The organism is Pseudomonas sp. S44, assembly GCF_016624805.1.
GTDB lineage: Bacteria > Pseudomonadota > Gammaproteobacteria > Pseudomonadales > Pseudomonadaceae > Aquipseudomonas > Aquipseudomonas machongensis.
Genome location: NZ_JACVTY010000018.1, coordinates 1 through 57,274, shown reverse-complemented (window position 1 = coordinate 57,274; position 57,274 = coordinate 1). Strand labels below are relative to the sequence as shown.

General features: G+C 60.5%; 52 protein-coding genes (1 of these 52 cut by a window edge). 39 read left to right on the top strand and 13 right to left on the bottom strand.

The window, feature by feature from the left end; translation table 11 throughout:
* The 4 genes in view from fmt to IAE40_RS15110 are tightly spaced (at most 23 nt apart) and all read left to right on the top strand, a layout consistent with a single transcriptional unit that may run on beyond the window.
* Positions 1 to 684, top strand: partial view of a methionyl-tRNA formyltransferase gene (gene fmt / locus IAE40_RS15125; protein WP_200603468.1) — the 3' portion only. 249 nt of this gene lie to the left of the window's left edge; 684 of the gene's 933 nt are visible here — the last part of the coding sequence; the start codon falls outside the window, past its left edge; the stop codon is at positions 682 to 684.
* Entirely contained in the window at positions 681 to 1,991 is a 1,311-nt protein-coding gene (rsmB, locus tag IAE40_RS15120; protein ID WP_153774302.1) for a 16S rRNA (cytosine(967)-C(5))-methyltransferase RsmB, read from the top strand. Before fmt ends, rsmB begins: the two co-directional genes overlap by 4 nt.
* 23 nt (positions 1,992 to 2,014) lie before the next feature.
* Positions 2,015 to 3,388: a Trk system potassium transporter TrkA gene (trkA, locus tag IAE40_RS15115; RefSeq protein ID WP_054893034.1), complete on the top strand. Its 1,374-nt coding sequence runs from the start codon at positions 2,015 to 2,017 to the stop codon at positions 3,386 to 3,388.
* Between the two features lie 11 nt (positions 3,389 to 3,399).
* Complete coding sequence (locus IAE40_RS15110) at positions 3,400 to 3,708, top strand: tetratricopeptide repeat protein (protein ID WP_153774303.1); 309 nt, start codon at positions 3,400 to 3,402, stop codon at positions 3,706 to 3,708.
* A 177-nt stretch (positions 3,709 to 3,885) separates the two neighbouring features.
* Here the strand turns inward: IAE40_RS15110 and IAE40_RS15105 are convergent, their stop codons facing one another.
* Both IAE40_RS15105 and IAE40_RS15100 read right to left on the bottom strand, forming a co-directional pair.
* Positions 3,886 to 4,773 (bottom strand): lysophospholipid acyltransferase, encoded by an 888-nt coding sequence (locus IAE40_RS15105; RefSeq protein WP_054893032.1) that lies wholly within the window; start codon positions 4,771 to 4,773, stop codon positions 3,886 to 3,888.
* A gap of 41 nt (positions 4,774 to 4,814) precedes the next feature.
* Entirely contained in the window at positions 4,815 to 5,366 is a 552-nt protein-coding gene (locus IAE40_RS15100; protein ID WP_054893031.1) for a DNA-3-methyladenine glycosylase I, read from the bottom strand.
* An 84-nt stretch (positions 5,367 to 5,450) separates the two neighbouring features.
* On the opposite strand from IAE40_RS15100, the gene glyQ reads away from it, so the two are divergent.
* The 4 genes from glyQ (at position 5,451) to IAE40_RS15080 (ending at position 9,812) form a co-directional block, all read left to right on the top strand.
* Complete coding sequence (gene glyQ / locus IAE40_RS15095; RefSeq protein ID WP_025337182.1) at positions 5,451 to 6,398, top strand: glycine--tRNA ligase subunit alpha; 948 nt, start codon at positions 5,451 to 5,453, stop codon at positions 6,396 to 6,398.
* The gene (glyS, locus tag IAE40_RS15090; RefSeq protein WP_197891767.1) at positions 6,395 to 8,449 is read left to right on the top strand and encodes a glycine--tRNA ligase subunit beta; all 2,055 of its coding nucleotides are present in this window, start codon (positions 6,395 to 6,397) and stop codon (positions 8,447 to 8,449) included. The genes glyQ and glyS overlap by 4 nt, the downstream gene beginning before the upstream one ends.
* Before the next feature lie 3 nt (positions 8,450 to 8,452).
* The gene (gmhB, locus tag IAE40_RS15085; protein WP_153774305.1) at positions 8,453 to 8,980 is read left to right on the top strand and encodes a D-glycero-beta-D-manno-heptose 1,7-bisphosphate 7-phosphatase; all 528 of its coding nucleotides are present in this window, start codon (positions 8,453 to 8,455) and stop codon (positions 8,978 to 8,980) included.
* A 61-nt stretch (positions 8,981 to 9,041) separates the two neighbouring features.
* Positions 9,042 to 9,812: a lysophospholipid acyltransferase family protein gene (locus tag IAE40_RS15080; RefSeq protein WP_197891766.1), complete on the top strand. Its 771-nt coding sequence runs from the start codon at positions 9,042 to 9,044 to the stop codon at positions 9,810 to 9,812.
* Between the two features lie 203 nt (positions 9,813 to 10,015).
* Here IAE40_RS15080 and IAE40_RS15075 read toward each other — a convergent pair whose 3' ends face one another.
* Together IAE40_RS15075 and IAE40_RS15070 are read right to left on the bottom strand one after the other, a co-directional pair.
* On the bottom strand, positions 10,016 to 11,635 hold the full coding sequence (locus IAE40_RS15075) for an MFS transporter (RefSeq protein ID WP_063541928.1): 1,620 nt from the start codon (positions 11,633 to 11,635) through the stop codon (positions 10,016 to 10,018).
* 96 nt (positions 11,636 to 11,731) lie between these two features.
* Positions 11,732 to 13,381 carry a GMC family oxidoreductase gene (locus IAE40_RS15070; RefSeq protein ID WP_200603467.1) on the bottom strand — a complete coding sequence of 550 codons (1,650 nt, stop codon included), beginning with the start codon at positions 13,379 to 13,381 and terminating at the stop codon, positions 11,732 to 11,734.
* Between the two features lie 181 nt (positions 13,382 to 13,562).
* Here IAE40_RS15070 and IAE40_RS15065 point away from each other — a divergent pair, with 181 nt between their 5' ends.
* A complete protein-coding gene (locus IAE40_RS15065) occupies positions 13,563 to 14,450 on the top strand; it encodes a LysR family transcriptional regulator (protein ID WP_200603466.1) in 888 nt (295 codons plus the stop codon).
* Here IAE40_RS15065 and IAE40_RS15060 read toward each other — a convergent pair.
* Genes IAE40_RS15060 through IAE40_RS15050 form a run of 3 tightly spaced genes read right to left on the bottom strand, consistent with a single transcriptional unit; the run spans position 14,439 to position 17,457 of the window.
* On the bottom strand, positions 14,439 to 15,257 hold the full coding sequence (locus IAE40_RS15060) for a sulfite exporter TauE/SafE family protein (RefSeq protein ID WP_200603465.1): 819 nt from the start codon (positions 15,255 to 15,257) through the stop codon (positions 14,439 to 14,441). The genes IAE40_RS15065 and IAE40_RS15060 overlap by 12 nt on opposite strands.
* Positions 15,254 to 16,534 (bottom strand): NAD(P)/FAD-dependent oxidoreductase, encoded by a 1,281-nt coding sequence (locus IAE40_RS15055; protein WP_200603464.1) that lies wholly within the window; start codon positions 16,532 to 16,534, stop codon positions 15,254 to 15,256. The genes IAE40_RS15060 and IAE40_RS15055 overlap by 4 nt, the downstream gene beginning before the upstream one ends.
* Before the next feature lie 38 nt (positions 16,535 to 16,572).
* The gene (locus IAE40_RS15050; protein WP_200603463.1) at positions 16,573 to 17,457 is read right to left on the bottom strand and encodes an MBL fold metallo-hydrolase; all 885 of its coding nucleotides are present in this window, start codon (positions 17,455 to 17,457) and stop codon (positions 16,573 to 16,575) included.
* 226 nt (positions 17,458 to 17,683) lie between these two features.
* Between IAE40_RS15050 and IAE40_RS15045 the strand changes: the two genes are divergently transcribed.
* Positions 17,684 to 18,988: a sigma-54 interaction domain-containing protein gene (locus tag IAE40_RS15045; RefSeq protein WP_200603462.1), complete on the top strand. Its 1,305-nt coding sequence runs from the start codon at positions 17,684 to 17,686 to the stop codon at positions 18,986 to 18,988.
* Positions 18,989 to 19,092: 104 nt separating this feature from the next.
* Here IAE40_RS15045 and gyrB read toward each other — a convergent pair whose 3' ends face one another.
* The 4 genes from gyrB to dnaA are packed head-to-tail and all read right to left on the bottom strand — an operon-like array spanning position 19,093 to position 25,313.
* Complete coding sequence (gene gyrB, locus IAE40_RS15040) at positions 19,093 to 21,513, bottom strand: DNA topoisomerase (ATP-hydrolyzing) subunit B (protein ID WP_200603461.1); 2,421 nt, start codon at positions 21,511 to 21,513, stop codon at positions 19,093 to 19,095.
* 4 nt (positions 21,514 to 21,517) lie between these two features.
* Positions 21,518 to 22,621 carry a DNA replication/repair protein RecF gene (recF, locus tag IAE40_RS15035; protein ID WP_200603460.1) on the bottom strand — a complete coding sequence of 368 codons (1,104 nt, stop codon included), beginning with the start codon at positions 22,619 to 22,621 and terminating at the stop codon, positions 21,518 to 21,520.
* A gap of 15 nt (positions 22,622 to 22,636) precedes the next feature.
* Positions 22,637 to 23,740 (bottom strand): DNA polymerase III subunit beta, encoded by a 1,104-nt coding sequence (gene dnaN, locus IAE40_RS15030; RefSeq protein WP_200603459.1) that lies wholly within the window; start codon positions 23,738 to 23,740, stop codon positions 22,637 to 22,639.
* 40 nt (positions 23,741 to 23,780) lie between these two features.
* On the bottom strand, positions 23,781 to 25,313 hold the full coding sequence (dnaA, locus tag IAE40_RS15025; protein ID WP_054893017.1) for a chromosomal replication initiator protein DnaA: 1,533 nt from the start codon (positions 25,311 to 25,313) through the stop codon (positions 23,781 to 23,783).
* Between the two features lie 579 nt (positions 25,314 to 25,892).
* Here dnaA and rpmH point away from each other — a divergent pair.
* The 23 genes from rpmH (at position 25,893) to IAE40_RS14910 (ending at position 49,117) form a co-directional block, all read left to right on the top strand.
* Positions 25,893 to 26,027, top strand: coding sequence for a 50S ribosomal protein L34 (gene rpmH, locus IAE40_RS15020; protein WP_003253163.1), 135 nt, complete (start codon positions 25,893 to 25,895; stop codon positions 26,025 to 26,027).
* Positions 26,028 to 26,040: 13 nt separating this feature from the next.
* On the top strand, positions 26,041 to 26,445 hold the full coding sequence (gene rnpA / locus IAE40_RS15015) for a ribonuclease P protein component (RefSeq protein WP_082420920.1): 405 nt from the start codon (positions 26,041 to 26,043) through the stop codon (positions 26,443 to 26,445).
* Positions 26,438 to 26,683 carry a membrane protein insertion efficiency factor YidD gene (gene yidD / locus IAE40_RS15010; protein WP_011536514.1) on the top strand — a complete coding sequence of 82 codons (246 nt, stop codon included), beginning with the start codon at positions 26,438 to 26,440 and terminating at the stop codon, positions 26,681 to 26,683. Before rnpA ends, yidD begins: the two co-directional genes overlap by 8 nt.
* A gap of 2 nt (positions 26,684 to 26,685) precedes the next feature.
* Positions 26,686 to 28,398, top strand: coding sequence for a membrane protein insertase YidC (gene yidC, locus IAE40_RS15005; protein ID WP_125931090.1), 1,713 nt, complete (start codon positions 26,686 to 26,688; stop codon positions 28,396 to 28,398).
* Positions 28,399 to 28,484: 86 nt separating this feature from the next.
* The gene (gene mnmE, locus IAE40_RS15000) at positions 28,485 to 29,855 is read left to right on the top strand and encodes a tRNA uridine-5-carboxymethylaminomethyl(34) synthesis GTPase MnmE (protein WP_112899514.1); all 1,371 of its coding nucleotides are present in this window, start codon (positions 28,485 to 28,487) and stop codon (positions 29,853 to 29,855) included.
* Between the two features lie 514 nt (positions 29,856 to 30,369).
* A complete protein-coding gene (gene mnmG, locus IAE40_RS14995) occupies positions 30,370 to 32,262 on the top strand; it encodes a tRNA uridine-5-carboxymethylaminomethyl(34) synthesis enzyme MnmG (protein WP_065864648.1) in 1,893 nt (630 codons plus the stop codon).
* A complete protein-coding gene (rsmG, locus tag IAE40_RS14990; RefSeq protein ID WP_197891757.1) occupies positions 32,259 to 32,909 on the top strand; it encodes a 16S rRNA (guanine(527)-N(7))-methyltransferase RsmG in 651 nt (216 codons plus the stop codon). Before mnmG ends, rsmG begins: the two co-directional genes overlap by 4 nt.
* 18 nt (positions 32,910 to 32,927) lie before the next feature.
* Positions 32,928 to 33,719, top strand: coding sequence for a ParA family protein (locus IAE40_RS14985; protein WP_063541904.1), 792 nt, complete (start codon positions 32,928 to 32,930; stop codon positions 33,717 to 33,719).
* Between the two features lie 9 nt (positions 33,720 to 33,728).
* Positions 33,729 to 34,601, top strand: a complete 873-nt coding sequence (locus IAE40_RS14980; protein WP_054893011.1) for a ParB/RepB/Spo0J family partition protein — start codon at positions 33,729 to 33,731, stop codon at positions 34,599 to 34,601.
* 149 nt (positions 34,602 to 34,750) lie between these two features.
* The gene (locus tag IAE40_RS14975) at positions 34,751 to 35,158 is read left to right on the top strand and encodes a F0F1 ATP synthase subunit I (RefSeq protein ID WP_054893010.1); all 408 of its coding nucleotides are present in this window, start codon (positions 34,751 to 34,753) and stop codon (positions 35,156 to 35,158) included.
* A gap of 16 nt (positions 35,159 to 35,174) precedes the next feature.
* Positions 35,175 to 36,044 carry a F0F1 ATP synthase subunit A gene (gene atpB / locus IAE40_RS14970; RefSeq protein ID WP_054893009.1) on the top strand — a complete coding sequence of 290 codons (870 nt, stop codon included), beginning with the start codon at positions 35,175 to 35,177 and terminating at the stop codon, positions 36,042 to 36,044.
* A gap of 143 nt (positions 36,045 to 36,187) precedes the next feature.
* Positions 36,188 to 36,445: a F0F1 ATP synthase subunit C gene (gene atpE, locus IAE40_RS14965; RefSeq protein WP_003097235.1), complete on the top strand. Its 258-nt coding sequence runs from the start codon at positions 36,188 to 36,190 to the stop codon at positions 36,443 to 36,445.
* 57 nt (positions 36,446 to 36,502) lie between these two features.
* Positions 36,503 to 36,973 (top strand): F0F1 ATP synthase subunit B, encoded by a 471-nt coding sequence (locus tag IAE40_RS14960; RefSeq protein ID WP_054893008.1) that lies wholly within the window; start codon positions 36,503 to 36,505, stop codon positions 36,971 to 36,973.
* Between the two features lie 12 nt (positions 36,974 to 36,985).
* Positions 36,986 to 37,522, top strand: a complete 537-nt coding sequence (locus IAE40_RS14955; RefSeq protein WP_054893007.1) for a F0F1 ATP synthase subunit delta — start codon at positions 36,986 to 36,988, stop codon at positions 37,520 to 37,522.
* Between the two features lie 21 nt (positions 37,523 to 37,543).
* Entirely contained in the window at positions 37,544 to 39,088 is a 1,545-nt protein-coding gene (gene atpA, locus IAE40_RS14950; RefSeq protein ID WP_054893006.1) for a F0F1 ATP synthase subunit alpha, read from the top strand.
* A gap of 48 nt (positions 39,089 to 39,136) precedes the next feature.
* Positions 39,137 to 39,997, top strand: a complete 861-nt coding sequence (gene atpG, locus IAE40_RS14945; RefSeq protein WP_003253195.1) for a F0F1 ATP synthase subunit gamma — start codon at positions 39,137 to 39,139, stop codon at positions 39,995 to 39,997.
* Between the two features lie 27 nt (positions 39,998 to 40,024).
* Positions 40,025 to 41,401 carry a F0F1 ATP synthase subunit beta gene (atpD, locus tag IAE40_RS14940; protein WP_054893004.1) on the top strand — a complete coding sequence of 459 codons (1,377 nt, stop codon included), beginning with the start codon at positions 40,025 to 40,027 and terminating at the stop codon, positions 41,399 to 41,401.
* Between the two features lie 44 nt (positions 41,402 to 41,445).
* The gene (locus IAE40_RS14935) at positions 41,446 to 41,865 is read left to right on the top strand and encodes a F0F1 ATP synthase subunit epsilon (RefSeq protein ID WP_054893003.1); all 420 of its coding nucleotides are present in this window, start codon (positions 41,446 to 41,448) and stop codon (positions 41,863 to 41,865) included.
* Positions 41,866 to 41,986: 121 nt separating this feature from the next.
* Complete coding sequence (gene glmU / locus IAE40_RS14930) at positions 41,987 to 43,354, top strand: bifunctional UDP-N-acetylglucosamine diphosphorylase/glucosamine-1-phosphate N-acetyltransferase GlmU (protein WP_200603458.1); 1,368 nt, start codon at positions 41,987 to 41,989, stop codon at positions 43,352 to 43,354.
* Between the two features lie 180 nt (positions 43,355 to 43,534).
* Entirely contained in the window at positions 43,535 to 44,311 is a 777-nt protein-coding gene (locus tag IAE40_RS14925) for a DeoR/GlpR family DNA-binding transcription regulator (protein WP_063541896.1), read from the top strand.
* A 2-nt stretch (positions 44,312 to 44,313) separates the two neighbouring features.
* Complete coding sequence (glmS, locus tag IAE40_RS14920; RefSeq protein ID WP_153774317.1) at positions 44,314 to 46,149, top strand: glutamine--fructose-6-phosphate transaminase (isomerizing); 1,836 nt, start codon at positions 44,314 to 44,316, stop codon at positions 46,147 to 46,149.
* 444 nt (positions 46,150 to 46,593) lie between these two features.
* The gene (locus IAE40_RS25745) at positions 46,594 to 48,867 is read left to right on the top strand and encodes an S-type pyocin domain-containing protein (protein WP_234465157.1); all 2,274 of its coding nucleotides are present in this window, start codon (positions 46,594 to 46,596) and stop codon (positions 48,865 to 48,867) included.
* Between the two features lie 10 nt (positions 48,868 to 48,877).
* Complete coding sequence (locus IAE40_RS14910; protein ID WP_197891753.1) at positions 48,878 to 49,117, top strand: pyocin S6 family toxin immunity protein; 240 nt, start codon at positions 48,878 to 48,880, stop codon at positions 49,115 to 49,117.
* Positions 49,118 to 49,321: 204 nt separating this feature from the next.
* Here IAE40_RS14910 and IAE40_RS14905 read toward each other — a convergent pair whose 3' ends face one another.
* A complete protein-coding gene (locus tag IAE40_RS14905; protein ID WP_200603457.1) occupies positions 49,322 to 50,698 on the bottom strand; it encodes an amino acid permease in 1,377 nt (458 codons plus the stop codon).
* Here IAE40_RS14905 and IAE40_RS14900 point away from each other — a divergent pair.
* The 5 genes from IAE40_RS14900 to hcnC all read left to right on the top strand — a co-directional run bounded on the left by IAE40_RS14900 (position 50,697) and on the right by hcnC (position 54,216).
* A complete protein-coding gene (locus IAE40_RS14900) occupies positions 50,697 to 50,936 on the top strand; it encodes a hypothetical protein (RefSeq protein WP_153774322.1) in 240 nt (79 codons plus the stop codon). The two genes, IAE40_RS14905 and IAE40_RS14900, sit on opposite strands and share 2 nt — an antisense overlap.
* A 62-nt stretch (positions 50,937 to 50,998) precedes the next feature.
* Positions 50,999 to 51,166 (top strand): DUF417 family protein, encoded by a 168-nt coding sequence (locus tag IAE40_RS14895; protein ID WP_306109881.1) that lies wholly within the window; start codon positions 50,999 to 51,001, stop codon positions 51,164 to 51,166.
* 91 nt (positions 51,167 to 51,257) lie between these two features.
* Positions 51,258 to 51,572, top strand: coding sequence for a cyanide-forming glycine dehydrogenase subunit HcnA (hcnA, locus tag IAE40_RS14890; protein ID WP_153774323.1), 315 nt, complete (start codon positions 51,258 to 51,260; stop codon positions 51,570 to 51,572).
* Complete coding sequence (gene hcnB, locus IAE40_RS14885; protein ID WP_112899508.1) at positions 51,569 to 52,963, top strand: cyanide-forming glycine dehydrogenase subunit HcnB; 1,395 nt, start codon at positions 51,569 to 51,571, stop codon at positions 52,961 to 52,963. The genes hcnA and hcnB overlap by 4 nt, the downstream gene beginning before the upstream one ends.
* 2 nt (positions 52,964 to 52,965) lie before the next feature.
* Positions 52,966 to 54,216, top strand: coding sequence for a cyanide-forming glycine dehydrogenase subunit HcnC (hcnC, locus tag IAE40_RS14880; RefSeq protein WP_153774325.1), 1,251 nt, complete (start codon positions 52,966 to 52,968; stop codon positions 54,214 to 54,216).
* A gap of 203 nt (positions 54,217 to 54,419) precedes the next feature.
* On the opposite strand, the gene lpdA is transcribed toward hcnC, so the two are convergent.
* Positions 54,420 to 55,820, bottom strand: a complete 1,401-nt coding sequence (gene lpdA, locus IAE40_RS14875) for a dihydrolipoyl dehydrogenase (protein WP_054892994.1) — start codon at positions 55,818 to 55,820, stop codon at positions 54,420 to 54,422.
* Between the two features lie 206 nt (positions 55,821 to 56,026).
* Between lpdA and cfaB the strand changes: the two genes are divergently transcribed.
* Positions 56,027 to 57,211 (top strand): C17 cyclopropane fatty acid synthase CfaB, encoded by a 1,185-nt coding sequence (gene cfaB, locus IAE40_RS14870; RefSeq protein ID WP_153774326.1) that lies wholly within the window; start codon positions 56,027 to 56,029, stop codon positions 57,209 to 57,211.
* The last annotated feature ends 63 nt before the right edge of the window (positions 57,212 to 57,274 follow it).

Here is a 57,274-nt window from a genome sequence, read left to right as displayed (position 1 = left end):
GTGGTCGCCTACGGCCTGATCCTGCCGCAGGCGGTGCTGGATATCCCGCGCCTTGGCTGCATCAACAGCCACGCCTCGCTGCTGCCACGGTGGCGCGGTGCGGCGCCGATCCAGCGCGCCGTCGAGGCCGGTGATGCCGAGAGCGGCGTAACCGTGATGCGCATGGAAGCGGGCCTGGACACCGGCCCCATGCTGCTCAAGGTCACCACACCGATCAGCGCCGACGACACCGGCGGCAGCCTGCACGACCGCCTCGCCCAGCTAGGCCCTGGCGCTGTGGTGCAAGCCATCGCCGGCCTTGCCGACGGCAGCCTGCAGGGCCAGGTGCAGGACGACGCCCTGGCCACCTATGCACACAAGCTGAACAAGGATGAGGCGCGTCTGGACTGGAGCCGCCCGGCCGTGGAGCTGGAACGCCTGATCCGCGCCTTCAACCCCTGGCCGGTGTGCCACAGCACCCTCGACGGCGAAACCGTGAAGGTGCTGGGCGCGAACTTGTCCACAGGCAAAGGTGAGCCAGGCGAGATCCTCAGTGCCAGCAAGGACGGCCTGGTGGTCGCCTGCGCTGACGGCGCCCTGAGCCTGACCCGCCTGCAACTGCCCGGTGGCAAGGCCCTGGCCTTCAGCGACCTGTTCAACAGCCGCCGCGAGAAGTTCGCAAGCGGCAAGGTGCTCGGCCAATGAACCCACGCCTGGCCGCCGCCCGCGCCCTGGCCGCCGTGCTCAGCGGCAAGGCCTCGCTCAACAGCTCGCTGCCCGCGCAACTGGACAAGGTCGAGGAGCGCGACCGCGGCCTGACCCAGGACCTGGCCTTTGGCACCGCCCGCTGGCAGCCGCGCCTGGACTTGCTTGCCGCACAACTGCTGCAAAAGCCGTTCAAGGCCGCCGACGCCGATGTACAGGCGCTGCTGCTGGTCGGCCTGTACCAGCTGTTCTACACACGTATTCCGGCCCACGCCGCCATCGGCGAAACCGTCGGCTGCGCCGACAAGCTCAAGAAGCCCTGGGCCAAGGGCCTGCTCAACGCCGTGCTGCGCCGCGCCCAACGCGAGGGCGAGGAACTGCTCGCCGGCATGGAGCGCGACCCCGTGGTCCGCACCGCCCACCCGCGCTGGCTGCAGAAGTCGCTCAAGGCGTTCTGGCCGGAGCAATGGGAAGCCATCTGCGCCGCCAATAACGCCCACCCGCCGATGATCCTGCGGGTCAACCGCCGTCATCACAGCCGTGATGCGTATCTGGCGCTGCTGGCCGAGGCTGGCATCGGCGCCAGCGCCTGCCCGTTCAGCCGTGACGGCATCGTGCTGGCCGAGGCCTGCGACGTGCGCGGCCTGCCGGGCTTCGCCGACGGCTGGATCAGCGTGCAGGACGAAGCCGCACAACTGTCGGCCGACCTGCTGGAACTGGCCCCCGGCCAACGCGTGCTCGATGCCTGCTGCGCCCCTGGCGGCAAGACCTGCCACCTGCTCGAAGCCGAGCCGGGCCTGGCGCAGATGGTCGCCATCGACCTGGAGGCCAAGCGCCTGGCGCGGGTACGCGAGAACCTCGACCGGCTGAAGCTCGATGCCGAGCTGATCGCCTGTGATGCTCGCGATACCGCCAGTTGGTGGGACGGCAAGCCGTTCCAGCGCATCCTGCTCGACGCCCCATGCTCGGCGACCGGCGTGATCCGCCGCCACCCGGACATCAAGCTGACCCGTCAGGCCGAGGACATCCCGGCCCTGGCCGCACTGCAGGGTGGGCTGCTCGATGCGCTGTGGCCGACACTCGAAGTCGGCGGCATGCTGCTCTACGCCACCTGCTCGAGCCTGCCGACCGAGAACACCGAAGTGATCGACGCCTTCCTCGCCCGCACCCCCGGTGCCCGTGAGCTCGACCTGGCAACCGAGGCCGGTCTGCGCCAGCCCCACGGCCGCCAGCTACTGGCCCAGGAAGGCGGCCACGACGGCTTCTACTATGCCAAGCTGATCAAGATCGCCGCCTCGCGCGGATAAGAACGAAAGGTAGGGAGTAGCGGATGAAGATCATCATCCTCGGCGCAGGCCAGGTAGGCGGTACGCTGGCAGAACACCTGGCGAGCGAAGCCAACGACATCACGGTGGTCGACACCGATGGCGAGCGCTTGCGTGACCTGGGCGACCGCCTCGACATCCGCACCGTGCAGGGCCGCGCCTCGCTGCCCACGGTACTGCGCCAGGCCGGCGCCGATGACGCCGACATGCTGGTGGCGGTGACCAACAGCGACGAGACCAACATGGTCGCCTGCCAGGTGGCCTATTCGCTGTTCCACACCCCGACCAAGATCGCCCGGGTGCGCGAATCGTCCTACCTCAGCCGCGAGGAGCTGTTCGACAACGACCACATTCCGGTGGACGTGCTGATCAGCCCCGAGCAGGTGGTGACCAACTACATCAAGCGCCTGATCGAACACCCCGGCGCCCTGCAGGTGATCGACTTCGCCGAGGGCAAAGCCCAATTGGTGGCAGTCAAGGCCTACTACGGCGGCCCGCTGGTAGGTCAGCAACTGCGCCAGATCCGCGCGCACATGCCCAATGTCGATACCCGCGTGGCCGCGATCTTCCGCCGCGACCGGCCGATCAAGCCCCATGGCGACACGGTGATCGAGGCTGACGACGAAGTGTTCTTCATCGCCGCGAAGAAAGACATCCGTGCTGTGATGGGCGAGCTGCGGCGTATCGACGAGACCAACAAGCGGGTGGTCATCGCCGGCGGCGGGCAGATCGGCGAGCGCCTGGCCGAAGCCATCGAAAGCCGCTACCAGGTGAAGATCATCGAGATGAGCCCGGCACGCTGCCGGCATCTTTCGGATAACCTCGAAAGCACCGTGGTGCTGCAGGGCAGCGCATCGGACAAAGACCTGATGCTCGAAGAAAACATCGCCGAAGCCGATATCTTCCTGGCCCTGACCAACGACGACGAGGCCAACATCATGTCGTCGCTGCTGGCCAAGCGCCTGGGTGCACGCAAGGTGATGACACTGATCAACAACCCGGCCTACGTCGACCTGGTGCAGGGCGGCGATATCGACATCGCCATCAGCCCGCAGTTGGCGACCATCGGCACGCTGCTGGCCCATGTACGCCGTGGCGATATCGTCAGCGTGCACTCGCTGCGGCGCGGTGCAGCGGAAGCCATCGAGGCAGTCGCCCATGGCGATTCGAAATCGAGCAAGGTGATCGGCAAGGCCATCGAAGACATCGCCTTGCCACCTGGCACCACCATCGGCGCGATCATACGCGACGAGGGGGTGCTGATCGCCCACGACGACACGGTGATCGAGGCGGGTGACCATGTGATCCTGTTCGTTGTGGATAAAAAGCACATTCGCGATGTGGAGAAGCTGTTCCACGTCGGCTTGAGTTTCTTCTAGGAGAAGAAGGCATGCGCGAATCGCTGGAAAAGATGCTGGCCAAGGGTGTGGATAACCCGCTGCTGAGGTTTGGCCTGGGCAAGGCCTGGCTGGATGAAGGCAAGGGCGCCGAAGCCGCGGTGCACCTGGCCAGTTGTGTGCAGCAGGATCCGAAATACTCGGCTGCGTGGAAGCTGCTGGGCAAGGCGTATCAGCTTGAAGGCGATATCGCTGCGGCGCGTAAGGCCTGGGAAGAGGGGATCGTCGCGGCGCAGACACATGGCGACAAGCAGGCCGAGAAAGAAATGACGGTGTTCCTGAAAAAGCTGAACAAAGCCTGACAGACGCCGCGGTCCTTGTAGGAGCGGCGGTTCGCCGCTGCGACTTGTCCCGCGATCGGGCGCGAAGCGGCCGCAACCTCGGCAACCGAGATTTTCCTGATAGATCTCGGCGTCTGGTTTTACGGCCGCTTCGCGCCCGATCGCGGGACAAGCCCGCTCCTACAGAGTGTGGATAACTCAGTACCAGCGCGGCTCGCCGGCCGGGCGCTTCTTGAAGCGCTTCATGCTCCACATGTACTGGCTCGGATACTCGCGCACATAGCGCTCGACCACACGGCTCATGGCCGCTGCAGCCACAGCCACATCCGCGCTGTACATCTCTTCGGGCGCCGCCTCAAGGAACACCTTGAAGCCGGAGCCATCCGGCAGACGCAGGGCATGCAGGAACACACCCACCGCCTTGCCGCCAGCGAGCATGTTGGGCACGAACTTGCTGGTCAGCGCCTGGGTGCCTAGGAAGGGCACGAACACTCCCGCCGACTCGGCCGGCTCAGGGTCGGCAGGAATGCCCACCTGCCCGCCGCGACGCACTTCCTTGATCACGCTGAGAATGCCTTCCTTGGTCGAAGGCGCCACGCGGTTGCCCATCTGCACGCGCTGCTCGCGCAGCAGGTCATCCACCGCCTTCAGCTTGGGCGGACGGTAGAAGATGATCGGCTTGCACTGGTTGCAATAGAAGTGGTTGAGCACCTCCCAGTTGCCCAGGTGGCTGGTGATGCCGACCACCCCTTTGCCAGTGGCCAGGGCTTGCTCGAGCACTTCCAGGCCGTGCACTTCCTTGACCAGCTCCAGCGACTGCTGAGGCGGGCGAATCCAGGCCCAGGCGCTTTCGACGAAAGACTTGCCGATATCCTTCAACGCACGCCCCACCAACTGCTCACGCTCGGCAGGGTTCATCTCGGGGAAGCACTTGGCGAGGTTGATCCGCACCACGTTGCGCGACCCGTTGGGGATTTTCCACATCAGCCAGCCGATACCGGCACCGACGCGCTGCACCGCGCCCCAGGGCAGTTTGGCGAACAGGCGCAGCACCCCGACCATCAGGGCGCCCTTGAACTTTTCCACAGGCCAATTCCTTATTTCTGCAAGGCGCGCATTGTAACGCCTCAGCGCACCAGCGCGGCGTAGCGATCGCAATCGGTGGTGTGGTCCATGACCATGCCGGTGGCCTGCATGAAGGCGTAGCAAATGGTCGGACCGACGAAGGTGAAGCCTTTTTTCTGCAGGGCCTTGCTCATCGCCTTGGCTTCGTCGGTGATCGCCGGGATATCGGCGCGCCCCTGGTAATGGTTGATCTTCGGCTCGCCGCCGACGAACGACCACAGCCACTCGCCGGGGTTTTCCAGCGCCAGCCAGGCGCGCGCGTTGCGGCGCACGGCATTGAGCTTGAGGCGGTTGCGGATGATGCCGGGATCGAGCATCAGCTCTTCTATGCGCTCGTCGCTCATCTCGGCCAGTTGCACCGGGTCGAAGCCTTGCAGCACCTGGCGATAGCGCTCGCGTTTCTTCAGCACGGTGATCCACGAAAGACCCGCCTGGAACCCTTCGAGCAAAAGCATCTCGAAGAGCAACGCCGGGTCGCGCTGCGGGGTTCCCCATTCCTGGTCATGGTAGGCCTGATACAAGGGATCGTCGGTACACCAAAAGCAGCGTGGCATAAGGCTCCAATTACGTAGAGGGCGAGGCGAATCGGGTTATACTCCCGCTCTTTACATCCGCATCCCCAGATACAGGTGAATTTCGTGAGCCAGCCTACGCCAGCCGTGCGTACCTTCCAAGACCTGATCCTCGCCCTGCAGAACTACTGGGCCGAGCAAGGTTGTGTGGTACTTCAGCCCTACGATATGGAAGTAGGCGCCGGCACTTTCCACACCGCCACCTTCCTGCGCGCCGTCGGCCCGGAGACCTGGAACGCTGCCTACGTGCAGCCTAGCCGTCGCCCTGCCGACGGACGGTATGGCGAAAACCCCAACCGCCTGCAGCACTACTATCAGTTCCAGGTGGTGCTCAAGCCGAACCCGGCCAACTTCCAGGAGCTGTACCTGGGTTCGCTGAAAGCCATCGGCCTGGACCCGCTGGTCCACGACATCCGCTTCGTCGAAGACAACTGGGAATCGCCGACCCTGGGTGCGTGGGGCCTGGGTTGGGAAATCTGGCTGAACGGGATGGAAGTGACCCAGTTCACCTACTTCCAGCAGGTTGGCGGTATCGAGTGCTACCCGGTCACCGGCGAGATCACCTATGGCCTGGAGCGTCTGGCCATGTATATCCAGGGTGTCGATTCGGTGTACGACCTGGTCTGGGCCGACGGCCCGTTCGGCAAGGTCACCTATGGCGATGTGTTCCACCAGAACGAAGTGGAGCAGTCGACCTACAACTTCGAGCACGCCAACGTCGAGAAACTGTTCGAGCTGTTCGACTTCTACGAAAGCGAAGCCAACCGCCTGATCAAGCTGGACCTGCCGCTGCCGACCTACGAAATGGTCCTGAAGGCTTCGCACACCTTCAACCTGCTCGACGCCCGCCGCGCCATCTCGGTGACCGAGCGCCAGCGCTACATCCTGCGCGTGCGCACCCTGGCCCGCGACGTGGCGCAAAGCTATCTGCAAGCCCGCGCACGCCTGGGCTTCCCGATGGCCACCCCCGAACTGCGTGATGAAGTACTGGCCAAGCTGGAGGCTGCACAATGAGTGCGCAAGATTTCCTGGTTGAACTGGGCACCGAAGAGCTGCCCCCCAAAGCCCTGGCCTCGCTGGGCGATGCATTCCTGGCCGGCATCGAGAAAGGCCTGCAGGCCGCTGGCCTGAACTACACCGGCAAGTCGGTCTATGCCGCACCGCGTCGCCTGGCCGTGCTGATCCGCCAACTGGACGTGCAGCAGCCTGATCGCAGCATCAACATCGACGGCCCGCCCCGCCAGGCCGCCTTCGACGCCGATGGCAACCCGACCCAGGCCGCACTGGGCTTCGCCAAGAAGTGTGGCGTGGAGCTGTCGGACATCGACCAGAGCGGCGCCAAGCTGCGTTTCTCCCAGCACATTCCGGGCAAGGCCACCGTCAGCCTGCTGCCAACCATCGTCGAAGACTCGCTCAACGACCTGCCGATCCCCAAGCGCATGCGCTGGGCCGCCAGCCGTGAAGAGTTCGTGCGCCCCACCCAGTGGCTGGTGATGCTGCTGGGCGACCAGGTGGTCGACTGCACCATCCTCTCGCAGAAGGCCGGCCGCGAATCGCGTGGACACCGCTTCCACCACCCGGAAAACGTGCTGATCACCACCCCGGCCAACTACGTCGAAGACCTGCGCAAGGCCCATGTACTGGCCGACTTCGCCGAGCGCCGCGAGCTGATCGCCAAGCGCACCGCAGAGCTGGCCCTGCAGCAGGAAGGCAGCGCCATCGTGCCGCCGGCGCTGCTGGATGAAGTGACCGCGCTGGTCGAATGGCCGGTGCCGCTGGTGTGCTCGTTCGAGGAGCGCTTCCTGGAAGTGCCACAGGAAGCCCTGATCACCACCATGCAGGACAACCAGAAGTACTTCTGCCTGCTCGACAGCGAAGGCAAGTTGCTGCCGCGCTTCATCACCGTGGCCAACGTCGAGAGCCGCGATCCGAAGCAGATCGTCGAGGGTAACGAGAAGGTCGTGCGTCCGCGCCTGACCGACGCCGAGTTCTTCTTCAAGCAAGACAAGAAGCAGCCTCTGGAAACCTTCAACGAACGCCTGAAGAACGTGGTGTTCCAGGCCCAGCTGGGTACGGTGTTCGACAAGGCCGAGCGTGTCTCCAGGCTGGCCGCCTACATTGCCCCGTTCATCGGCGGCAGTGCAGCCAACGCCGGCCGCGCCGGCCTGCTGTCCAAATGCGACCTGGCCACCGAAATGGTCGGCGAATTCCCTGAAATGCAGGGCATCGCTGGCTACTACTACGCCGTCAACGATGGCGAGCCACAAGACGTCGCCCTGGCACTGAACGAGCAGTACATGCCGCGCGGTGCTGGCGCTGAGTTGCCGGAAACCCTCACCGGCGCCGCCGTGGCCATCGCCGACAAGCTCGACACCCTGGTCGGCATCTTCGGCATCGGCATGCTGCCGACCGGCAGCAAGGACCCCTACGCACTGCGCCGCGCCGCCCTCGGCGTGCTGCGCATCCTGATCGAGAAGCAGCTGGACCTGGACCTGACCGCTGCGGTCGAGTTCGCGGTCAAGCAGTACGGCGCCAAGGTCAAGGCTGCAGGCCTGGCTGACCAGGTGCTGGAGTTCATCTTCGATCGCCTGCGTGCACGCTATGAAGACGAAGGCGTCGACGTGGCCACCTACCTGTCGGTACGTGCCCTGAAGCCGGCTTCGGCCCTGGACTTCGATCAGCGCGTGCAGGCCGTGCAGGCCTTCCGCAAGCTGCCGGAAGCCGAGGCCCTGGCGGCGGTGAACAAGCGTGTTTCGAACCTGCTGAGCAAGGCCGAAGGCGCCATCGCCGACCAGGTCGAGCCGAAGTACTTCGACAATGCCAACGAGTTCTCCCTGTACTCGGCGATCCAGCAGGCCGACCAGGCCGTGCAGCCAATGGCTGCCGCACGCCAGTACAGCGAATCGCTGGCACGCCTGGCAGCCCTGCGCGATCCGGTCGACGCTTTCTTCGAGGCAGTCATGGTGAACGCCGAAGACGCCAAGGTACGCGCCAACCGTTATGCCCTGCTCAGCCGCCTGCGCGGTCTGTTCCTGGGCGTGGCCGACATCTCGCTGCTGGGGTAAGCCTTGAAACTGCTGATTCTCGATCGAGACGGAGTGATCAATCACGACTCCGACGCCTACATCAAGTCGCTGGAAGAGTGGATCCCCATTCCCGGCTCGATCGAGGCCATTGCGCAGTTGAGCAAGGCGGGCTGGACGGTGGCCGTGGCCACCAACCAGTCCGGCATTGCCCGCGGCTACTACCCGCTGTCCACGCTCGAAGCCATGCACGCGCGTCTGCGCGATCTGGTCGCCGAGCAGGGTGGCGAGGTCGGGCATATCGTCTATTGCCCGCATGGGCCGGACGAAGGCTGCGAGTGCCGCAAGCCCAAGCCCGGCATGCTGCGGGCAATCGCCGAGTATTACCAAGTCGACCTGCGCGGTGTATGGTTCGTCGGCGACAGCACAGGTGACCTGGAGGCCGCCCTGGCCGTCGGAGCACAACCCGTGCTGGTGAAAACCGGCAAAGGGGAGAAGACCCTGAAAAAGGGCATCCCTGAAAACACCTTGATTTTCGACGATCTGGCAGCCATCGCCAGAGAACTTATTTAAAGAGTGCGCCTGTTCGGCGCACTTCCTCAGGCGGGCGCGCCCCGCAACGGTACATGCCACTATGTCGATCCTGCAGGCGATCAGAATCTTTCTTTTTTACCTGCTGTTGGGCACCAGTTCGCTGCTGTGGTGCTCACTGAGCTTCTTTGTCGCGCCTTTCCTGCCATTTCCCAAGCGCTACAAATTCATCAACGTGTACTGGTGCCGCTGCGCGGTGTTCCTGAGCCGCACCATCCTGGGCATCGACTACAAGATCACCGGTGCCGAGAACGTACCCAAAGAGCCCTGCGTGATCCTGTCCAACCACCAGAGCACCTGGGAGACTTTCTTCCTCTCGGCGTACTTCTCGCCACTGAGCCAGGTGCTCAAGCGTGAGCTGTTGTACGTGCCGTTCTTCGGCTGGGCAATGGCGATGCTTCGGCCGATTGCCATCGACCGCAACAACCCCAAGGAAGCCCTGCGCCACGTGGCGAGCAAGGGCGACGAATTGCTCAAGCAGGGCGTCTGGGTGCTGATTTTTCCCGAGGGTACCCGCGTGCCCTATGGTCAGGTCGGCAAGTTCTCCCGCGGCGGTACCGCCCTGGCGGTGAACGCCGGCCTGCCGGTGCTGCCGATCGCCCACAACGCTGGCAAGTTCTGGCCAAAGGCTGGCTGGGGCAAGCGTTCGGGCACCATTGAGGTGGTGATTGGCGAGGCAATGTATGCCAACGGCACCGGGCCACGTGCCATCGCCGAACTCAACGATCGCGCTCAGGCGTGGAACGAAGCGACGCAGCGGACCATGGGGTCGTTGCCACCATCAGAAGAAAACGTCACCGAGCCAATCGCCTGACGATCTGTGGATAACGTGTTAGCAATTTTTGGATTAATGCTTTCGGATCGTAGATAAGCTATTGAATTAGCTATTTATTTCTCTGTATGACGTTTTTTCGAAAATCGTGCATAAGTTTTTTCGAGGCATAAAAAAACCGGCTTTTACGCCGGTTTTTTCATGCCTGGGCAACGGAGGTGTCTGCGTCGCGGGTCAACCCGCTGCTACACCTTGTCGATGTCCACATCCTTGGTCTCTTTAAGGCAGAAGATCCCCACCACCAGGCTGATGCCGGTGATCAATACCGGGTACCACAGCCCATAGAAGATATCTCCGGTGTACACCACCAGCGCGAACGACACCGTCGGCAGGAAGCCACCGAACCAGCCGTTGCCGATGTGATAGGGCAGCGACATCGAGGTGTAGCGGATGCGTGTGGGGAACAGCTCGACCATTACCGCTGCCAGTGGTCCGTAGGTCATGGTCGCGATCAGGATCATCGCCACGATCAGCACCACCACCATCACCTGGTTCACATGGGCAGGGTCGGCCTTGGCTGGATAGCCCGCCTGCTCGATAGCCGTGCGCATCGCGACTTCATCGAAACCGTTGATGGTCTTGTCGCCAATGCTCACCGAAACATCGCTGCCCGTTGCGGCAACCGAGCTGTAGGGCAGGCCCTGCTTGACCAGGAACGTCTTGACCTTGTCGCAGGGGCTGTCGAAGCGTGCCTTGCCCACCGGGTCGAACTGGAAGGTGCAGCCTTGCGGGTCGGCACTGACCACGATCGGCGACTGCCGGCTGGCGGCGTCGATCTGCGGATTGGCATAGTGGCTGAGCGCCTTGAACATCGGGAAGTAGCACACGGTCGCCAGCAGCAGGCCGATCATCAGGATCGGCTTGCGTCCCACACGGTCCGACAGCCAACCAAAGAACACGAAGAACGGCGCACCGATCACCACGCTGATGATCAGCAGGGTATTGGCCTGGGCCGGGTCCATCTTGAGCATCTGGGTCATGAAGAACAGCACGTAGAACTGTGCGGTGTAGAAGGTCACGGCCTGGCCGGCGTTGATGCTGAACAGCGCGGTGAGCACCACCTTGAGGTTGGGCCAGGAGGTGAACGACTCGCGGATCGGCGACTTGCTGATCTTGCCCTGGGCCTTCATTTTCACGAAGGCTGGCGACTCGTGCATGCTCATGCGAATCCAGGTGGAGATACCCAGCAGCACGATCGACAGCAGGAACGGCAGGCGCCAGCCCCAGGTCTCGAACTGGTCGCCACTGATGTAACGGCTGCCCAGCACAACAATCAGTGACAGCAGCAAGCCGAGGGTGGCAGTGGACTGAATGAAGCCGGTGTGGAACCCGCGCTTGCCAGGCGGGGCATGCTCGGCCACGTAAGTGGCCGCACCGCCGTATTCGCCGCCCAGGGCCAGGCCTTGGAGCATGCGCAGGATCACCAGGATGATCGGTGCGGCGATGCCGATGCTGGCGTAGGTAGGCAACAGGCCGACCGCGAAGGTCGACAGGCCCATCAGCACGATGGTCACCAGGAAGGTGTACTTGCGCCCGATCATGTCGCCCAGGCGCCCGAATACCAAGGCACCGAAAGGCCGCACAAGGAAGCCTGCGGCAAAGGCCATCAAGGCAAAGATGAAAGCGGTGGTGTCGTTGACCCCGGCAAAGAACTGCTTGCTGATCACCGCCGCCAGCGCGCCATAGAGAAAGAAGTCATACCACTCGAACACCGTCCCGAGGGATGACGCGAAAATGATCTTGCGTTCCTCACGCCGGCTGCCGCTGGTGGCTGCCGCGCCCTGCTCTTGGATGTAATCCGACATCGTTGCTGTCCTCGGCCCGCAGGCCACAGTGATTATTTTTCTTGTTCCACTGTCGGCAGCCATCGACCGCAAGCTGCCGGTGTTGCACGCACCCGGTCAGGGCGTCGGTATCGCGCTGGTGTCGCTGAGGTTACTGTGGCTTGGGGCCCCCTTGAGAATCAGTTGTGCCGCCTTCTCGGCGATCATCAATGTGGGTGAACAGGTATTGCCGGAGACGATCTGCGGCATGATTGAGGCATCGGCGATGCGCAGGCCAGGTATGCCATGGACGCGCAGCTGGTTATCCACAACGTCCAGCGGCCCATTGCCCATGCGGCAGGTGCCGACCGGGTGGAAGATGGTGGTGCCGATCTTGCCGGCGGCCTCGTGCAGTTGTTGCTCGGTCTGCAACGAAGGGCCCGGCAGGTATTCCTTGGGATCGAACGCGGCCAGGGCAGGGGCCTGGACGATGCGCCGGGTGATACGAATCGCATCGGCGGCGACCTGCAGGTCCTGTGGGTCGCTGAGGTAGTTGGGGTCGATCAGCGGCGCTGCATTCATGTCTGCCGAGCGGATGTCGATACGCCCGCGGCTGGCTGGGCGCAGGTTGCACACCGAAGCCGTGAAGGCAGGGAAGCGGTGCAACGGCTCGCCGAAACGCTCGAGCGACAACGGCTGCACGTGATACTGCAGGTTGGCGGTGGCCTGCTCCGGGCTCGATCGCACGAATGCGCCCAACTGGCTCGGCGCCATGGCCAGCGGCCCGCTGCGGTCGTAGAGATAGCGCAGGCCCATGCCCAGCTTGCCCCACAGACTGTTGGCCATCTGGTTGAGCGTGCGGGTGTTCTGGATCTGGTAAATCAAGCGCAATTGCAGGTGGTCCTGCAAGTTTCCGCCCACGCCTGGCAATTCGTGACGCACCGTTATCCCCAGGTCTTCGAGCAGCTTGCGCGGGCCGATGCCCGAACGCTGCAGAATGCCAGGCGAACCGACGGCGCCTGCGCACAGGACAATCTCGCGCCGGGCACGAAACTCATGCCAGGCCCCTTGCCAGCGCGCCTTCACAGCAGTGGCGCGGGCGTTGTCGAGCACGACCTGGTCAACCTGAACATCGGTGAGCACAGTGAGGTTCGGGCGAGACTGGACGGGCCGCAAGAAAGCCTTCGAGGCATTCCAGCGCACACCACTGCGCTGGTTGACCTGAAAGTATCCACAGCCTTGGTTGTCGCCGGTATTGAAGTCACCGACCTTACCGATACCGCTCTGTTCGGCAGCATCGCGGAAGGCGTCGAGGATCGGCCAGCTGTAGCGCTGCTGCTCGACCCGCCATTCGCCGTCGGCTCCATGGCTCTCGCTGGCGCCAGCGAAGTGGCTTTCACTGGCCTTGAACAACGGCAGTACATCGTTCCAGCTCCAGCCGTCGTTGCCTTGCTCGGCCCAGCGGTCATAGTCCGCAGCCTGGCCACGCATGTAGATCATGCCGTTGATGGAGGAACAACCGCCCAGCACCTTCCCTCGCGGATAACCGAGGCTGCGACCGTCCAGCCCAGGCTGGGCTTCGGTCTTGAAGCACCAGTCGGTGCGGGGATTGCCGATGCAGTAGAGGTAACCGACGGGGACGTGAATCCAGGGGTAGTTGTCGCGCCCGCCTGCCTCGAGCAGCAGGACGCGGCAGGCAGGGTCTGCAGACAATCGATTGGCCAGCAGGCATCCGGCGGGACCGGCCCCTACGACCACGTAGTCGAAGACAGAATCGGCAGATGGCATGTGAAACCTCGCGCCTGATTATTATTCTTGTCCCTACCCATCTTATTGATTAATTTCGCGGTGGAAACACGAGATTTTGCGCAGCCGTTGTGCGTTTTTTCACAACGATAAGTCTTTATCCGCCGCCTGTGGGAACGGGCTTGCCCGCGAACAGGCCGCCAGAACAACCGAAAGGATCAGCATGTTCGACTGGAACGATCTGCGGTTTTTCCTCGAGTTGCAGCGCAGCGGCCGCCTGCTCACAGCGGCCAAGCGCCTCAATACCACCCACAGCACCGTTGCCCGCCATATCGAGAATATCGAGAAAAGCCTGGGCACCGCGCTGTTCGTCCAGCATGCCCAAGGGTACGAGCTCACACCCTCGGGCCAGGCACTGCTCAAGCATGCCGAGGCCATGGAAAACGTCGCCCTGCTGGCGCAGGAGGAAATCACCCAGGCCATCACGCCACTGGGCAAGATACGCCTGGGCGTTACCGAAGGCATCGGTATCATGTTCTTCACCCCGCGCCTGGGGGCCCTGTTCGAGCGCTATCCGGGGCTTGAAGTCGAACTGGTGGCGGTGCCGCGCTTCGTCAGCATTCTCAACCGCGAAGCCGAAATCAGCATTCACCTGGAACGCCCCAATGCCGACCTGCTGATCACCCGCAAGCTCACCGACTACCGCCTGGCCCTCTACGCCAGCCAGGACTATCTCGACCAGGCACCGCCGCTGCGCAACCGCGATGACCTGGCCCGGCACAATTGGATCGGTTACGTGGACGACCTGATCTTCAGCCAGGAACTGTTGTTCCTCAACAGCTTCTGCCGCGCGCCGAACGTGATATTCCGCAGCACCAGCGTGATCGCCCAGCAGCAGGCCGCGCGCGCCGGCCTGGGCATCGCCGTGTTGCCCAACTACATGGGTCGCCACGACCCAGGCCTGGTGCGCGTGCTGCCCAGCGAGACCATTCAGCGCAGCTACTGGATCTGCACACGTCGCGAGTTGCACAAGTCGGTACGCCTGCGGGTGGTCTGGGACTACCTGCTCAAGCTCTGTGCCGAACAGCAGCACGAGTTGCTAGCCGAGTAGCGCCTTGGCCGCCAGCGAGAGCGCGGCCCCGATCCCCACCACCACGAACAGTTGCTGCAGACGCGGCCCTGCCAGCTTGCCGGCCAGCGGGCGAGTTGCCAGCAACCCGAGCACCGCGCCGAAGGCGAACGGCGCACCAACCTGCCAGTGCATCACCCCGCCCAGGCTCGCACTCACCACACTGCCGGTGGACACCAACGCGATCACCGCCAGCGAAGTGGCAACGATGCTTTTCATGTCCAGGTTGGTATAGCGGTTCAAGGCCGGGATGATGACGAATCCGCCACCGACGCCCAGTAGGCCGGACAGCAGCCCGGACAACATGCCGGTGAACGCCAGGGCGCGGGCACAGGGGAGGGTCCAGCGCAGGCGCCCCTGCAAGGGGTTGAGCACGCAAGGCATGATCTGTCGCTCACCGCATGGCGATTCGCCGCGCAGCTCACGCGCCGCCTTGCGCCAGATGCGCAGGCAGGCATACACCAGCACGCAGGCGAAGATCAACGCCAGCGGTGTATTCGGTAAACGGTGCGCCAGCATCAGGCCGAAAGGCGCACAGACGATACCGATTGCCGCAATGAACAACGCTGCGCGATAACGCACTAGCCCTTGCCGCAGGCCCAACCCGGCGCCCACGGCAGCCGCCAGGCCGACCGCCAGCAAACCGATCGGCGCCGCCTCGACCATCGACAGCCCCAGGCCGAATACCAGAAGCGGCACCGCCAGGATCCCACCTCCAGCCCCGGTCAGCGCCAGCACCGCACCAATGATCGCGCCCAACCCGGCGCCGAGAAACTGATGCTCGATCACTTCGACGTCTCAGCGGCTAACGGCTGAGGCCGGGCCAACCATTCCCGGCCCTTGAGCATCGCCTGCCAGTAAAGCGGCGGCAGCACCCGTGCCTTGAGCAGCCAGGCCAACCGTGTAGGCTTGCGTCCATCGAGCAACCAACGTGGAAAACTCGGTGCCAGCTTGCCGCCATAGGTGAACTCGGCCAGCACGATCTTGCCGCGTTCCACGGTCAACGGGCAGGAGCCATAGCCGTCGTAGGCGACCGGTGTCGGCAAGCGCCCAAGCGCCACCAGCACATTATTGGCGACCACCGGTGCCTGCTTGCGTGCTGCCGCTGCGGTCTTGGCATTGCTGGTGTTGATCACGTCACCCAGGGCATGAACGTTGGCGAACTGGCGGTGACGCAAGCTGTGCGGATCGACATCCACCCATCCGGAAGCATCAGCCAATGGGCTTTGCCGGATGAAATCCGGAGCGACCTGAGGGGGCACCACGTGCAGCATGTCGAACGCTTCGGTACACGTTTCGCTGCCGCCGTCGGCGAGGGTTCGCACGAAGGTCGCCTGTTGATTCGGGCCATCGACCGCCACCAGGCGCTGGCCGTAGTTGAGGTCGACACCGTACTTGTCGATGTAGCTCATCAGTGCTGGCACGTAGTCGGCAACACCAAACAGCACAGCCCCGGCGTTGAAGAACGCGGGCTTGATGGCGCCCAGCCGGCCCGCGCGCAGCCAGTGATCACAGGACAGGTACAAGGCCTTCTGTGGGGCACCGGCACACTTGATCGGCATCGGCGGTTGGCTGAACAGCGCGCGGCCCTGCTTGAGCGTCTGCACCAGCTCCCAGGTGTAGGGGGCCAGGTCGTAGCGGTAGTTGGAGGTCACACCGTTGCGCCCGAGGGTCTCCTCCAGGCCGTCGATGGCCGCCCAGTCGAGTTTGAGGCCAGGGCAGACCACCAATTGTTCGTAACTGACGGCTCGCCCATCCTCCAGCATGACCGTTTGCGCCTGTGGATCGAAGCCCACCACGCGTGCCTTTATCCACTGCACACCCCGTGGCAGGGTTGCCGCCGTGGTTCGAGCGGTGGACGACGCAGCGAACACACCGGCCCCCACCATGGTCCAGCCAGGCTGGTAGTAATGAACCTCTGATGGATCGATCAGGACGATGTCCAGCGACGGATCGCGTTTGATCAGGCTCGACGCTGTTGCGATACCGGCGGCTCCGGCGCCCACGATCAACACCTTGTGGTGTTCGGTACCGGGCGCAACGGCAGGGGACAGCAAGGCAGACATGGTATTTCCTTTGAATATTGGTCAGAGAGCCGAATGGCTCAGAACAGGTTCAGCGGGATCTTCAGGTAGCGCACGCCGTTTTCTTCCGGCTCGGGCAACTGGCCGCTGCGCATGTTGACCTGCACCGACGGCAGGATCAGCACCGGCATGTCGAGGGTCTTGTCTCGGGCTTCGCGCATCTCGACAAAGCTGTCTTCACTGATGCCCTGGTGAATGTGGATGTTGCTGGCGCGCTGCTCGGCAACCGTGGTCACGTAACGCAGTTCGCGGCCACCGGGGAGGTAGTCATGGCACATGAACAAATGGGTCTGGTCAGGGAAGGCCAGCAAGCGACGGATCGAGCGATACAGTGTGCGGGCGCTGGCGCCGGGAAAATCGCAACGGGCAGTGCCGTAGTCAGGCATGAACAGCGTGTCGCCGACAAACACGGCAGTCTCGCCCGCATCCTCGATCATGTAGCTCATGCACGCGGGGGTGTGCCCGGGCGTGTGCAGGGCTCGGGCATGCAGGTTGCCGATGCGAAACCCTTCCTCATCCTCGAACAACACGTCGAACTGGCTACCGTCACGGGCAAAACCAGGCTCGGCGTTGAACAGCGAACCGAAGGTTTTCTGTACCTGGGTGATGTGGGCGCCAATGGCAATCTGGCCGCCCAGCCGTTGCTTGAGGTAGGCCGCTGCCGAAAGGTGGTCCGCATGCACGTGGGTTTCAAGAATCCACTGCACCTTGGCGCCCAACGCCTCGACCTGTGAGATCAACCTGTCGGCAGATGCGTGGCTGGTACGGCCTGACTTCGGATCGTAATCCAGCACGCTGTCGATCAATGCGCAGTGCCGTGTTTCACGGTCCATGAGCAGGTAGCTGATGGTCGAAGTCGCCGGGTCGAACAGGGCTTCCACATGAAGGTTGTTGCCAATGATCATCACAGTCTCCATAACGCTGCCGCAGCTTGAACAGAGGCATCGGCAGGAACATACGCTTTATCAAGATGCATGCCAGGCTATTTCTGGCGGATAAGTCCCGCATTTGCGGGCGTTGTACCAACACAATAGTTAAAGACTGCCAGGAAGATTGGCAGTCATCTGACAGCTGCTGGCAGTGATTGGCAGTCCTTGTTAACCTCGCCGGGTAGTTTTTGCCGGTGCCCCCATGTCCGAGCTTCCCGCTGCAAACCATCCTGCCATCCTCGCGCTGGTGTCCTACCTCGAACACGATGTGCTGCCCGCCATCGTGCTCGATACCGACTACAACATTCTTGCCGCCAACGCGGCGTATCGACGCCAGTTCGCCACACAGGATCGCGCCCCCCTGGGGGAGAAGTGCCACAGGGTTTCGCACCATTACGCCGTGCCCTGTGATCAGGCAGGGGAGCATTGTCCGCTGCGCAAGGCATGGGACAGCAAGGTTCCGGAGCGCGTGCTGCACATTCATCACACCCCGCGCGGACCGGAGCATGTGGACGTCGAACTGCGCCCGATCCTCGACGAGCAGGGCAGGGTGGTGGCATTCGTCGAACGGCTGACCAGCATCACCCTGGCCTCCGCACAACCTCAGCAGCAGGGGCTGGTCGGGCAGTCTCCGGCTTTCAAGTCAGCACTCGCCAGCCTTCGACGGGCCGCTCCGGCTCAAATTCCGGTGCTGCTCCAAGGTGAGTCAGGAACGGGCAAGGAGCTGTTCGCCCGCGCCCTGCACCTGGGTAGCCCACGCGCCAACGGCCCGCTGGTGGTCGTCGATTGCACCGGTCTCACCGAGTCGCTGTTCGAGAGTGAGCTGTTTGGTTACGAGAAAGGCGCGTTCACCGGCGCGACCCAACGCAAGGTCGGTCTGGCCGAGGCGGCGCATGGCGGCACCCTGTTCCTGGACGAGATCGGTGAAGTGCCGCTGGCGATGCAGGTCAAACTGCTGCGCTTGATCGAGACCGGTAGTTTTCGCCCGGTGGGCAGCCTGCGCACCGTACACTCGGATTTCCGCCTGGTGTCGGCGACACACAAGCCGCTCAAGGCAATGGTCGCGCAGGGCGCCTTCCGTGAAGACCTGTATTACCGCATCAGCGGATTTCCGATTCGTCTGCCGGCACTGCGTGAGCGAGTCGAAGACTTGCCGCTGCTGATTGAGAGTCTGTTGCAGCGCATCGCGGGCAACGGCGCACCTCGAATCAGCCATGACGCACTCGAGCGCCTCAACCTGCATCCGTTTCCTGGAAATATTCGTGAGCTGCGTAACATGCTGGAGCGGGCCTGGTTGTTCGCCGATGATGGTTTGATTCGCAGTGAGCATCTGCTCGAAGACACTGGGGCTGATTCACCGGCGAGACAGCAGTCACGCGAGTTGCACGAATTGAGGGCGCTGGCGCAAGCGCTGGACAGCTTCCAGGGGTCGCGACGCGAGCTGGCCAAACAGCTGGGGATGAGTGAACGCACCTTGTACCGAAGGCTCAAGGACCTTGAAGCCTGACGCCATTCGAACAGTGTTTCACGTGGAACATTTGTGTTTCTCGCCTCTGAAAAAGAAAAAGCCAAGGCGACAGGCCTTGGCTTTTTCGTAGCTGAAGCGCTTAATCAGAAGTCCAGATTGGACACCGACAACGCGTTGCTTTCGATGAAGTCACGACGAGGTTCCACCGCGTCACCCATCAAGGTGTTGAACAGCTGGTCGGCTGCGATCGCATCCTCGATGGTGACCTTGAGCATGCGGCGCACGGTCGGGTCCATGGTGGTTTCCCACAGCTGATCCGGGTTCATCTCACCCAGCCCTTTGTATCGCTGGATGGTGTGGCGCTTGGTGGTTTCGTTCATCAGCCAATCGAGGGCCTCTTTGAACTCGGTGACTGCCTTGCGACGCTCACCACGCTGAACATAGGCACCCTCGCCAAGCAAAGTCGCCAACTTGGCGCCCAGCACGACTACCGAATGATAGTCGTTGCTGCCGAAGAACTCGCGGTTGAAGGTCACGTAGCTGGCCAGACCGTGGGAGGTAACTTCGACTTCCGGCAGCCAGATGTTGCGTTCCTTGTCTTCGCGCAGGCTGGCCTGGTAGGTCAGACCGGACTTCTGGCTGTTGTTCAAGCGCTCCTGGAATTTGCCCAACCAGGCTTGCATGGTCGCGTGATCGGCCAACTGCGCCTGAGTGACTTCCGGCAGGTAGATGAAGTGCTCAGTCAGCTCTTCCGGGTACAGGCGCGACAGACGCTTGAGCGTCTTCATCACTCCGCGGAACTCGTTGACCAGTGACTCGAGTTGAACACCCGAAACGGCTGGCGCCGATTCGTCGAGGTGCAGGCTGGCATCTTCCAGGGCCGACTGGGTCATGTACTCTTCCATGGCCTCGTCGTCCTTGATGTACTGCTCCTGCTTACCCTTTTTCACCTTGTACAGGGGCGGCTGGGCAATGTAGATGTAACCGCGCTCGACCAGCTCCGGCAGCTGACGGAAGAAGAAGGTCAACAGCAGGGTACGGATGTGCGAACCGTCAACGTCAGCATCGGTCATGATGATGATGTTGTGATAGCGCAGCTTGTCGATGTTGTACTCTTCACGGCCGATGCCGCAGCCCAAGGCGGTAATCAGCGTGCCGACTTCCTGGGACGAGATCATCTTGTCGAAGCGGGCCTTCTCGACGTTGAGGATCTTGCCTTTCAACGGCAAGATTGCCTGGGTGCGGCGGTTACGACCTTGCTTGGCCGAACCACCTGCGGAGTCACCCTCCACCAGGTACAGTTCGGACAGGGCTGGGTCCTTTTCCTGGCAGTCGGCAAGCTTGCCCGGCAGACCAGCAATATCCAGCGCACCTTTGCGGCGGGTCATTTCCCGCGCCTTGCGCGCTGCTTCACGGGCACGCGCCGCATCGATCATCTTGCCAACGACCGCCTTGGCTTCGTTGGGGTTTTCCAACAGGAAGTCGGCGAAGTACTTGTTCATCTCCTGTTCCACGGCGGTCTTCACCTCCGAGGAAACCAGCTTGTCCTTGGTCTGCGAGCTGAACTTCGGATCCGGCACCTTCACCGAGATAATTGCGGTCAGGCCTTCACGGGCATCGTCACCTGTGGTCGCGACCTTGTTCTTCTTGGCCAGGCCTTCCTGCTCAATGTAGCTGTTCAGGCTGCGGGTCAGCGAGGAACGGAAGCCCACCAAGTGAGTACCGCCGTCGCGCTGCGGAATGTTGTTGGTGAAGCACAGCAGGTTTTCGTTGAAGCTGTCGTTCCATTGCAGGGCAACTTCGACACCCACGCCATCGTCACGTTGGACGTTGAAGTGGAAGACCTGGGAGTTCACCGGGGTCTTGTTGGTGTTCAGGTATTCAACGAAAGCGCGCAGGCCACCTTCGTATTTGAAGAACTCTTCCTTGCCGGAGCGCTCGTCCTTCAGCAGGATACCGACGCCCGAGTTGAGGAACGACAGCTCACGAATTCGCTTGGCCAGGATGTCCCAGCTGAAGTGAATATTCTTGAAGGTCTCCGCCGAAGGCTTGAAGTGGATGTGGGTACCGGTGGTTTCACTTTCGCCGACTACTGCCATCGGAGCTTGCGGCACACCGTGGACGTAGGTCTGTTCCCAGATCTTTCCACTACGGCGAACGGTCAGGACCAGCTTCTCGGAGAGGGCGTTCACCACCGAAACACCTACACCGTGCAGACCGCCGGAAACCTTGTAGGAGTTGTCATCGAACTTACCGCCGGCGTGCAGTACGGTCATGATGACCTCGGCGGCGGAAACGCCTTCCTCTTTATGCACGTCGACGGGAATGCCACGACCGTTGTCGCGAACACTGATGGATTCGTCCGGATGGATGATGACCGTAATGTCATCGCAATGACCGGCGAGCGCTTCGTCGATCGAGTTGTCGACCACTTCGAAGACCATGTGGTGCAGGCCGCTACCATCATCGGTGTCGCCAATGTACATGCCGGGACGCTTGCGCACGGCATCCAGCCCTTTCAGCACCTTGATGCTGGAGGAGTCGTACGTTTGATTTTCGCTCATGCCTTCACTCCCGATGGTCGTGGGTCTGGGTGATACGGCCTTGTTCCACGTGGAACAAAGCAACTGGCGTATCCGTCTGCCAGCCTTCCCTCAGTAATTCGTGATCTACACAGGTGATAAAAACCTGGCAGTGTAATTCTTCAAGCAAGCGACACAGCGCGCGGCGATGCTGATCGTCCAATTCGGACGGCAAGTCATCCACCAGATAAATACACTGACCGCGACGAGCCTGGCTGACGAGGTGCCCTTGGGCAATCCGCAGGGCACAAACGACCAGCTTTTGCTGACCACGAGACAGGATATCGGCCGCGTTATTGGCGCCCAATCTCAGGCGTAGGTCAGCACGCTGCGGACCGGCCTGGGTATGGCCCATCTGCTGATCGCGAAGGAGAGAGGTTGCGAGGACTTCACTGAGGTCCCGATCCTTGTCCCAGCCCCGATAGTAGCTAAGGGTCAATCCGTCCAGCTCGACCAGTTCGCTCAGGGTCCGCTCGAAGACAGGCTTCAAGGCCTTGATATAGTTGCGACGGTATTCATCTATTTCCGCGCTGGCGAGACACAGTTCCCGGTCCCAGGCGGCTTGCGAAGCAGCGTCAAGTGTACCATGTCGCAGCCATGAGTTCCGCTGCCGCAGGGCCTTCTGCAAGCGCTGCCAGGTCGCCATGAATCGAGGTTCCACGTGGAACACTCCCCAATCCAGGAACTGACGGCGCACCTTGGGAGCACCTTCGAGCAGGCGGAAGCTGTCCGGGTTGATCAACTGCAGCGGCAGCATTTCAGCCAGTTGTGCTGCACTGCGCGCATTCTGGCCGTCGATGCGAATGGTGAAGTCCCCTTGTCGCTCGCGCGAAACGCCAAGATTGCTCGTCGCACCATCGGTGATTTCAACCTGGCCGAACACAGTACAGGTCGGCTGTTCGTACTGGATGACAGGGTTCAATCGGGTACTACGAAATGAGCGAGCCAGCCCCAAAAGGTGCACGGCCTCGAGCACACTGGTCTTTCCGCTGCCATTGGCGCCGTAGAGGATGTTGATGCGAGGAGAGGGGGAGAGGGTCACCGGGTGCAGATTGCGCACCGCGGTGACCGAAAGACGTCGAAGGGACATTTGGCCTGCTACAGGTTACAGACGCATCGGCATGACAACGTAGGACGAGTCGTCATTACCGGCTTCCTGCAGCAGGGCGCTGCTGTTGGAGTCGGCGAGAATTAGACGAACCTGCTCAGTGGTCATGACTCCGAGGACGTCCAGCAGATAGCTGACGTTGAAGCCGATCTCCAACGAACCGCCTTCGTAGTCGACGCTGATCTCTTCTTCAGCCTCTTCCTGCTCGGGGTTGTTGGCCTGAATCTTCAGCTGGCCGGAGGCCAGTTGCAGGCGGATGCCGCGGTACTTCTCGTTGGACAGGATCGCAGTACGGCTGAAGGCTTCACGCAGCGCCTGGCGATCACCGATCACCAGCTTGTCACCACCCTTGGGCAGTACACGCTCGTAATCCGGGAACTTGCCGTCCACCAGTTTCGAGGTAAAGGTGAACTCACCGGTGGTCGCACGAATGTGGTGCTGGCCCAGGACAATACTGACCATGCCCTCAGGATCGGTCAGCAGACGCGCCAGCTCCAGAATACCTTTGCGCGGCACGATGACCTGGTGACGCTCGGCCTGGCCGATGGGTGCCTGCATGGCGCACAGTGCCAGACGGTGACCGTCAGTGGCGACAGCGCGCAGGGTGTCGGTGGAGACTTCCAGCAGCATGCCGTTGAGGTAGTAGCGAACGTCCTGCTGGGCCATGGCGAAGCTGGTGCGCTCGATCAGGCGACGCAGTTTGCTTTGCTCCAGGTTGCAGGTAAGCGAACCCGGGCCTTCTTCCACGGTGGGGAAGTCGTTGGCCGGCAGGGTCGACAGGGTGAAACGGCTGCGGCCAGCCTTGACCAGCAGCTTCTGCTCATCGACCTTGATGTCGATCAGCACATCGCTGGGCAAGCTCTTGCAGATGTCCATCAGCTTACGCGCCGGGACGGTGATCTCGCCGGGCTCAGCCGGCTCTTCCAGCTGCACGCGGCCAACCAGTTCGACTTCCAGGTCGGTACCGGTCAACGACAACTGCTGGCCTTGCACGACCAGCAGCACGTTGGACAGGACCGGCAAGGTCTGGCGGCGCTCGACGACGCCTGCGACCAGTTGCAGGGGTTTCAACAGGGCTTCGCGTTGAATGGTGAAATGCATGGTCTAGTCCCTTGCCTTCAAAGAGCTGCGCCGACACCCATCAGGTGGTCAGCGTGCGCAGCAGGTTCTTGTAGTCCTCGCGGATGTCCGCGTCGGATTCCTTCAATTCGTTGATCTTGCGGCATGCGTGCAGCACGGTGGTGTGATCCCGACCGCCGAACATGTCGCCAATCTCGGGCAGACTGTGGTTGGTCAGCTCCTTGGACAACGCCATGGCCACCTGCCGTGGGCGCGCGACAGAGCGCGAGCGGCGCTTGGACAACAGATCGGAGATCTTGATCTTGTAGTACTCGGCGACCGTGCGCTGGATGTTATCCACACTGACCAGCTTGTCTTGCAGTGCCAGCAGATCCTTGAGCGATTCGCGAATCAACTCGATGGTGATGTCTCGCCCCATGAAGTGCGAGTGAGCGATCACCCGCTTCAATGCGCCTTCCAGTTCGCGCACGTTGGAGCGGATGCGCTGGGCGATGAAGAACGCAGCATCGTGCGGCAGTTCGACCTTGGCCTGGTCGGCCTTCTTCATCAGGATCGCTACACGGGTTTCCAGTTCCGGTGGCTCGACAGCCACGGTCAGGCCCCAACCAAAGCGCGACTTCAGGCGCTCTTCCAGGCCTTCGATCTCTTTAGGGTAGCGGTCACTGGTGAGAATGACCTGCTGTCCACCCTCGAGCAGGGCATTGAAGGTGTGGAAGAACTCTTCCTGGGAACGCTCCTTGCGGGCGAAGAACTGGATATCGTCGATCAACAGCGCGTCCACCGAACGGTAGAAGCGCTTGAATTCGTTGATGGCGTTCAGCTGCAACGCCTTGACCATGTCGGCGACGAAACGCTCCGAGTGCAAGTAGACGACCTTGGCATTCGGGTTCTTCTTCAGCAGGTGGTTACCCACAGCATGCATCAAGTGCGTCTTACCCAAGCCCACGCCTCCATAAAGGAAGAGTGGGTTGTAGCCGTGCTTGGGGTTGTCGGCAACCTGCCAGGCCGCAGCGCGTGCCAGCTGGTTGGACTTACCCTCCACGAAGGTCTCGAAGGTGAAGGTTCGGTTCAGGTAGCTGGTGTGCTTGAGCGCCCCTTCGACCTGAACTGTCCGTTGCTCGGTGCGTGCGGTCGCCGCAGGCGCAGGCGTCGAATCGCCCATCCCGTCGAAACCATCCTGGGAGGCTGCAGATTCCTCCACCTCACTGACCAACGCAGGTTCGGGCGCCGTGACCGGTGCGCTGGCAACCGCCGGCGGCTGGACGGCCGGCTTGGCCTGGCTCTGGGCCAGCGATGCAGCAACCGCGGCACTGACCGGCGCGTTAGGTGCCGCCCGTGGTGCGGAGCTGCGGCGACTGCCTATTAATAAGGAGAGGGCAGGTGCAAGGCCGTTGCCTTGTTCACCCAGCAGTTCGAGCAGGCGGCCGAGGTACTTTTCATTGACCCAATCGAGAACGAAACGGTTAGGCGCATAGACGCGCAACTCGTCGCCTTCGGCTTCGACCTGTAGCGGACGGATCCAGGTGTTGAATTGCTGGGCAGGCAGTTCGTCGCGTAGAAGCTCCACGCACTGCTGCCAAAGTTCCACTGACACGGATATCCCCTGAGTTGAAAGCCGGATGAGGCAAAAACAAACCGCCATTGTACCGGGCGAGCATTCACTTATCCACATGTCGTGGTGTGTTGAGCTGTGCCAAATCAGTCATTTAGCGGCAAAAACGACCCTGCAAGTCGAAAATAAGCCCTGTGGATAACGGCACATGAGGCCTATGCACAACCCAGGGCTCAACCCTGTGGATAATTCATCTGTGGATAAACACCGCTTCCATCCACAGCTTTTCCGCGGTTCCGGCACAGCCAAAGCACCTGTTACCGACATACTTATGATTCTCTGTACAGTCGATAGCTTGTGGCCTGCAGAAGGTTATCCACAGATACTTATCCACTTAAGATCTATAAGTTCTTCAGAAAAGCTTTCTATATGTCTCTCTTTTTTTTCATGTTGAGCATCTGTTCGGTGTGAATCAACTGCTCTCTCGACCAGCCAGAAGGAAAGGCCGCCTACAAGGAATGCTGGTTGGAAATTGACCTATCGCCTTGCTTTCTCTAGAATCGCCGGTCTCTTAAAAAGGGGGCCATCCCGGCCCGTTGTCGACAACCCAGGTAACACGCCATGAAACGTACTTTCCAACCAAGCACCATCAAGCGCGCGCGCACCCACGGTTTCCGTGCCCGTATGGCCACCAAGAACGGCCGCGCTGTTCTGTCGCGTCGTCGTGCCAAAGGCCGTAAGCGTCTGGCAATTTGATTTTTCGGCACAGGTGGTGAGTCAGGACTTCAGTCGGGATAAGCGACTGCTTACACCCCGGCATTTCAAAGCAGTCTTCGACTCCCCAACCGGCAAGGTTCCAGGGAAAAGCCTGCTCATCCTTGCCCGCGAGAACGGCCTCGATCATCCACGCCTCGGCCTGGTGATCGGCAAGAAGAGCGTCAAGCTCGCCGTTCAACGCAACCGCCTCAAACGCCTGATGCGCGACTCTTTCCGTCTTAACCAGCAAAGTCTGGCTGGACTGGATATCGTGATCGTCGCGCGCAAGGGGTTGGGTGAGATAGAAAACCCAGAATTGCACCAACACTTTGGCAAACTCTGGAAGCGCCTGGCCCGCAGTAGGCCCTCTCCAGCGGTACTTGCCGATTCCGCACGGGTAGACAGTCACGATGCGTAAACTGGCCCTCGTTCCGATCCAGTTCTACCGTTACGCCATTAGTCCTCTGATGGCCAGTCACTGTCGTTTCTACCCCAGTTGCTCCTGTTACGCGTACGAAGCCATAGAAAACCATGGCCTCTTGCGTGGCGGGTGGCTTGCCGTTCGTCGCCTGGGTCGTTGTCATCCGTGGAATGATGGCGGTTTCGATCCCGTCCCGCCTGCTCCTTCCTCCCGAACTTCTTCGATAGCCGAGTAATCATGGATATTAAACGCACGATCCTGATCGTCGCCCTGGCAATCGTGTCCTACGTTCTGGTCCTCAAGTGGAACCAGGACTATGGTCAGGCAGCCTTGCCGACTCAGCACACGGCGGCCAACAACGCTGCACCGGCCCTGCCGGACACCGTTGCGGCCGGAAACACCGGCGCCAGCGACGACCTGCCGAGCGTCAACGCCCATGCAAGTTCTGCTGAAATTGCGCCAGTCGCAGTCAGCAAGGACCTGATCCGGGTAAAAACCGATGTCCTGGACCTGGCTATCGACCCGGTCGGCGGCGATATCGTCCAGCTGACCCTGCCCAAGTACCCACGTCGTCAGGATCATCCTGACATCGCTTTCCAACTTTTCGACAACGGCGGTGAGCGCCTGTACGTGGCCCAGAGCGGTCTGATCGGGACCAACGGTCCGGACGCCCATTCTACCGGTCGCCCGCTGTATGCCTCCGAGCAGAAGAGCTACCAGCTGGCAAACGGCCAGGACCAACTGGTGGTCGACCTCAAGTACAGCGACAACGGTGTCAACTACATCAAGCGCTTCAGCTTCAAGCGCGGTGAGTACGACCTGAACGTCAGCTACCTGATCGACAACCAGAGCGCCACGCCCTGGACCGGCAGCATGTTTGCCCAGCTCAAGCGCGATGCTAGTTCCGATCCTTCTTCGAGTACCGCTACCGGCACTGCGACTTACCTAGGCGCAGCCCTGTGGACAAGTTCGGAGCCGTACAAAAAGGTGTCGATGAAGGATATCGACAAGGCTAACGAAGCTGAGAAGACTGGCAAAAAAGCGTATCTGAATGAAAATGTGTCTGGCGGGTGGGTCGCCTGGCTGCAGCACTACTTCGTCACTGCGTGGATTCCGGCCAAGTCGGACAACAACGTGATGCGCACCTTCAAGGACAGCCAGGGCAACTACATCATCGGCTACACCGGCCCGGCGCTGAACGTGCCTGCCGGCGGCAAGGTCGAGACCAGCGCCATGTTGTATGCCGGTCCGAAGATCCAGTCCAAGCTCAAGGAATTGTCCCCAGGCCTGGAATTGACCGTCGACTACGGCTTCCTGTGGTTCATTGCCCAGCCGATCTTCTGGCTGCTGCAACATATCCACAGCCTGCTGGGCAACTGGGGCTGGTCGATCATCGTCCTGACCATGCTCATCAAGGGCCTGTTCTTCCCGCTGTCGGCTGCCAGCTACCGTTCGATGGCGCGCATGCGTGCCGTGGCGCCGAAACTGGCCCAGCTCAAGGAACGCTTCGGCGATGATCGCCAGAAGATGTCCCAGGCGATGATGGAGCTGTACAAGAAAGAGAAGATCAACCCGCTGGGTGGCTGCCTGCCGATCCTGGTGCAGATGCCAGTGTTCCTGGCCTTGTACTGGGTACTGCTGGAAAGCGTCGAGATGCGCCAGGCCCCTTGGATGCTGTGGATTACCGACCTGTCGATCAAGGATCCGTTCTTCATCCTGCCGATCATCATGGGCGCCACCATGTTCATCCAGCAGCGTCTGAACCCGACGCCACCGGATCCGATGCAGGCGAAGGTCATGAAAATGATGCCAATCATCTTCACCTTCTTCTTCCTGTGGTTCCCGGCTGGTCTGGTGCTGTACTGGGTTGTGAACAACTGCCTGTCGATCACTCAGCAGTGGTACATCACCCGTCGCATCGAAGCAGCAACCAAAAAAGCTGCTGCTTGACAGGCCGATCCATTAGCCTGTGAATAAAAACGCCCCCTCGTGGGGCGTTTTTGCTATCCGTCGTTTTGTCGTAGAGGCTTTCGAGCATGAATACCGTGCGTGAAACCATTGCCGCCATCGCCACCGCCCAGGGCCGTGGTGGCGTCGGTATCGTCCGTTTGTCCGGGCCATTGGCGAGCCAGGCCGGTCAGGCCATCACCGGCCGTACACTGACCCCGCGCCATGCCCACTACGGGCCCTTCCGCGGCGACGATGGCCTGGTCCTGGATGAAGGCATCGCGCTGTTCTTCCCTGGCCCCAACTCGTTCACCGGTGAAGACGTTCTGGAACTGCAGGGGCATGGAGGGCCGGTTGTGCTCGACATGCTGCTGCAGCGCTGTGTCGAATTGGGCTGCCGCCTTGCCCGTCCTGGCGAGTTCAGCGAGCGAGCGTTCCTCAACGACAAGCTCGACCTGGCCCAGGCTGAAGCGATCGCCGATCTGATCGAAGCCAGTTCCACCCAAGCCGCACGCAATGCCCTGCGTTCGCTGCAAGGTGCCTTCTCCAAGCGTGTCCATGCATTGACCGAGGCATTGATCGCACTGCGGATCTATGTCGAGGCGGCTATCGATTTTCCCGAAGAAGAAATCGACTTCCTGGCCGACGGTCACGTGCTGAAGATGCTTGAAGCAGTCAGGAGCGAGTTATCCACAGTGCAGCGCGAGGCTGGTCAAGGCGCGCTGCTGCGCGATGGCATGACCGTCGTGATCGCCGGCCGTCCGAATGCCGGCAAGTCCAGCCTGCTCAACCAGTTGGCTGGTCGCGAAGCGGCAATCGTCACAGACATCGCCGGCACCACCCGGGACATTCTGCGCGAACATATCCACATCGATGGCATGCCGCTGCACGTGGTGGATACCGCAGGACTGCGCGCTACCGACGATCACGTGGAAAAGATCGGTGTGGAGCGTGCTCTCAAGGCCATTGGCGAAGCTGACCGGGTGCTGCTGGTGGTGGATTCCACAGCGCCTGAGGCCAACGATCCGTTCGCACTGTGGCCCGAGTTCCTCGATCAACGGCCGGATCCGGCCAAGGTCACGCTGATTCGCAACAAGGCCGACCTAAGTGGCGAGCGTGCAGGCATCGAGCAGAGTGACGATGGCCACGTGACGATCACCCTCAGCGCAAAGGGCGATGCCACGGGGCTGGATCTGCTGCGTGACCACCTCAAAGCCTGCATGGGTTATGAACAGACTGCGGAAAGCAGCTTCAGCGCACGCAGGCGGCATCTGGATGCGCTGCGCCAGGCCAGTGCACACCTTGATCATGGTCATGCCCAACTGACACTCGCTGGCGCCGGTGAGTTGCTGGCAGAGGACCTGCGCCAGGCTCAGCAAGCCCTGGGAGAGATCACCGGTGCCTTCAGCTCGGATGACCTGCTCGGAAGGATCTTCTCGAGCTTCTGCATCGGTAAGTAACGCACAGCCCGGCAATACCAAGGCCGCTCCAGTGAGGAGCGGCTTTTTTTTGCCTGCCGGAAACCCGGAAGCGGGCTTCTCTTGATTCGATCACCCGCATGTAAATCTCATCCACAGGCTAAAACGATCATCAGGAGCCCTGTGGAAAACTGCCCTTCAGGTCCGTTGATAACCAGGCTTTTTTTCTGAGGACAAACCCACCTGTGGGTAACACGAACTTTAATCCACAGGTTAAACGCTGTTATCCAGAGCCCTCAGCCTACCTTCGACACAGGGTTATGATTCTCTACAGGCATCATGAATACTGGCCTCAAATCACTTATCCACATGTGGATAGCCGCCTAAGAATAAACATAAAAACAAAGCTTTTATAAATTTTTCTTTTTGATTTCTATTGCCGCCATTCATCCACAGATTGGTCAAAATTTGCTCAGACGGTTTCACTAGAGCGGGTGATGTCCCTATACTTGTCGGCTTACCTTCTCTATTCGCAAAAACAGGCACGAGGTGCGTGGTGGATTTCCCTTCCCGTTTTGAAGTGATCGTCATCGGCGGCGGCCATGCCGGTACCGAGGCTGCGCTTGCGTCCGCACGCATGGGTGTGAAAACCCTGCTGCTGACCCATAACGTGGAAACCCTCGGTCACATGAGTTGCAACCCGGCCATCGGTGGCATCGGCAAGAGCCACCTGGTCAAGGAAATCGATGCGCTCGGCGGCGCCATGGCGCTGGCTACCGACAAGAGCGGCATCCAGTTCCGCATCCTGAACAACCGCAAGGGGCCGGCGGTACGCGCCACCCGTGCACAGGCCGACCGCGCCATCTACAAGGCCGTAGTCCGCGAGATCCTGGAAAACCAGCCGAACCTTTGGATATTCCAGCAGTCCTGCGATGACCTGATCGTCGAGCAGGACCAGGTCAAGGGTGTGGTGACACAGATGGGTCTGCGCTTCTTCGCCGACTCTGTGGTGCTGACTACCGGCACCTTCCTCGGTGGACTTATCCACATCGGCCTGCAGAATTACTCCGGTGGCCGCGCGGGTGATCCTCCCGCCATTGCCCTGGCTCATCGTCTGCGGGAGCTGCCGCTGCGTGTTGGCCGTTTGAAAACCGGCACACCGCCGCGTATCGATGGCCGCTCGGTAGATTTTTCTGTGATGGGTGAACAGCCAGGCGATACCCCGATTCCGGTGATGTCGTTCATGGGCAATGCCCAGATGCATCCGCGGCAGGTCAGTTGCTGGATCACCCACACCAACGCCCGTACCCACGAGATCATCGCCTCGAACCTCGACCGTTCACCGATGTATTCCGGTGTGATCGAAGGCATCGGCCCGCGCTACTGCCCGTCGATCGAGGACAAGATCCATCGCTTCGCCGACAAGGAAAGCCATCAGGTATTCATCGAGCCGGAAGGCTTGAACACCCATGAGCTGTATCCCAACGGCATCTCGACCTCGCTGCCGTTCGATGTGCAACTGCAGATCGTTCGTTCGATCCGTGGCATGGAGAACGCGCACATCGTGCGTCCGGGTTATGCCATCGAGTACGACTACTTCGATCCGCGTGATCTCAAGTACAGCCTCGAGACCAAGGTCATCGGCGGCTTGTTCTTCGCAGGTCAGATCAACGGCACCACCGGCTACGAAGAAGCCGGCGCCCAGGGCTTGCTGGCCGGTACCAACGCCGCGCTGCGCGCGCAGGGTCGCGAAAGCTGGTGCCCACGCCGCGACGAGGCGTACATCGGCGTGCTGGTCGATGACCTGATTACCCTGGGTACCCAGGAGCCTTACCGCATGTTCACTTCGCGTGCCGAATACCGCCTTATCCTGCGCGAAGACAACGCCGACCTGCGTCTGACCGAGAAAGGCCGCGAACTGGGGTTGGTCGACGACGAGCGCTGGGCCGCCTTCACCGCCAAGCGCGAAGGTATCGAACGTGAAGAACAGCGCATGAAGAGCACCTGGATCCGCCCGGGTACTCCACAAGGCCAGGCCGTTGTGGATAAGTTCGGTACTCCGTTGGCCCACGAGTACAACCTGCTCAACTTGCTGGCGCGCCCCGAGATCGACTACGCCGGGCTGATCGAAGCCACAGGCGGCGATGTAATCGATCCACAGGTGGCCGAACAGGTCGAGATCAAGACCAAGTACGCTGGCTACATCGATCGCCAGCAGGACGAGATCGCCAGGCTGCGCGCCAGCGAAGACACTCGCCTGCCTGTGGATATCGACTACGCTGGCATTTCCGGGTTGTCCAAGGAAATCCAGAGCAAGCTTGGCCAGACCCGTCCGGAAACCCTCGGCCAGGCTTCGCGTATTCCCGGCGTTACCCCGGCGGCAATTTCCCTGTTGCTGATTCACCTGAAAAAACGCGGCGCTGGCCGCGAATTGGAGCAAAGCGCTTGAGTTCCTTGGTCACTCCGCAACATGCCGAAGAATTGTCCACAGGTGCGCGCCAGCTTGGAGTTGAGCTGAGTGCGCAGCAGCACCAACTGCTGCTGGGGTACCTGGCCCTGTTGATCAAATGGAACAAGGCCTACAACCTGACCGCAGTGCGCGATCCGGACGAGATGGTGTCGCGCCATCTGCTCGACAGCCTCAGCGTCATGCCGTTTATCCACAATGACACCCAGCGCTGGCTGGATGTCGGCAGCGGCGGCGGCATGCCTGGTATCCCGCTGGCTATCCTGCATCCGCACAAGCAAGTGACGGTGCTGGACAGCAACGGCAAGAAGACCCGCTTCCTGACGCAGGTGAAGATGGAGCTGAAACTCGACAACCTGACGGTTATCCACAGCCGCGTGGAAGAGGTCCAGCCCGAGCAGCCGTTCTGCGGCATCATCTCTCGCGCCTTCAGCAGCATGGAGAATTTCACCAACTGGACCCGCCACCTGGGTGACGCCCGAACGCAATGGCTTGCAATGAAGGGGCTGCATCCTGCCGATGAACTGGTAGCATTGCCCGCAGACTTCACAGTGGAAAGCGAGCAGGCCCTGACCGTTCCAGGTTGCCAGGGCCAGCGCCATCTGCTGATACTGCGCCGCAAGGCTTGACTGGGAACACACGCAACAATGGCTAAGGTATTCGCAATCGCGAACCAGAAAGGTGGTGTCGGCAAGACCACTACCTGCATCAATCTCGCCGCATCGCTGGCCGCGACCAAGCGTCGCGTGCTGCTGATCGACCTCGATCCACAGGGCAACGCCACCATGGGCAGCGGTGTGGACAAGCACGAGCTCGAACACTCGGTGTACGACCTGTTGATCGGGGAATGCGACCTGGCCCAGGCCATGCAGTACTCCGAGCACGGCGGCTTCCAGCTGTTGCCCGCCAACCGTGACCTCACCGCGGCAGAGGTGGTGCTGCTGGAAATGCAGATGAAGGAGAGCCGTCTGCGCAACGCGCTGGCGCCTATCCGCGACAACTACGACTACATCCTCATCGACTGCCCGCCGTCGTTGTCGATGCTGACGCTGAACGCCCTGGTCGCTTCCGATGGCGTGATTATCCCCATGCAGTGCGAGTACTACGCGCTGGAAGGCCTGAGCGACCTTGTGGATAACATCAAGCGCATCGCTGCCCGGTTGAACCCGGAGCTGAAGATCGAAGGCCTGCTGAGGACCATGTACGACCCGCGCCTGAGCCTGAACAACGATGTTTCGGCCCAGCTCAAGGAGCATTTCGGCGATCAGCTCTACGACACCGTGATTCCGCGCAATATTCGCCTGGCCGAGGCTCCGAGCTTCGGTATGCCGGCGCTGGCCTACGACAAGCAATCACGTGGTGCGCTCGCCTACCTGGCCCTGGCTGGTGAACTGGTGCGCCGTCAGCGCCGTCAATCCCGCACTGCACAAACAACTTAAGGAATCCGCATGGCCATCAAGAAACGCGGTCTCGGACGTGGGTTGGATGCACTGCTCAGTGGTCCTTCCGTCAGCGCGCTTGAAGAGCAGGCTGTCACGGTCGACCAGAAGGAACTGCAGCGCCTGCCGGTCGAACTGATCCAGCGTGGCAAGTACCAACCTCGCCGTGACATGGACCCGGAGGCGCTGGAAGAGCTGGCGCATTCGATCCGCAATCATGGTGTGATGCAGCCGATCGTGGTTCGCCCGATTGGCGAAGGCCGCTACGAGATCATCGCCGGTGAGCGTCGCTGGCGCGCCACCCAGCAGGCTGGTCTGGACACTATTCCGGCCATGGTCCGTGAAGTGCCTGACGAAGCAGCCATCGCGATGGCGCTGATCGAGAACATCCAGCGCGAGGATCTCAACCCGCTGGAAGAAGCCCTTGCCCTGCAGCGGTTGCAGCAGGAGTTCGAGCTGACCCAGCAACAGGTGGCCGATGCCGTGGGCAAGTCGCGCGTCACCGTAGCCAACCTGCTGCGCCTGATCAGCCTCCCTGAGGCGATCAAGACCATGCTCGCCCACGGCGACCTGGAAATGGGCCATGCGCGCGCATTGCTGGGGCTTGAGGAAAGCAGGCAGGAAGAAGGGGCGCGACATGTTGTCGCACGAGGCCTCACCGTGCGCCAAACCGAGGCACTGGTGCGTCAGTGGCTCAACGGCAAGCCTGAGCCGGTGGAATCGAGCAAACCTGATCCGGATATTGCCCGGCTGGAACAGCGGCTGGCAGAGCGCCTGGGCTCTTCGGTGCAGATTCGCCATGGCGACAAGGGCAAGGGCCAGTTGGTCATTCGCTACAACTCCCTCGACGAGCTTCAGGGTGTACTTGCTCACATCCGCTGAAACAATTCCCGTTGTAGCGCGCAGTCGGAAATCACTACCCAAGAGTTGAATAGGGGTTAATCCACCCCTATACTCTGCGCGCATTTTGTCGGCACAAATTATGCCAAGTCATAGCTGACTGGGCAGTCGACTTTCGAGGAGCAGTTTTGATGGAAATCCGCACGCCAAACCGCCTGCCTTTCCATCGCTGGGCGGTTTTCCCGGTACTGCTGGCTCAATTTGGGGTGTTATTGCTGGCAACGTTGGTGTTGTGGCAGTGGCAGGGCAAGGTCAGCGGTTATTCGGGTCTCTGTGGAGGCTTGATCGGCTGGCTGCCCAACGTGTATTTCGCCTGGAAGGCTTTTCGCTTCAGCGGAGCCCGGGCGGCGCAGGCCATCGTCAAGTCGTTCTACGCAGGCGAGGCAGGCAAATTGATTTTGACGGCAGTGCTGTTCGCACTGACCTTTGCAGGAGTGAAGCCACTGGCGCCGTTAGCAGTATTCGGCGTCTTCCTGCTGACTCTCACGGTCAGCTGGTTCGCGCCACTGCTGATGAATAAAAGACTTTCGAGACCTTAGGGCGTTTGAGGCAACCATGGCAGCAGAAACCGCTTCGGGCTATATCCAGCACCACTTGCAGAACCTGACCTACGGTCAACTACCAGACGGCAGTTGGGGCCTGGCCCATTCGGCTGCCGAAGCCAAGGCAATGGGCTTCTGGGCATTCCACCTGGACACCCTGGGCTGGTCCGTTGCACTGGGTCTGATCTTCCTGTTCATCTTCCGCATGGCGGCCAAGAAGGCGACCTCCGGTCAGCCTGGCGCCCTGCAGAACTTCGTCGAAGTACTGGTCGACTTCGTTCACGGCAGCGTGAAGGACTCGTTCCACGGTCGTAGCCCGGTCATCGCACCGCTGGCCCTGACCATCTTCGTCTGGGTGTTCCTGATGAACGCCATCGACCTGGTACCGGTCGACTGGATTCCGCAGCTGGCGATCCTGATCTCGGGCGATCCGCACATTCCGTTCCGTGCCGTATCGACCACCGACCCGAACGCCACCCTGGGCATGGCCCTGAGCGTGTTCGCGCTGATCATCTTCTACAGCATCAAGGTCAAGGGCATCGGCGGCTTCATCGGTGAGCTCACGCTCCACCCGTTCGGTAGCAAGAACATCTTCGTGCAGATCCTGCTGATCCCGGTGAACTTCCTGCTGGAATTCGTCACCCTGATCGCCAAACCGATCTCCCTGGCACTGCGTCTGTTCGGCAACATGTATGCCGGCGAGCTGGTGTTCATCCTGATCGCCGTGATGTTCGGCACCGGCATCCTCTGGCTCAGCGGCCTGGGTGTGGTGCTGCAATGGGCGTGGGCGGTGTTCCACATCCTGATCATCACGCTGCAAGCATTCATCTTCATGATGCTCACCATCGTCTACCTGTCGATGGCGCACGAAGATAACCATTAAGACCGCCTGGCGTGTCTGATAGTCTTCCCCGCCTGTTCGGGGGGAAGACTGAAAAAGTCCGCAAGGGCAGTTGTTTCAAACGATTTGTTTTACCGCTTCAATTAAAAAACCTAACCAATACGACGTAAAAGTCGGGAGGAAAGATGGAAACTGTAGTTGGTCTGACCGCTATCGCTGTTGCTCTGCTGATCGGCCTGGGTGCTCTGGGTACCGCCATTGGTTTCGGCCTGCTGGGCGGCAAGTTCCTGGAAGGCGCTGCTCGTCAGCCTGAGATGGTTCCGATGCTGCAGGTCAAAATGTTCATCGTTGCCGGTCTGCTCGACGCCGTAACCATGATCGGTGTTGGTATCGCTCTGTTCTTCACCTTCGCGAATCCCTTCGTTGGTCAGATCGCCGGCTAATCACTCGTTTTTACGAGTTGATTGGTGTGATGGACAAAGACCGAGCGAGGTGTTGGCGTGAACATTAATGCAACCCTGATTGGCCAATCCGTTGCTTTTCTGATTTTTGTGCTGTTCTGCATGAAGTATGTATGGCCTCCGGTCATCACTGCTCTGCACGAGCGCCAAAAGAAGATTGCCGACGGCTTGGACGCTGCCAACCGCGCAGCTCGCGACCTGGAGCTGGCCCAAGAGAAAGCGGGTCAGCAACTGCGTGAAGCAAAAGCACAGGCAGCCGAAATCATTGAGCAAAGCAAGAAACGCGCTGCTCAGCTTGTCGAGGAAGCCCGTGATCAGGCTCGCGTCGAAGCTGACCGTGTGAAGGCTCAGGCTCAAGCCGAGATCGAACAGGAACTCAACAGCATCAAAGACGCCCTGCGCGCCCAAGTGGGTGCCCTGGCCGTTGGCGGCGCTGAAAAGATCCTTGGCGCCACAATCGATCAAAACGCGCATGCGGAGCTGGTTAACAAACTGGCCGCTGAAATTTAAGCGAGGGCGATCATGGCAGAACTGACCACGTTGGCCCGACCTTACGCTAAGGCAGCTTTCGAGCACGCCCAGGCCCAGCAGCAACTGGCCAATTGGTCAGCCATGCTCGGCCTGGCTGCTGCGGTGTCGGAAGACGGCACCATGCAGCGCCTGCTCAAGGCCCCGCAACTGACTAGCGCAGAAAAGGCCGCCGCATTCATTGAAGTGTGCGGTGACAAGTTCGATGTACAGGCACAGAATTTCATTCATGTTGCCGCGGAAAACGACCGTCTCCTGCTTCTGCCGGAGATCGCCGCTCTGTTCGACCTGTACAAGGCCGAGCAAGAGAAATCCGTGGACGTGGAAGTCACCAGTGCTTTTGCGTTGAACCAAGAACAGCAAGACAAACTCGCCAAGGTTCTCAGTGCACGGCTCAGCCGGGAAGTGCGCCTGCACGCGTCGGAGGATGCCAGCCTGATCGGCGGCGTCGTCATCCGCGCCGGCGACCTGGTAATCGATGGCTCGGTTCGCGGCAAGATCGCGAAACTGGCCGAAGCATTGAAATCTTGAGTTTGAAGGGGCAGCAGAGCAATGCAGCAACTCAATCCTTCCGAAATTAGTGAAATCATCAAGGGCCGCATCGAGAAACTCGATGTCGGCTCCCAAGCCCGTAACGAAGGTACCGTCGTTTCGGTATCCGACGGTATCGTGCGGATCCACGGTCTGGCCGACGTCATGTACGGCGAAATGATCGAGTTCCCTGGCAGCGTGTTCGGCATGGCACTGAACCTGGAGCAAGACTCCGTAGGTGCAGTGATCTTGGGTGCCTATGACACCCTCGCCGAAGGCATGAGCGCCAAGTGCACCGGCCGTATCCTGGAAGTTCCGGTTGGTAAGGAACTGCTGGGTCGCGTCGTTGACGCACTGGGCAACCCGATCGACGGCAAAGGTCCTCTGGGCAACACCCAGACCGACGCGGTCGAGAAAGTGGCCCCAGGCGTGATCTGGCGTAAGTCGGTAGACCAGCCTGTACAGACTGGCTACAAGTCCGTCGACGCCATGATCCCAGTCGGCCGTGGCCAGCGTGAGCTGATCATCGGTGACCGCCAGATCGGCAAGACCGCCATGGCCATCGACGCCATCATCAACCAGAAAGACTCCGGTATTTTCTGTGTTTATGTGGCTGTCGGCCAAAAGCGTTCGACCGTTGCCAACATCGTTCGCAAGCTCGAAGAAGCCGGCGCCCTGGCCAACACCATCGTGGTCGTTGCCAGTGCTTCGGAATCCGCCGCACTGCAGTTCCTGGCGCCATACGCCGGCTGCACCATGGGCGAGTTCTTCCGTGACCGCGGTGAAGACGCCCTGATCGTCTACGATGACCTGTCCAAGCAGGCTGTTGCCTACCGTCAGATCTCCCTGCTGCTGCGCCGTCCACCAGGACGTGAAGCGTACCCAGGCGACGTGTTCTATCTCCACTCCCGTCTGCTGGAGCGTGCATCGCGCGTTTCGGAAGAGTACGTCGAGAAGTTCACCAACGGCGCAGTGACTGGCAAGACCGGTTCCCTGACCGCCCTGCCGATCATCGAAACCCAGGCTGGCGACGTTTCCGCGTTCGTTCCGACCAACGTGATCTCGATCACCGACGGTCAGATCTTCCTGGAATCGGCCATGTTCAACTCGGGCATCCGCCCAGCAGTGAACGCCGGTGTTTCGGTATCCCGTGTAGGTGGTGCCGCTCAGACCAAGATCATCAAGAAACTGTCCGGCGGTATCCGTACCGCACTGGCTCAGTACCGTGAACTGGCTGCATTCGCCCAGTTCGCTTCGGATCTGGACGAGGCTACCCGCAAGCAGCTGGAGCATGGTCAGCGCGTTACCGAGCTGATGAAGCAGAAGCAGTACGCGCCAATGTCGATCGCCGACATGGCCCTGTCGCTGTACGCCGCTGAGCGTGGTTTCCTGACTGACGTAGAAGTCTCCAAGGTCGGCAGCTTCGAGCAAGCGCTGATCGCCTACTTCCACCGCGATCACGCCGAGCTGTTGGCCAAGATCAACGTGAAAGGTGACTTCAACGACGAAATCGACGCTGGCATGAAAGCTGGTATCGAGAAGTTCAAGGCCACCCAGACCTGGTAAGCCGCAGCGGGGGCTCCGGCCCCCGCTTGCTAACCTGATAGGTGATACATGGCAGGCGCAAAAGAGATTCGCAGTAAGATTGCGAGCATCAAAAGCACGCAAAAAATTACCAGCGCCATGGAGAAAGTGGCGGTCAGCAAAATGCGCAAAGCACAAATGCGCATGGCTGCTAGCCGTCCTTACGCGGAGCGTATCCGCCAGGTGATCGGTCATCTGGCCAACGCCAACCCGGAATACCGCCACCCGTTCATGATCGAGCGCCCTGTAAAGCGCGCCGGTTATATCGTGGTGAGCAGTGACCGTGGTCTGTGCGGTGGCTTGAATACCAACCTGTTCAAGGCCCTGGTCAAGGACATGAGCGCAAACCGCGAACAGGGCGTGGAAATCGACCTGTGCGTGATCGGCAGCAAGGGTGCGACTTTCTTCCGCATCTTTGGCGGCAACGTCGTAGCCGCGATCAGCCACCTGGGCGAAGAGCCATCGATCAACGATCTGATCGGCTCCGTCAAAGTGATGCTGGACGCCTACCTCGATGGCCGTATCGATCGCCTCTCGGTGGTTTCGAACAAGTTCATCAACACCATGACCCAAAAACCGACGGTCGAGCAATTGGTACCGTTGGTGGCAACCCCGGATCAGGATCTCAAGCATCACTGGGATTACCTGTACGAACCCGACGCAAAAGAGCTGCTGGACGGCTTGATGGTGCGTTACGTGGAGTCGCAGGTATACCAGGCGGTGGTCGAGAACAACGCTGCTGAACAAGCGGCCCGGATGATCGCCATGAAGAACGCCACAGACAACGCCGGTGATTTGATCAAAGAGCTGCAATTGATCTACAACAAGGCGCGTCAGGCTGCGATCACCCAGGAGATCTCGGAAATCGTCGGCGGCGCTGCCGCGGTTTAACGGTTCAAAAATTCAGAGGATCCAGCTATGAGTAGCGGACGTATCGTTCAAATCATCGGCGCCGTCATCGACGTGGAATTCCCACGTGACGTCGTGCCGAGTGTTTACAACGCGCTGAAAGTACAAGGCGCGGAAACCACCCTGGAAGTTCAGCAGCAGCTGGGCGACGGCGTGGTTCGTACCATTGCGATGGGCTCGACCGAAGGCCTGAAGCGCGGTCTGGACGTCGTCGATACCGGCGCGGCCATCTCCGTTCCAGTGGGTAAGGCCACTCTGGGCCGTATCATGGACGTCCTCGGCAACCCGATCGACGAAGCCGGCCCGATCGGCGAAGAAGAGCGTCGCGGTATCCACCAGCCAGCGCCTTCGTTCGCTGACCAGGCAGGCGGCAACGACCTGCTGGAAACCGGCATCAAGGTTATCGACCTGGTTTGCCCGTTCGCCAAGGGTGGTAAGGTTGGTCTGTTCGGTGGTGCCGGTGTCGGCAAGACCGTAAACATGATGGAACTGATCCGTAACATCGCCATGGAACACAGCGGTTACTCCGTGTTCGCTGGTGTGGGTGAGCGTACTCGTGAGGGTAACGACTTCTACCACGAGATGAAGGACTCCAACGTTCTCGACAAGGTAGCGCTGGTCTACGGTCAGATGAACGAGCCACCAGGAAACCGTCTGCGCGTTGCGCTGACCGGCCTGACCATGGCTGAGAAGTTCCGTGACGAAGGTAACGACGTTCTGCTGTTCGTCGACAACATCTATCGTTACACCCTGGCCGGTACCGAAGTATCCGCACTGCTGGGCCGTATGCCTTCGGCAGTAGGTTACCAGCCGACCCTGGCTGAAGAGATGGGCGTTCTGCAAGAGCGCATCACTTCGACCAAAGAAGGTTCGATCACCTCCGTTCAGGCCGTATACGTACCTGCGGACGACCTGACCGACCCGTCGCCAGCGACCACCTTCGCCCACTTGGACGCCACCGTCGTTCTGTCCCGTGACATCGCCTCCCTGGGTATCTACCCAGCGGTCGACCCACTGGACTCGACTTCGCGCCAGCTGGACCCGAACGTGATCGGCACCGAGCACTACGAGACCGCTCGTGGCGTTCAGTATGTTCTGCAGCGCTACAAAGAGCTCAAGGACATCATCGCGATCCTGGGTATGGACGAGCTGTCCGAAGCCGACAAGCAACTGGTTGCCCGCGCTCGTAAGATCCAGCGCTTCCTGTCGCAGCCGTTCTTCGTGGCCGAAGTCTTCACCGGCTCGCCAGGCAAGTACGTTTCGCTCAAGGACACCATCGCTGGCTTCAGCGGCATCCTCAAAGGTGACTACGACCACCTGCCAGAACAAGCGTTCTACATGGTCGGCAGCATCGACGAAGCGATCGAGAAAGCCAAGAAACTGTAATCCCGGCGCCCCGAAAGGGGCGCTAATCAGGTTGAGGCAAGCAGATGGCTATGACAGTCCATTGCGACATCGTCAGCGCAGAGGGAGAGATCTTCTCCGGCCTGGTCGAGATGGTAGTAGCGCACGGCAACCTGGGCGATCTGGGTATCGCTCCAGGCCACGCGCCGCTGATCACCAATCTCAAGCCGGGTCCGATCACGCTGACCAAGCAGGGTGGCACTCAAGAGGTGTTCTACATCTCCGGTGGCTTCCTCGAAGTGCAGCCGAACATGGTCAAGGTTCTTGCCGACACCGTGCAACGTGCTGCCGACCTGGACGAAGCTCAGGCTCAGGAAGCCCTCAAGGCTGCCGAGAACGCGCTGAACACTAAGGGCTCGGACTTCGACTACGGCGCTGCTGCCGCACGTCTGGCCGAGGCTGCAGCTCAGCTGCGTACTGTCCAGCAATTGCGCAAGGGCAAGTGATCCGGTCCTACCGGTAACCTGCGTTGCGATTGAGTTAAAGGGTAGCCTCGGCTACCCTTTTTCTTTTCCGAATTTTCCCCTTCGGTCACATCCCTGACCGCCCAGGATTGGTAGCCAGTCAATGTCACTCGATATCGTTATTCTCGCCGCAGGCCAAGGCACCCGCATGCGCTCTTCGCTGCCCAAGGTACTGCATCCGGTCGCCGGTAATTCCATGCTTGGCCACGTTATCCACAGCGCGCGTCAGTTGCAGCCGAAGGGTATCCATGTGGTCATCGGTCATGGTGCAGAGCTGGTACGTGAACGCCTGGCGGCTGACGATCTGAATTTCGTCATGCAGGACAAACAGCTTGGCACCGGCCATGCCCTCGCCCAGGCACTGCCGGCGATCACCGCCGATACTGTGCTGGTGCTCTATGGCGACGTGCCGTTGATCGAGGTGGGGACGCTCGAGCGGCTTCTGGCCAAGGTCAATGAACAGCAACTCGGCCTGCTGACCGTCACCCTGCAGGATCCAACCGGTTACGGCCGCATCGTGCGTGATGCCCAAGGCCGGGTAGCGGCCATCGTCGAGCACAAGGACGCCAGTGAAGCACAGCGGGCGATCAAGGAAGGCAACACGGGCATCCTCGCGATGCCGGCCGCGCGGCTGGCAGACTGGATGGGGCGCCTGTCCAACAACAACGCCCAAGGCGAGTACTACCTCACCGACGTGATTGCCATGGCCGTGGCCGATGGCCTGGTGGTTGCCACCGAGCAGCCGCATGACGCCATGGAAGTGCAGGGCGCCAACGACCGCCTGCAATTGTCAGAGCTTGAGCGTCACTACCAGTTGCGCGAGGGACGCCGACTGATGGCCCAGGGCGTGACCCTGCGTGACCCCGCGCGTTTCGATGTGCGTGGCGAGGTGATCGTGGGGCGCGATGTGCTGATCGACATCAACGTCATCCTCGAAGGCAAGGTGATCATCGAAGACGATGTGCAGATCGGCCCTAACTGCGTGATCAAGAACAGCACCCTGCGCAAGGGCGCTGTGGTCAAGGCCAACAGCCATCTCGAAGGTGCGGTGATGGGCGAGGGCAGCGATGCCGGCCCGTTCGCTCGCCTGCGCCCAGGCAGCGTACTGGAGGCCAAAGCCCATGTGGGTAACTTCGTCGAGCTGAAGAACGCCCATCTGGGCGAGGGCGCCAAGGCCGGTCACCTGACGTATCTGGGCGACGCCGAGATCGGTGCGCGCACCAACATCGGCGCGGGTACCATCACCTGCAACTACGATGGCGCGAACAAGTTCAAGACCTTGCTGGGCGAAGATGTGTTCATCGGTTCGAACAACTCGCTGGTCGCACCTGTGGAAATCAAGGACGGCGCTACCACGGCTGCCGGCTCGACCATCAATCAGTCTGTTGAAGCTGGCCAGTTGGCCGTTGCTCGCGCACGCCAACGCAATATCGATGGCTGGAAACGGCCGGAGAAGATCAAGAAAAGCTGAGTTATCCACAGATGTTTCGATCGAAAGCCGACTTATGTGAATAAGTCGGCTTTTTTTATTGCCGGACCAGCCCGCTACACAGTAAACAGCGTCGTCAGTAAATCTATCCGCTGCTTGACGAATCCTTCATCTTAGGTTTTGATTGCAGCCATTATCTTTCGAATCGAAACTTATCCTCACATGTCGAAACGAAACACCCCTCAACGTCGCCACAATATCCTGGCCTTGCTCGCCGAGCAGGGCGAGGTAAGCGTGGACGCGCTGGCCAAGCGTTTCGAAACCTCGGAAGTGACCATTCGCAAGGATCTCGCCGCGCTGGAAGCCAATGGCCTATTGTTGCGTCGTTACGGCGGTGCGGTGCCAGTGCCGCAGGAGATGCTGGGTGAGGCCGCTCAGCCGGTTTCCAGTTACAAGAAAGCCATCGCCCGCGCAGCTGTCGGACGCATTCGCGAACATGCACGCATCATCATCGACAGCGGCAGTACCACTGCAGCAATGATCCCTGAGCTCGGGCGCCAGCCCGGCTTGGTCGTGATGACCAACTCCTTGAACGTAGCCCGAGCCATCAGCGAGCTCGAGCACGAGCCGGTGCTACTGATGACCGGTGGTACCTGGGACCCGCATTCCGAGTCGTTCCAGGGTCAGGTCGCCGAGCAGGTACTACGCTCATACGATTTCGACCAGTTGTTCATCGGTGCCGACGGCATCGACCTGAACCGCGGCACCACCACCTTCAACGAACTGCTTGGCCTGAGCCGGGTGATGGCGGAAGTGGCCCGAGAAGTGATCGTGATGGTCGAATCGGACAAGGTCGGGCGCAAGATCCCCAACCTCGAGCTGCCCTGGAGCAGCGTTACCACCCTTATTACAGATGATCGCCTGCCCGCAGCGGCACGCGAACAGATTCAAGCCCGCGGCATCAACCTGATCTGCGCCGCGATCAGCCAGGAGCAATAACCATGTGTGGAATCGTCGGTGCAGTCGCCGAGCGCAACATCACCTCCATCCTTATCGAGGGCCTCAAGCGCCTGGAATACCGTGGCTACGACAGCGCGGGCCTGGCGGTCGTCACCCAGCAGGGCGAGCTCGATCGTCGTCGCCGCATCGGCAAGGTGAGCGAGCTGGAAGCCGCGGTGGCTGCCGAGCCGCTCGACGGTCACCTGGGCATCGCTCACACCCGTTGGGCTACCCACGGCGCACCGACCGAGCACAATGCCCACCCGCACTTCTCCGGCCAGGAAGTGGCCGTGGTGCACAACGGCATCATCGAGAACCACGAAGAGCTGCGTGAAGAACTCAAGGCCCTTGGCTACGTGTTCACCTCGCAGACCGATACCGAGGTGATCGTCCACCTGATCCACCACACCCTCAAGAGCATTCCCGACCTGACCGATGCCTTCAAGACTGTGGTCAAGCGTCTGCATGGTGCCTACGGTCTGTCGGTGATCAGCGTCAAGCAGCCGGACCGTCTGGTTGCTGCGCGCAGCGGCAGCCCGCTGGTGATCGGCCTGGGTCATGGCGAGAACTTCCTGGCCTCCGACCAGCTCGCGTTGCGTCAGGTCACCGACCGCTTCATGTACCTCGAGGAAGGCGATATCGCCGAAATCCGCCGCGACCAGGTGAACATCTGGGATCAGGCCGGTAGCAAGGTCCAGCGTGAAACCGTGCAGTACCACGAAGGCGCCGAGGCTGCCGACAAGGGCACCTATCGCCACTTCATGCTCAAGGAAATCCACGAGCAGCCTTCGGTGGTACAGCGCACCCTCGAAGGCCGCTTGGCCGGCGACCACGTCATGGTCCAGGCCTTCGGCCCGCAAGCTGCGGATCTGTTCGCCAAGGTGCGCAATGTACAGATCGTCGCCTGCGGCACCAGCTATCACGCCGGCATGGTCGCGCGTTACTGGCTGGAAAGCCTGGCCGGCATCCCCTGCCAGGTCGAAGTCGCCAGCGAATTCCGCTACCGCAAGGTGGTGGTGCAGCCAGACACCTTGTTCGTGTCCATCTCTCAGTCCGGCGAAACCGCCGACACCCTGGCTGCCCTGCGCAACGCCAAGGAGCTGGGCTTCCTCGGCAGCCTGGCAATCTGCAACGTTGGCATCAGCTCGCTGGTACGTGAATCCGACCTGACCCTGCTGACCCTGGCCGGCCCGGAAATCGGCGTTGCCTCGACCAAGGCCTTCACCACCCAGCTGGTCTCGCTGATGCTGCTGACCCTCGCCCTGGGCCAGGTACGCGGCAGCCTCGAAGCTGGCGTCGAAGCCGAGTTGGTCGAAGAGCTGCGCCGTCTGCCCGCGCGTCTGGGCGAAGCTCTGGCGATGGACAGCGTGGTCGAGAAGACCGCCGAACTGTTCGCCGACAAACACCACACCCTGTTCCTCGGCCGTGGTGCCCAGTATCCGGTGGCGATGGAAGGCGCGCTCAAGCTCAAGGAGATCTCCTACATTCACGCCGAAGCCTATCCGGCAGGTGAGCTCAAGCACGGCCCGCTGGCGCTGGTCGATGCCGACATGCCGGTGGTTACCGTCGCGCCGAACAACGAGCTGCTGGAAAAGCTCAAGTCGAACCTGCAGGAAGTCCGCGCCCGTGGCGGCGAGCTGGTGGTGTTCGCCGACGAGAACGCCGGCATGAGCAATGGTGAAGGCACCCACGTGATCAAGGTGCCGCACATCATCGATGCCCTGGCGCCTATCCTGTACACCATTCCGCTGCAGCTGCTGTCGTACTACGTGGCCGTGCTCAAGGGCACTGACGTTGACCAGCCGCGTAACCTGGCGAAGTCGGTGACGGTGGAGTAAACGGCTGCGCTGAGCGGGGGATGGATTTTGCGAATTAAAACTGTCGCACCGCAATAAAACTGTCGCTGACGAAGGGAGCCTTAACCGGCTCCCTTTTTCGTTGCGCACCTCGTTTCAGCTGAATCGCCCCTGGTTTCGTGAGCCACATCCAGCGCTTTGACCACGAGGTCTCCATCCGGCTTTTCTGATAAAGCCGCAGCCAGTGTACGCCCGAAGCCTCGATCGCGATACCCGCGACCTCGGCCCAGTAGCCCACCCGTCGAAAGACGCACGAGGCGACGATACCGGAGGCGACCTTGTTCAGTTCACATTTTGCAATTGATTCTTATTTCTTAAATTTGCTGTTCATCTATACAGTACTCTGGTGGCTTGCCACCCTCACATCCCGAATGCGCAGGAAGGCGAACCGCTCATTTCATCGATCACGAGTTATGGAGCGATATCATGGTGCAAGGACCTATTGAATTACCCGCAACGCCTGTTACAGCCCCTGGAATTGACCCCCCTATTGGTGAGCCAGTCTATCTCGGACCAACATTTGTTGGTGAGCCCACCGTTCCCATCAACATCCCTGGGCTACCGTCAGTAAATTTTGGCCCGATTACAAGTCAGGCGCAGTTTCGAAGCGCTATGTCGGCTTACCTGACTTCGGTTTATGAAAAAGAAACAAAACGCATTAATGAACAATATCTAGCAAGCGTTGCTGTTTTAGCATCCACGCTACAAAAAGAGCTTGATACCGCGCGAGGGGGGACGTACGCAGGTGACTCTACCTCTGTCGGAGTTTTGCTTAGGGAAATAAATTTGCGCGAAAGCGCGACGAACCAAAAAACTATCCAACGTCAAACTCAGCAAACGAAGGCAAACAGCTTTTACTCTGCAGATTTTTCAAGCAAGGGGCGTGTTGATTTCATCCGGACTGTGACAGACCTCGCCATCAGTGGCAACGTAGCAGTGAATGTCATTCCCAGATGGCAGGCGTCTCTGGCTGCGACATATCAGGCCCGCTATCTTGGCGACCAAATCTCTCTGCTCAATGCTCAGGCGGCGACGTTGCGCGAACAGTTGGCCGTCGCTCAAGCTGCAGAACGAGAAGCACAAGCCGTTATTCAGTCAGTCAGCAGTGAGCTATCAGCCATTACGGAACCTGCGCAACAGCACCTGGCTACGCAAAGACAAACGCTGGAAAGTCAGTTTTCCGACTCATCGACTCTGACCCATGCTGAACGACAAGCCGCTACGCAGGCTGTCCAACAGTCGGTTCAGCAAAGTGACCAGCAGATTGATGCCCTTGCTGCAGCGGCCAGTAGTCAAATCAATGCAAACGAGCTCGCTCAGATCAGTCAATCAGTTAAAGCACAGGCGAACCTCCTCGCCTCAACGTTCACTGACGTGGTAAATCAGCTAGTGGCTGACGCCGATACGCTTATCGCTTCTCAACGCAATACGATCATTCAAGCAAGTAGTAACGCAGCTAGCCTAGTCAACGCCCGCATGGTCGAACTCATTGCACAAGTTCAAGCGAACCCAACACATGCCGCCGCCGCTGCAGCCCGGCAGAGCCTGCAGCAAACAACGAATAGCACTTATGCCATCGTAACTGACCAGCTTGACCAGGCCTCCCTCGCCGACAGCGCTAAACGACAACAAGTCATTGCTGGCATCCAGACTGCGCGAACTAACGCTCAGACGCAGTTACAGGGCGTGACTGCTCTCACTCAGAATGCCATCGCCCGGGCGGCCAGCACTTACCGGTTTGCAGGCAGTGCCGCTGCGCTGAGCATACCCGGACAAGGCGTAGTGCCTTTGGCCGAAGCAACTCTTGCTGCTCTGCGCCAAGGGATCGCGAGTGCGATCACCGCATTGGGCGGGATCACTTCTGCTACGGTCGGTGCTCCCTTTGCAGCAGGGCTTGCCGCCTTGGTTTACCCCAGTTCCACGGCCAGTCAAGCTCAAGACCAGACTCCAGCCCGTTTCCGCTATGGTATGGGGGTCGACGCCCGAGACCTTGGTCTTGCGCCGGGGGCCAATCTCAATGCTATCGCTGCTGCACAGGGTAAAGTCGAGCTGGCCTATCGATTGGCCAACGAAACACGCGGGGATGGTCGCTCTTACATTTTGGTCGTCGCTGCCGATGGGATCAACGTAACAAAGAACGTACCCGTCCGGGCGGCCACATTGGACCCGCAGACTGGGCGCTACATGGTTGTAGTGCCAAGCCTGGTGCCTGACCAGCCTCCTATCACTCTAACTTGGACGCCAGGTCGCGCCCCCGGCGAACAGTCCTCAACAACCACTACACCCGCGGCGACACAGACTGTACCAATCTACACAGGAGTCGAGCTACAGCCGCTTAAGATTGAGGCGCTGCCGTACCCAGGTGAAGTGTTGGATGCCAATGACCTGATTATCACATTCCCGATTGACTCGGGAATAGAACCGGTCTACTTGATGTTCAGTACTCCAGGGTATCATCAGGCGCCCAAAAATTTAATTGCTTTTCCTGATGCAAAACCTGTGAGAGCTAAAAGCAGCGTTCGTGGGGGCGGTAAGCTTAGAAGGCGCTGGGTGGATAGTAAAGGCAGAATTTATGAGTGGGATAGTCAGCATGGTAAGGTTGAATTATATGATAAACAGGGCAAGCATTTAGGAGAGTTTGACTCTGTATCTGGCAATCAAACAAAATCAGCTGTTCCTGGGCGAACTACCGAAAAGTGAGGTATCTAATATGTTTATTAATTTAACTGGTTTTCTGAAAGAGTATGAGCTTGATGACTCCTTGAAGTATGATTTTGACATTCCGCCGGAGCATGAAAAAGATATTATGAGTCTTTTGAATTGGCAGTCTCTTGAGGCTGAATCGGACGGTGAACTTCCTCTGTCTGATGAGCAAGCAGAAAAAATATTTTCTCTACTTGGCAATCCGAAGCCTGAAGGGTTGGACTTTTTTGTTGGCGTTCGAGCTTAGCGGCTAGCAGCTGCCTTGCTTACTTAGCTTGTACGGTGGAGCACAGGACCTGGGTATCTTCTATGCCAAGTCCATGTTCCATGCTCAGGAAGGCAAGAAGAGGTAACGCCTTCTGACGTTTGCGCCGCGTTTGAACAAAAAATATCGGAGGCATGAGTGATTGCCTCCGATATTTTTATTTGAAAATTAAGTGCTCGACTTATATCAAGTCCGCGCCAGCTCCCGCACTTCGCCACTCCGACGCTTGCGTACCATGAAGTACGCCGCCACGATCACCAGCAAGGTCACCAGCACCAGCCAGAATTGAAAACGCGTCGCTGGGTCGATCGCCTGGGTTGCAAGCACCGACACCAGCGCCAGCAGCGCAATAACGTTGGTCAGCGGGAATCCCCAGGCCCTGAACGAGGATGGGCCCACCACTTCATGCCGGGTTTTCAGGCGCATGCCGACGTGGGCGAAAATGATGAAGATCCAGACGAAGATGATGAACGCACCGGTGCTCCTGGCCAGGGTCAGGAAGAGATCGCCGCCACTGATGAAGTGCAAGGTCAGAATCGTCACGCAAATGCAGAACGCCAGCGCCAGTGCATTGATCGGAACGCCCTTGGCGTTAGTCCGGGCGAACAGCGCCGGGGCATGTCCGCGTTGGCTGAGCGAGAACAGCATGCGCGAGTTGGAGAACATGAACGAGTTCATCACCGACATGAACGACACGAACAACACCAGTTTCATCGCCACCGCGGCACCCTTGAAACCGGCGAGGGTGAACAGCGCGACGTAGGGCGAGGCGAGGTTGGCCTTGTCGGTCCAGGGCAGGCAGAGCACCAGGATCGACACGGAACCGACATAGAACAGCATCACCCGCACGATCACGCTCTTGATCGCGCGGATCACGTTCCGGCGCGGGTTCTCCGATTCACCGGCAGCTACAGCGGCAATTTCGCTGCCGCCCAGCGAGAAGATCGCCACGATCACCCCGGCCATCACCGGCGACAGGCCATTGGGCATGAAGCCGCCATGGTCGGTGAGGTTGACCAGGCCGGGAGCGGGGATGTCTTCCTGCCACCCCAGCAGTATGGACGCGCCGAGCAGCATGAAGATAAGGATGGTGACCACCTTGAGCGCCGCCAGCCAGTATTCCACTTCGGCGAACGAACGCACCGAGTAGGCGTTGCTGGCGATCAGCGTCACCAGCATGATGAAGGCGCCGATCCAGATCGGCAGCCAGGGCATGAAATCGTTGAGGATCGCGCCCAGCAACACGGCTTCGAGGGTGATGGTCATCATCGACTTGAGCCAGTACAGCCAGCCCACGGTGAAGCCCGCCCAGTTGCCGAGGTAGGTGTTGGCGTAGGTCGAGAAGGAGCCGGCGTCAGGATTGCGCGAGGCCATTTCGCCGAGCATGAACATCACCAGGGTGACGATGATGCCGCCGATCACGTAGGACAGAATCGCGGCCGGGCCGGCCGAGGCAATCAGGCTGCCGGAGCCGACGAACAACCCGGCGCCGATCACGCCGCCAAGCGCGATCATGGTGATATGCCGCTGCTTGAGGCTTTGCTTCAATCCGTTGTCTTGCATGTCCAGACTTCTCTTATTATTGGAAGAAACCGGCGCGTCCTGCGAGCGGCAAGTGCTCGCGGATCTACCTGCACGGGGCGGTGCCATCAATCGAGGTCTTGCTTCAGGCAATGGCTATCCGAGCCGACACCTTGGGCAAAGCGGCGCGTCATCTCAAACGAATTCTGCGCACAACATCCTGCGGATTTTTCCTGAGGTCAGTTTCGACGCCGATGCGCTTGAGACGATCGATGAATAACTTGAGCTGCCCGGAAGCGTCGTGGCGAAGGGGTTTGCATAGCATGTTCCTCAAAGGCATGGGTGGCGAACCTGGGCGATGCGCAGTATGGATTTCCCTACCTGTCTGGTGCCGGGCGCCTGGTGCTCAAGGATGTACTGATGCTGGCGGGAACAGTGATGTTGATTGCCGATTCGGCTCGACGGGTACTGCATCAGAAAAAATCAGGTCATACGCTGACAAAATCCTAGGAAGCTTCCTTCAATTCCTACGGCTTAGGTCAATATCTCCTCACAGTGCTTTGGCGTACCGTCGAGTCCCCTTCAAACAAGGACGAAGCCCATGCAATCACTGGAGCGAGTGCTCGACATACAGCCTGTCGTGCAGGCTGACATCACCTTTCAGATCAATGGCCAGACGGTGCAGGCCGCAGAAGGCGAGACGGTACTCAGCGTGCTCAATGCCGTTGGCCTGCGTCAGCTGGCGCGCAACGACCACGGTCAGCCAGCTGGCGCCTTCTGCGGCATGGGCGTTTGCCATTGCTGCCTGGTGGCGATAGACGGGCGGCCCAAGCGCCGAGCCTGCCAGACCGTGGTCCGGCAGGGGATGCGGGTGGAGACCGAGGTCAATCGCCTGGCCCGGGAGGTGCAGTCATGAGTCTGCGGCCGGTGATAGTGGGAGGCGGCTCGGCGGGTATGGCGGCGGCCATCGAGCTGGCCGAGCATGGCGTCGACTGCCTGCTGTTCGATGAAGCCTCGCGCCCGGGTGGCGTGGTCTATCGCGGGCCGCTGCGTGCCGGTGTCGACCTCGGTTACCTCGGCGCGCGCTACAGCAAGGCCCTGCACACGCTGCACGAAGACTTCGCCAGCAGCGCCGAACATATCGACTTGCGCCTGAACAACCGTGTGGTTGGCGGCGATCATGAGCGCCTGATGGTGCTGGATGCCGACGAGCAACTGCATGAGATCGACTATTCCCATCTGCTGCTGTCGGCCGGCTGCCACGAGCGCAATGTGCCATTCCCCGGCTGGACACTGCCTGGCGTGATGCTGCTGGGCGGGCTGCAATTGCAGATCAAGAGCGGTGTGGTCAAGCCGCTGGGCAGCACCTTGATCGCAGGTACTGGCCCGCTGCTGCCACTGGTGGCCTGCCAACTGCATGCGGCGGGCGCCAAGGTTGCCGGCGTCTACGAGGCCTGCGCCTTCAACCGTATCGCCAAGGAAAGCCTGGCGCTGCTGAACAAACCGCAGCTGTTTCTCGACGGCCTCAGCATGCTGGCGTACATGAAGCTCAACGGCATTGCGATGCACTATGGCTGGGGTGTGGTCAGCGCCAGTGGTGAAGGTGAACTGCGCGAAGTCAGCCTTGCGCCCTATGGCCAGGATTGGAAAGCCGACATGAGTCGGGTGCGGCGCGAGCCGGTTGACACCTTGGCGGTCGGTTATGGATTTATTCCGCGCACCCAGCTCAGTCAACAGTTGGGGCTGGCGCATGGGTTCAGCGACGACGGCTACCTGCGCGCGACATGCAATGTCTGGCAGCAGAGCAGCCAGGCGCATATCCACCTGGCCGGCGACATGGGCGGTATCCGTGGTGGCGAGGCAGCTATGCTGACCGGGCGCATCGCTGCGGTGTCGATCCTGCAGCAACGTGGCGTGCTCGACGCCGCCCAGGCCATCGAGCGGCGCGAGCAGTACTTGGGCAAGCTGGCCGCGATCACGCGGTTCAGGGCGGGTGTCGAGCGCTATACCCAACGTGGCGCAGCGCAAATCGAGCTGCCGCAGGCCGACACGGTGATCTGCCGCTGCGAGCACGTCACCCGTAGCGATATCGACCTGGCGCTCGAGCAAGGTGTGCAGGACATGGCCAGCCTGAAGATGCGCACGCGGGTGAGCATGGGCGACTGCCAGGGGCGCATGTGTGTGGGCTACTGCAGCGATCGCCTGCGCGCCAGCACCGGGCGAGCGGATGTCGGCTGGCTGCGACCGCGTTTCCCGATCGATCCCATCCCATTTTCCGCATTCCAGCACCTGGCCACGGAGGCCTGAGCATGAACAAGACCTACGACATCGTCATCGCCGGCGGCGGGGTGATCGGCGCCTCCTGTGCCTATCAGTTGTCCAAGCGCAAGGGGCTGAAAATCGCCCTGATCGACAGCAAGCGCCCAGGCAATGCGACACGAGCCTCGGCTGGCGGCCTGTGGGCCATCGGCGAGTCGGTGGGCCTGGGGTGTGGCGTGATCTTCTTTCGCATGATGTCCTCGCGCAACAAACGCGAGGCCCATGGCGCAGCAGTGGCGGTGGATTCGAGCACGCCGCATATCCTGCCGCAGTGTTTCTTCGATCTGGCTCTGCAGTCCAATGCACTTTATCCACAGCTGCACCACGAATTGATCGAGCGCCATGGCATGGACTTCAAGTTCGAGCGCACCGGATTGAAGTACATCATCCAGGACGATGAGGACCAGCTGTACGCCGAGCACATCGTCGCGCAGATCCCGCACCTGGCGGACCAGGTGCGCTGGCTGGATCGCCAGGCACTGCGCGAGCGCGAGCCGGCGGTGACCCTGCAGGCCAAGGGGGCGCTGGAGTTCCTCTGCGATCACCAGGTCAGCCCGTTCCGCCTGGGCGACGCCTACCTGGAAGCTGCGCGTCAGAACGGCGTCGATCTGTATCTGAACACCAACATCACCGATGTGCTGCAGGGGAACTCGCAGATCAAGGGTGTACGCACTGCCGAGGCGGGGGTTTTCCATTGTCACACCTTGCTCAATGCCGCCGGGGCTTGGGCGGGCGAGCTCAGTGAGTGGGCCACCGGTACTTCGATTCCGGTCAAGCCGGTGAAAGGCCAGATCGTTCTCACCGAACGTTTGCCCAAGCTGCTCGATGGCTGCCTGACCACCAGTGATTGCTACATGGCGCAAAAGGATAATGGCGAGGTACTGATTGGCAGCACTACGGAAGACAAGGGCTTCGATGTCAGCAATACCTTCCCCGAAATTGCCGGGTTGGTTCAGGGGGCGGTGCGTTGTGTACCGGAGCTGGCGCAGGTGAGCCTGAAGCGTACCTGGGCGGGGCTGCGTCCCGGGTCGCCGGACGAACTGCCTATTCTTGGCCCTGTGGATGAGGTGACTGGCTACTTCAACGCCTGTGGACATTTCCGCACAGGGATTCTCACCTCGGCAATCACCGGCGTGTTGCTGGACAAGGTTATCCACAACGAGCCACTGCCGCTGGATATCACACCTTTCCTGGCGAGACGTTTCGGGCGGGCTGTGGATAAGAACTGGGCGGTGGGGTAGGGCATGGGCGGCCGCTCCTGCAGGCGTGGTAGCCGCTGCAGGAGCAACTGTCTTGTCCAAAATCAAAGGTCAGCCCAATCCCCTGTGGGAGCGGGTTTACCCGCGAACACGGGCGTAGCCCGTGCCAGGCAGCGCGGTGTCCTTTTCGCGGGTAAACCCGCTCCCACAGGGGCCTGCGCTGCTTTTGCAGAAGCGGCCTTGTCTTAGATCTGCATCGCCATCCCTTCCACGTTCATCGCTGCCTGGCGTAAGGCTTCGGAGCGAGTCGGGTGTGGGTGGCAGGTCAGGGCGATATCCTCGGCCGACGCGCTGAACTCCATGGCCACGCAGAATTCGCCGATCATCTCGCTGACGCTCGGCCCGACCAGATGCACACCTAGCACCTCGTCGGTCTCGGCGTCGGCCAGCACCTTGGCGAAGCCTTCGGTCTCATGGTTGATCTTGGCGCGGCTGTTGGCGGTGAAGGGGAACTTGCCGACCTTGTAGGCACGGCCCTCTGCCTTGAGCTGCTCTTCGGTCTTGCCAACGCTGGCCAGTTCCGGTCGTGTATAGATGACGCCGGGGATCAGGTTGTAGTTGACCTCATGGGCCTTGCCGGCAATACGCTCGATGCACGACACCGCTTCGTCTTCGGCCTTGTGCGCGAGCATCGGGCCGGAGGTGACGTCGCCGATCACCCAGATGCCGGGGACCTGGGAGCGGTGGTGGTCATTGGCGAGCATGCCGCGTTTGTCGGTCTGCAGGCCGACGCTCTCCAGGTTCAGGCCCTGGGTGTACGGGCGGCGGCCGATGGCCACCAGCACATAGTCGGCCTCCAGGGTTTGCGCGTCGCCGCCAGCGGCAGGCTCAAGCGTCAGGCTGACGCTGCTCGCCGAAGGCGTGGCCTGGGTCACCTTGCTGCCGAGCTTGAAGCTCATGCCCTGTTTGGCCAGGGCTTTTTGCAGGGTCCTGGCGGTTTCCTCGTCGGTGCCGGGGCAGATGCGGTCGAGGTATTCGATCACGGTCACCTCCGCCCCCAGGCGACGCCAGACCGAACCCAGTTCAAGGCCGATCACGCCTGCGCCGATGACCACCAGGTGCTTGGGGACCTGCGGCAGCGCCAAGGCGCCAGTGGAGTCGATGATGCGTTGGTTATCGATATTCACCCCTGGCAGCGGGGTTGGCTCGGAGCCGGTGGCGATCACGATATCTTTGGCCTGAAGCGTGGTTTCGCTGCCATCCTCGGCCTTGACGATGACCTTGCCGACGCCGTCGAGGCGGCCCCAGCCCTTGACCCAGTCGACCTTGTTCTTGCGGAACAGGTACTCGATACCCTTGGTCAGGCCGCTCACGCTTTCGTCTTTCTGCTTCATCATCTGCGCCAGGTTCAGGGTCGGCTTGACCTCGATGCCCAAATGCGCGAACTCGCTGCCGCTGGCGGCTTCGTACAGCTCGGAGGCGTGCAGCAGCGCCTTGGAGGGCATGCAGCCGACGTTCAGGCAGGTGCCGCCGAGAGTCGAACGTCCTTCGACGCAGGCCACGCTCAGGCCCAACTGACCGGCACGGATGGCCGCGTTATAGCCGCCAGGGCCGCCACCGATGATCACCACATCATAGGATTTCATGGGATTCACTCCAGGGAAGAAGAATGCGCGAGAGGGGGCACAAGGTTAGTCGCTGAATCGCGGATTGTATACAATCTGTTAGTCGCGGCATGGCCGATAGTATTGGACTATGGTCGCTATAAAAGGAAACTTCCGATGAATGAACTACCCTGATCCGGTGACGCTCGAATCCTTGTACGGCGTCCGTAATTGAAAGGGGGTCTTTCATGCTTGCGCAACTTCCACCTGCGTTGCAGAGCCTGCACTTGCCTTTACGTCTTAAGCTGTGGGACGGCAACCAGTTCGATCTAGGGCCTAGCCCGCAGGTCACCATCCTGGTCAAGGAGCCTCAGTTGATCAGTCAGCTGACGCACCCGAGCATGGATGAACTGGGCACAGCCTTTGTCGAGGGCAAGCTTGAACTCGAGGGGAACATTGGCGAAGTCATCCGCGTTTGCGACGAGCTCAGCGAGGCTTTACTCAAAGACGATGAAGATGTAGTCCCGGTGCGCACCTCGCACGACAAGAAAACCGACGCCGAAGCCATTTCCTACCATTACGACCTGTCCAACGAGTTCTACCAACTGTGGCTCGATCCGGACATGGCTTATTCCTGCGCCTACTTCAAGGAGCCGGACAACACCCTCGCCCAGGCCCAGCAAGACAAGTTCGACCATCTGTGTCGCAAGCTGCGGCTGCAGGCCGGCGATTACTTGTTGGATGTCGGCTGCGGTTGGGGCGGCCTGGCGCGTTTTGCCGCACGCGAATATGGCGCCAAGGTGTTCGGCATCACCCTGAGCAAGGAACAATTGACGCTGGGGCGCCAGCGGGTCAAGGATGAGGGGCTGTCCGACAAGGTCGACCTGCAGATTCTCGACTATCGTGACCTGCCCCAGGATGGCCGTTTCGACAAGGCGGTCAGCGTCGGCATGTTCGAGCACGTCGGCCATGCCAACCTCGAACTGTACTGCCAGCGACTGTTCGGCGCCGTACGTGAAGGCGGCCTGGTGATGAACCATGGCATCACCGCCAAGCATGTGGATGGTCGGCCGGTTGGGCGAGGTGCTGGGGATTTCATTGATCGTTATGTATTCCCTCACGGCGAGCTGCCGCACATCTCGATGATTACCGCGCGTATCTGCGAGGCAGGGCTGGAGGTGGTAGACGTGGAAAGCCTGCGTCTGCACTACGCCAAGACCCTCAATCACTGGAGCGAAAACCTCGAGAACCAGCTGCATCGCGCTGCGGCGCTGGTGCCGGAGAAGACGCTGCGGATCTGGCGGCTGTACCTGGCTGGATGCGCCTATGCCTTCACCAAGGGCTGGATCAACCTGCATCAGATTCTTGCAGTGAAGCCGTATGCGGATGGCCATCACGACCTGCCGTGGACGCGTGAGGATCTCTATCGTTGATCAAGACGGGGGCGCGTATTGGGGCCCCCCTCATTTTGGGCGGAAGAATATGGGTTATAAAGC

What these genes read in the sequence shown, in the direction of transcription:
- rsmB (WP_153774302.1), top strand. Translation starts at nt 681, where the DNA reads ATGAACCCACGCCTGGCCGCCGCCCGCGCCCTGGCCGCCGTGCTCAGC.
- trkA (WP_054893034.1), top strand. Translation starts at nt 2,015, where the DNA reads ATGAAGATCATCATCCTCGGCGCAGGCCAGGTAGGCGGTACGCTGGCA.
- IAE40_RS15110 (WP_153774303.1), top strand. Translation starts at nt 3,400, where the DNA reads ATGCGCGAATCGCTGGAAAAGATGCTGGCCAAGGGTGTGGATAACCCG.
- IAE40_RS15100 (WP_054893031.1), bottom strand. Translation starts at nt 5,366, where the DNA reads ATGCCACGCTGCTTTTGGTGTACCGACGATCCCTTGTATCAGGCCTAC.
- glyS (WP_197891767.1), top strand. Translation starts at nt 6,395, where the DNA reads ATGAGTGCGCAAGATTTCCTGGTTGAACTGGGCACCGAAGAGCTGCCC.
- IAE40_RS15080 (WP_197891766.1), top strand. Translation starts at nt 9,042, where the DNA reads ATGTCGATCCTGCAGGCGATCAGAATCTTTCTTTTTTACCTGCTGTTG.
- IAE40_RS15075 (WP_063541928.1), bottom strand. Translation starts at nt 11,635, where the DNA reads ATGTCGGATTACATCCAAGAGCAGGGCGCGGCAGCCACCAGCGGCAGC.
- IAE40_RS15070 (WP_200603467.1), bottom strand. Translation starts at nt 13,381, where the DNA reads ATGCCATCTGCCGATTCTGTCTTCGACTACGTGGTCGTAGGGGCCGGT.
- IAE40_RS15065 (WP_200603466.1), top strand. Translation starts at nt 13,563, where the DNA reads ATGTTCGACTGGAACGATCTGCGGTTTTTCCTCGAGTTGCAGCGCAGC.
- IAE40_RS15055 (WP_200603464.1), bottom strand. Translation starts at nt 16,534, where the DNA reads ATGTCTGCCTTGCTGTCCCCTGCCGTTGCGCCCGGTACCGAACACCAC.
- IAE40_RS15050 (WP_200603463.1), bottom strand. Translation starts at nt 17,457, where the DNA reads ATGATCATTGGCAACAACCTTCATGTGGAAGCCCTGTTCGACCCGGCG.
- IAE40_RS15045 (WP_200603462.1), top strand. Translation starts at nt 17,684, where the DNA reads ATGTCCGAGCTTCCCGCTGCAAACCATCCTGCCATCCTCGCGCTGGTG.
- gyrB (WP_200603461.1), bottom strand. Translation starts at nt 21,513, where the DNA reads ATGAGCGAAAATCAAACGTACGACTCCTCCAGCATCAAGGTGCTGAAA.
- recF (WP_200603460.1), bottom strand. Translation starts at nt 22,621, where the DNA reads ATGTCCCTTCGACGTCTTTCGGTCACCGCGGTGCGCAATCTGCACCCG.
- dnaN (WP_200603459.1), bottom strand. Translation starts at nt 23,740, where the DNA reads ATGCATTTCACCATTCAACGCGAAGCCCTGTTGAAACCCCTGCAACTG.
- rpmH (WP_003253163.1), top strand. Translation starts at nt 25,893, where the DNA reads ATGAAACGTACTTTCCAACCAAGCACCATCAAGCGCGCGCGCACCCAC.
- yidD (WP_011536514.1), top strand. Translation starts at nt 26,438, where the DNA reads ATGCGTAAACTGGCCCTCGTTCCGATCCAGTTCTACCGTTACGCCATT.
- yidC (WP_125931090.1), top strand. Translation starts at nt 26,686, where the DNA reads ATGGATATTAAACGCACGATCCTGATCGTCGCCCTGGCAATCGTGTCC.
- mnmE (WP_112899514.1), top strand. Translation starts at nt 28,485, where the DNA reads ATGAATACCGTGCGTGAAACCATTGCCGCCATCGCCACCGCCCAGGGC.
- IAE40_RS14985 (WP_063541904.1), top strand. Translation starts at nt 32,928, where the DNA reads ATGGCTAAGGTATTCGCAATCGCGAACCAGAAAGGTGGTGTCGGCAAG.
- IAE40_RS14980 (WP_054893011.1), top strand. Translation starts at nt 33,729, where the DNA reads ATGGCCATCAAGAAACGCGGTCTCGGACGTGGGTTGGATGCACTGCTC.
- IAE40_RS14975 (WP_054893010.1), top strand. Translation starts at nt 34,751, where the DNA reads ATGGAAATCCGCACGCCAAACCGCCTGCCTTTCCATCGCTGGGCGGTT.
- atpB (WP_054893009.1), top strand. Translation starts at nt 35,175, where the DNA reads ATGGCAGCAGAAACCGCTTCGGGCTATATCCAGCACCACTTGCAGAAC.
- atpE (WP_003097235.1), top strand. Translation starts at nt 36,188, where the DNA reads ATGGAAACTGTAGTTGGTCTGACCGCTATCGCTGTTGCTCTGCTGATC.
- IAE40_RS14955 (WP_054893007.1), top strand. Translation starts at nt 36,986, where the DNA reads ATGGCAGAACTGACCACGTTGGCCCGACCTTACGCTAAGGCAGCTTTC.
- atpA (WP_054893006.1), top strand. Translation starts at nt 37,544, where the DNA reads ATGCAGCAACTCAATCCTTCCGAAATTAGTGAAATCATCAAGGGCCGC.
- atpG (WP_003253195.1), top strand. Translation starts at nt 39,137, where the DNA reads ATGGCAGGCGCAAAAGAGATTCGCAGTAAGATTGCGAGCATCAAAAGC.
- atpD (WP_054893004.1), top strand. Translation starts at nt 40,025, where the DNA reads ATGAGTAGCGGACGTATCGTTCAAATCATCGGCGCCGTCATCGACGTG.
- IAE40_RS14935 (WP_054893003.1), top strand. Translation starts at nt 41,446, where the DNA reads ATGGCTATGACAGTCCATTGCGACATCGTCAGCGCAGAGGGAGAGATC.
- glmU (WP_200603458.1), top strand. Translation starts at nt 41,987, where the DNA reads ATGTCACTCGATATCGTTATTCTCGCCGCAGGCCAAGGCACCCGCATG.
- IAE40_RS14925 (WP_063541896.1), top strand. Translation starts at nt 43,535, where the DNA reads ATGTCGAAACGAAACACCCCTCAACGTCGCCACAATATCCTGGCCTTG.
- glmS (WP_153774317.1), top strand. Translation starts at nt 44,314, where the DNA reads ATGTGTGGAATCGTCGGTGCAGTCGCCGAGCGCAACATCACCTCCATC.
- IAE40_RS25745 (WP_234465157.1), top strand. Translation starts at nt 46,594, where the DNA reads ATGGTGCAAGGACCTATTGAATTACCCGCAACGCCTGTTACAGCCCCT.
- IAE40_RS14910 (WP_197891753.1), top strand. Translation starts at nt 48,878, where the DNA reads ATGTTTATTAATTTAACTGGTTTTCTGAAAGAGTATGAGCTTGATGAC.
- IAE40_RS14900 (WP_153774322.1), top strand. Translation starts at nt 50,697, where the DNA reads ATGTCCAGACTTCTCTTATTATTGGAAGAAACCGGCGCGTCCTGCGAG.
- IAE40_RS14905 (WP_200603457.1), bottom strand. Translation starts at nt 50,698, where the DNA reads ATGCAAGACAACGGATTGAAGCAAAGCCTCAAGCAGCGGCATATCACC.
- hcnA (WP_153774323.1), top strand. Translation starts at nt 51,258, where the DNA reads ATGCAATCACTGGAGCGAGTGCTCGACATACAGCCTGTCGTGCAGGCT.
- hcnB (WP_112899508.1), top strand. Translation starts at nt 51,569, where the DNA reads ATGAGTCTGCGGCCGGTGATAGTGGGAGGCGGCTCGGCGGGTATGGCG.
- hcnC (WP_153774325.1), top strand. Translation starts at nt 52,966, where the DNA reads ATGAACAAGACCTACGACATCGTCATCGCCGGCGGCGGGGTGATCGGC.
- lpdA (WP_054892994.1), bottom strand. Translation starts at nt 55,820, where the DNA reads ATGAAATCCTATGATGTGGTGATCATCGGTGGCGGCCCTGGCGGCTAT.
- cfaB (WP_153774326.1), top strand. Translation starts at nt 56,027, where the DNA reads ATGCTTGCGCAACTTCCACCTGCGTTGCAGAGCCTGCACTTGCCTTTA.